Raw genomic sequence first — 57171 nt, 5'->3', positions numbered from 1 at the left:
GTCCAGGTCCAGCGTCGGCCAGCGCGTGGCCTGGCTGAAGGCCTCCTGGGTGGGAATGCCGGCTGGGCCGGCCTTGAAGAAGGTGTGCAGGGTGTCGTTGTCACTGCGCACCACGTCCCAGCGTTCCAGCGCGTCGGCCAGGCTGGCGCTGTGCACGGTTGGCACCGTGGCATCGAGCAGGCCGGCGCGATCCAGCTCACCGAGGATGCCGAACACGCCGCCGGCGCGGTGCACGTCCTCGATGTGGTACTTCGGTGTGTTCGGCGCCACCTTGCACAGCTGCGGGACGCGTCGCGACAGCGCGTCGATGTGGGTCAGGTCGAAGTCGACCTCCGCTTCCTGCGCTGCGGCCAGCAGGTGCAGGATGGTGTTGGTGGAGCCGCCCATGGCGATGTCCAGGGTCATCGCGTTGGCGAACGCGGCCTGGGTGGCGATCCCGCGCGGCAGCGCGCTCGGGTCTTCGCCGCCGTACCAGCGATGGCAGAGCTCGACGATCAGGCGGCCGGCGCGGCGGAACAGCGCCTCGCGGTCGGCATGGGTGGCCAGCGTAGTGCCGTTGCCGGGCAGCGACAGGCCCAGTGCTTCGGTCAGGCAGTTCATCGAGTTGGCGGTGAACATGCCCGAGCAGGAGCCGCAGGTGGGACAGGCGCTGCGCTCGAACGCGGCCACCTTCTCGTCGGAGGCGCTGTCATCGGCGGCCACCACCATCGCGTCGACCAGGTCCAGCTTGTGCTCGGACAGCTTGGTCTTGCCCGCTTCCATCGGCCCGCCGGACACGAACACCACCGGGATGTTCAGGCGCAGCGCGGCCATCAGCATGCCGGGGGTGATCTTGTCGCAGTTGCTGATGCACACCAGTGCGTCGGCGCAATGCGCGTTGACCATGTACTCCACGGCGTCGGCGATGATCTCGCGGCTGGGCAGCGAATACAGCATGCCGTCGTGGCCCATCGCGATGCCGTCGTCCACGGCGATGGTGTTGAATTCCTTGGCGACGCCGCCGACCTGTTCGATCTCGCGCGCGACCAGCTGGCCGAGGTCCTTCAGGTGCACGTGGCCGGGCACGAACTGGGTGAAGGAGTTGGCGATGGCGATGATCGGCTTGTGGAAGTCGCCGTCCTTCATGCCGGTGGCACGCCACAGGGCGCGGGCGCCGGCCATGTTGCGGCCGGCGGTGGAAGTGCGGGAACGGTATTCGGGCATGGCGGGCGGAACGGGCGGGCCGTACGACGTGGGAGTCAGCCGATCATGGCCAATTTTTTCGGTTGCTGCTGCAACCACCGGAGGTGGTCCGGCCGGGCTGCGCCCGGCACCCGCAGAGGCAACGTCCACGTCAACGTCAAAGGCGGGCGCTCCGTGGGATGGCGGGGTGGGTCCGGTGGCAGGGGACGCCGTTAACCCGTCCATGGGGGCTTGGTCGCCGCATCCATGCGGCTCACACCCCTGCCACCGGACCTACCCCGCCTTCGACGTTTCCTGCGGCTGTTGGTAGGTGTCGACCTTGGTCGACACCGGTGGATCCACGTCATGCGCGGATGATGGGGAACGACGAAAATGAAAGGCCGTTCATCTTTCCCACTTTGCCGATTCCGGTTGCTGGCCCGGATTTGGCATCATTGGGGCATTGATCCGTCGACAGGGCATGAGGCCATGAAACGTTCCCGCACCACCGCGCTGCTGCTGATGAGCGCCGCGCCGCTGCTGTTCACCGCCTGCCAGAAGGAGCCGGAGGTGAAGGTGCAGGAAGGCCTGTACACCTCGGTGGAGGCCTGCACCGAGGCCACCGGTGATCCGTCGTCGTGCCGCAATGCCTTTGCCGAAGCGCAGAAGCAGGCCGCCGATGCGGCACCGAAGTACGCCAGCAAGGAAGCCTGCGAGAAGGACTACAAGCCGGAACAGTGCGTGCAGCAGCACACCTCGGCCGGCACCTCGTTCATCGGCCCGATGATGATGGGCTTCTTCATGTCGCAGATGCTGAGCAACCGCGGCGGCCTCGCCCCGCAGGCGCCGGCGTCGGCACCGGCTTACCAGGACAGGAACGCTGGCTGGGCGCGCCCGGCACCGGGCGGCACCGGTGGCCTCAACACCGCCAGCGGCATCGGTGCCGGCAAGGCCGGCCTGGCGCCGGTCACCAGCGAGCCGAACCGTGCGGTCACTGCCAGCCGTGGTGGCTTCGGCAACACCAGCGCGCGCCGCAGCAGCAGCGGCAGCTACGGCGGCTGATCGACCCATGCAGCGTATCCGGATTGCCGAGCGTGCCCAGTGGCGGGCACGCGCGGAGGAAGCGGGTTTCCGTTTCCATACCATCGATGGCCAGCCGTACTGGGATGAACGCGCGTACTACGCGTTCACCCTGCGCCAGATCGAACAGGACATCGAAGACCCCAGTGCCGAGCTGCACCAGATGGCGCTGGACCTGGTCGGTGATGTCATCGGCAGCGAGCGGTTGATGGACCAGCTGGCGATTCCGTCGCATTACCGCGACTGGATCGCCGACAGCTGGCGCCAGCGCCAGCCGCACCTTTACGGCCGCCTGGACCTGGCCTACGACGGCACCGGCCCGGCCAAACTGTACGAGCTGAACTACGATACGCCGACCTCGCTGTTCGAGGCCAGCTTCTTCCAGTGGCAGTGGCTGGAAGACCAGCGCAACGCCGGCCGCCTGCCGCAGCATGCCGACCAGTTCAATGCGATCCATGAGGCGCTGGTCGAGCGCTTCGGCGAACTGGCCACGCAGCTGCCGCCACCGCTGTACTTCAGCGCGGTGGGAAGCTCGGAAGAAGACCGCGGCACGGTCGAGTACCTGCGCGACTGCGCGTCGCAGGCCGGCCTGCATGGCCAGGCCATCGCGATCGAGGACATCGGCCTGTCCGAGGATGGCCGCTTCACCGCGCTGGATGATTCGGTGATCGGCACGCTGTTCAAGCTGTACCCGTTGGAAGACCTGATGGCTGAAGAGTTTGGCCGCGCGCTGCCCGGTTCCGGCGTGCAGCTGCTGGAACCGGCCTGGAAGGCGGTGCTGAGCAACAAGGGCATCCTGCCGCTGCTGTGGCAGCGCAACGTGGGCCATCCGAACCTGCTGGAGGCTCACTTCGATGACGGCAGCACGCTGCCGTCGGGCTGGGTGCGCAAGCCGCTGTTCTCGCGCGAGGGCGCCAACATCGAGATGCACTTGGCCGATGGCAGCACCCAGCGCAGCGACGGTCCCTACGATGGCCCGGCGATCATCCAGCGCGCACATCCGCTGACCCGCTTCGAAGGCGGCTACCCGCTGATCGGCAGCTGGGTGATCGGTGGCCACGCCTGCGGCATCGGCATCCGCGAGGACGACAGCGCGATCACCCGCGACAGTGCGCGCTTCGTGCCGCACGCGATCGTAGATGAGGCGCCGACGCGGATCTACGTCTGATGGTCGCAGGGCGCCACCGGGACGACGGTCACTCCCTGCTGCGCTATGCAGACCGGGTGGCGGTGCGTTGCAATCGATGTGACACGCCGGGTTGGGTGGTAGGTACGCCTGATTCACGCCGCTTCCGGTGCCTGGGTTGCAGCCAGGCATTGAACGGCGGCTGCGGTTGCAGCCGCTGTGGCTCCGGAGACTGGGTAGGACCGGTGCGCTACAGCGGTTACCGGCCGTGCGGTTATTGCGGCCACCAGTGGGTACGCATCGAGGTACGTCGTGCCCGTGCCACCCCGCCGCTGCGGACCATGGCTGCGGACTGCAGCCAATGTGGGCGCAGCAGCGATGTCGAGGTCACCCGGTCGCGGTGGCTTGGCAACGAAGCCATCGACCCGGACTTCGGCCTGCCTTTGAGGTTGGTGGAAAAAACCTCGGCTGGCCTGTTGTGGGCGTATAACGCCGAGCACCTGCAGGCATTGCACGACTACGCCGCGGCCAGACTGCGCGAAGGCAGCGGCCATCATCGTTCGATGTTCTCACGCCTGCCGCAGTGGATGAAGCTGGCCCGCAACCAGGTGCTGCTGCAGCGCGCGGTGGAGCGGTTGCAGCGGCGGTTGTTGGGTGAGCGCTGATACGGCAGCCGAGCGTGGGCTCGGCTCTACGGAACAACACGTGTAGAGCCGAGCCCATGCTCGGCTCCGGTCAAGCGCAGGGCTACAACAACCCTTCGCGCTTCACCGCCAGGTAGCGCTCCACCAGCGCGCCGGGCAGGGCGTCGGCGGTCACGTCCAGCACCATCACCTTCTCGCTGCGCAGTGCCTCGTGCGCCTTCGCGCGCTGCTGCAGGTACAGCGCGGCGGCACCGGCCTGGGTGGCGTCTTCCAGGGTCTGCACGTCACCCTCCAGCGCGCCATCCAGCTCGCGCTCGCGCAGGCTGGCCACGCATACCAGGTGGCGCCGCTGCAGCAGGCGCACCGCCGCCAGCAGGTCTTCGATGTCCTCGTCGCGCACATTGCTGACCAGCATCACCAGCGCACGCCGGCGCTGGCGCAGCGATACTTCGGTGGCCGCAGCCAGGTAGTCGGTGGCCACCGCGCGCGGCTGCAGGTCGTAGCTGGCGCGCAGCAGGTGCTCGACCGTGCCCATGCCGCGCTGTGGTGCTACCCAGCGGCGTTCGCCCCCGGCAGCGTACAGGCCGGCGGCATCACCCTGGCGCAGCGCCAGGTAGGCCACCACCAGCGAGGCATTCAAGGCATGGTCGAAGTGCGAGAGCCCGCCTTCGCTGGCCAGCATGCGTCGGCCACTGTCGAGCATCAGCAGCAACTGCTGGTTCTTCTCGTCCTGGTACTCGCGCGAGATCAGCTTGCGCGCACGTGCGGTGGCCTTCCAGTCCAGCTGGCGCAGGCTGTCGCCGATGCGGTACTCGCGCATCTGGTGGAAGTCGGTGCCTTCGCCACGGCGGCGCTTCACGTGCGCACCGACCAGCCGCGAGGCCTGGTCGGCACTGAACAATGCGAAGCGGGTGAGCGGCACGAAGTTCGGATAGACCCGCACCTCCAGCGCCGGCGGCAGCGTGCGTTGCTGCCACCACAGGCGCCACGGCGAGCGCATGCGCAGGTGCACCCCCTCGAAGCGGAAGTGCCCACGCTGCAGCGGCTGCAGGTGGTAGTGCAAGGTGGACGCCGTACCGGCCTGCAGGCTCACGCGCTGCGGCAGCGCTTCCAGCGGCCAGCCGCCGGGCACCAGGTCGAACACCTGCACCGTCATCGATTGCTCGGCCTGCACACGCAACGCCGCCTCGCGGCGCACGCCCAGTGCCAGCGCTTCGGGCAGCTCGCGCTGCACCTGCGGCGACGGACGCCGCCACTGCCGCCACAGGTCCCACAGGGCGGGCAACGCGATGGCCACGGCCGCCAGTGCCCAGCTCCAGCGCGGCAGCCATCCGCCCAGCACCAGCCCGCCCAGAGCGGCCCAGGCCAGCAGCAGCGCCAGCAGCAGCGAAGCCGGCCTCATCGGCGCGGCGCTTCCACCTTGGCCAGCAGTGCACCCAGCACATCGTCGGCGTCCTGGCCTTCAATCTGCAGTTCCGGGGCCAGCGCGATGCGGTGCCGCAGCGCCGGGCGGGCGATGTCGCGCACGTCGTCCGGCGTGACGAAGTCGCGGCCGGCCAGCACCGCCTGTGCGCGCGAGGCACGCACCAGCGCGATGCTGCCGCGCGGACCGGCGCCGACGGCGATGCCCGGCCACTGCCGGGTGGCGGTGACGATGCGCACCGCGTAGTCGATCACCTCGTCATCGACGGTAATCGCCGCAGTGGCACGCTGCAGTTCCAGCAGCTCGCCGGCACCGAGCACACGCGGCACCTGGCTCAGGTCGAAATCGCTGGCAGCGCGGCCGCTGGTGATCGCGGTCACCATGCGCTTCTCGTCCTCCAGCTGGGGGTAGTCGATCAGCACCTTCAGCAGGAAGCGGTCCAGCTGTGCTTCCGGCAGCGGGTAGGTGCCTTCCTGCTCCAGTGGGTTCTGCGTGGCCAGCGCCATGAACGGCGGCGCCAGGGTGAAGGCCTTGCCCTCAATGGTCACCTGGCCTTCCTGCATTACTTCCAGCAGGGCCGACTGGGTCTTGGCCGGGGCACGGTTGATCTCGTCGGCCAGCAGCAGGTTGGTGAACACCGGGCCGCGGCGGATCTTGAAGCTCTCGCTCTTCGGGTCGTACACCGCGTGGCCACTGACGTCGCTGGGCATCAGGTCGGGGGTGAACTGCACGCGCCCGTAGTCCAGCTCCAGGGCCTGTGCCAGTGCACGCACCAGCAGGGTCTTGCCCAGCCCGGGCACGCCTTCGATCAGCACGTGGCCACCGGCCAGCAGCGCCACCAGGATCTGGTCCAGTACATCGGCCTGGCCGATGAAGGCGTGTCCAACGGCGGCGCGGATGGCATCGACGCGTTCGATCAGGCGGGCGTTGGCGGCCGCCGGCAGCTCGGGGACTTCGGTCATAGCAGGGATCTCATCTGGAGCAGCAAGCGGATACGCTCGCGCAGGGCGGAGGAATCGTGCGGCGGAGGTGGCGTCAGTGCGGCGGCAACACGCCCTTGCGGCCACTTCAGCAGTTCGGCGATGGCCTGTTCGCGTGGCGCACCATCCAGTGCGGCAGCCACCGGTGCGCGCAGGCGCAGGCGGTGCAGGAACAGGGCGAGAACGGCCTCGTACAGGCGCGTACCGTGGCCGAAACGCAGCAGCAATTCACCACTGGCGTGCACGTGTTCCAGCAGCGAACGGCGTTCCAGTACCGGTGACGGCAGCAGGCTGCCGAAGCGTTGCGAGCGGGCCCACAACCAGCCCAGCAGGGCCAGCAGCAGCGGCGCCCACAGCGGCCAGCCCTGGTAGAACAGGCGCGACCACAGCGACGGTGGACGGCTGGCATAGATCAGCCAGACCGCACCCTTGCCGTAGTTCGGATCGAGCAGATAGCGGGTCAGGTCGCGGTGAGCCTTGTCGTGCAGGCCATCGCTGGCACCGCCGGCGGCCGCGGCCAGGCGCGCGGCAGGCGAGTCGACATCACCGCGCAGGAACTCCATGTCCGCCAGCACGCTCACTTTGCCCTGGCCATGGCGCAGGCGCGCGAACACCAGGTCACGGTCACCGCCCCAGCGGCGTTCGGCCTGCGCATTGGCGGCAAAACCCAGGGTGAAGCGGCGGCCAGCACAGAATTCAACGTGGCCCGGATCGTCGTCGACATGGAACGGCTGGCAATCGCTGCGCTGGAACAGGCTGTCCACGCCCAGCCGGTCCAGCAGGGGGCCCTGCGTGCTGCCGGCATCGTCCTCGACCGGCGGCGGTGTACGTACAAGCAGGTGGCCGCCACGGTCGACCCAGTCCAGCAGCGCGCTGGCAACGGGCGCCGGCAGTTCGCTGCTGTCCTGCAGCACCACCACCGTGTCGTGCGGACCCAGCGCCATCTGCTGCAGGTCCAGCCGCGGTCGCGAGTGCACGGCGATGCCATCAGCGCGCAGGGCCTGGCCGAGCACATACAGCGGGTTGTAGGCCGCCTCGCCCCGTGGCGGCAGCCGGATGGTCTCGGTTACCCGCTCGTGCGTGCGCAGGTAGAGGATCGCCAGCGGTACGCCGAGCAGCACCAATGCACCGAGCAGCAGCGACCAGAACAGGCGCGGACTCATGCCTGCCACCCGTACTGCTGGCGCAGGGCATCGGCCATCGCATCGAAATCGGCGCGGCTGGGCAGGCGGCCACCGTAGGCGGCGTACTGCCACATGCGCACGATGCGCGCGAACAGGTCACGGTCGCTGGCCTCGGGCATGCGCCGCGACGCGCGCAGGCATTGCGCTTCGGTGGCACCGGGTGGAAGCGCGATACCGCTGCGCTCGCCCACCGTGCGCACGCTGGCGCGGTACAGAAGGGCCAGCGCCTGCCGCGGCCGGCCCTGGTCCCAGAGCAGGCCGGCCTGGGTGGCCACGTCCGGCGGCAGCACCACCGGCAACTCCACCTGTTCCTCCACCACCGGCGGTGCGGCCTCGGCCTTTCGTCGGCCGCTGCCCCGCAGCCACGGCAGCCACAGCCGTGCGGTCAGCAGCAGCACCAGCAGCAGGACGCCGAGCAGCCCCCACAGGCCCCATTCGGCCAGCCGCGCCAGCCAGGCGATGCCGTCCTTCCGCGCTTTGCGTTCACCGTTGCTGTTGGTGTCACGCTGCAGCTGCTTGTCTTCCTTCTTCTCTTCCTCGGCCTGTTCGATCGGCTTCCAGCGGGTGACCTGGCGGGTCGGGCGCTGCAGCGGGTCTTCATAGGCGCGGTTCACTGCCTGACGGAAACCGGCGGTGTCCACCGGCGTACCGCCGAAGATCGTTGCCGGGGTGTTGGCCGGGTCGATGGTCGGTGCTTCGTCGCTTTCCTCGGCGTCGATGCCACGGTCGTTGGGCTTGCCCATGGCTCGTTCGGGCTCGGCGTCTGTGTCCTGCGCATGCACCGGTGCGGAGACCAGCGGCATTGCCAGGCACAGCAGCAGGGCCAGCGTCGATGCCGCCGGCAGCAGCCGCTCGCGCAGGCGGCGCAGGGCGATCTCCACATCCCAGGCTTCCATCTGCGTGCGCCGGTTCAAGTACAGGCCAAAGCCCGCACCGACGAAGAACGGGCCGATCAGCACCGAGGCCAGCCAGCACGCCAAGTTGAAGCCCAGCCGTGCCCATGCGGGTGTGTCCTGGCCGATCATGTCCCATGCGGCGCGCCATGATTCGGACATCAGCTCCAGTGGCATGAACATGAACACCGCACCGATCGCGCCGGATACCAGTACCACTTCGAAGGCCATGCAGCTCACGGTCAGCACCAGTGCCGCGCCTGCAGCCCCGGCGGCCACCGCACGGCGGCGTGGGCCGCGCTGGTCTGGTGTGTTGCCTTCCAGCAGGTTCACCGGCAGGCACAGGCTGCGCAGTACGCTGAAGCGGCGCCAACCCAGGTAGCCCCAGAAGCCGCTGTTGCCCCAGTGACGTTGCGCACGCAGCGCGGCCAGCGTGCCGACTGGTTCACCGAAGATGCCGCGCGACAGCACATACAGCGGCGCACGTTCGAACAGCGGTTTGCACCACCACATCGCCAGCCAGGCCCAGCCGAAGGCATCCAGCCACCAGCCCAGCGCGTTGAAGACCACGAACAGCGGTGCACTGGCCAGCAGCCAGCTGCCCCACAGCGCGCGTGCGTGACGGCGGGACAGCGCGGTGCCCAGCTCCATCGCTTCCCAGCCACTGCGGGCACGCAGCGCCACGTCCAGGTGGTCAATGCGCATGGCCAGCTCCACGTCCGCCGCGCCACAGCCACAGCAGCACGCCGGCCCACAACACACCGGCCACGCTGAACTTGCCCCATGCAGGTACTTCGGCGATCGATGACCAGAAGGCTTCGATGAAGGCAGCCACCAACAGCATGAAGGCGACGCCGAGGCACAGCCGCGCGCCGATGCGGCCGCCGTCGACCAGTGCATCCAGGCGGCTGCGCCGGCCCGGCGCCAGCAGCTTCATGCCCAGCTGCAGGCCGGCGCCGCCGGCGATCACGATCGCAGTCAGCTCGAAGGCGCCGTGGCCGACCACGAAGCGCCAGAACGGATCGCCATGGCCGATGTGCTGCAGGTGGCCGGCCACTGAACCGATGATCACGCCGTTGAACAGCAGCACCAGCAGCGTGCCCAGCCCGGCCAGCAGCCCGCTGGCGAAGGCGCGCAGGGCGATGCTGATGTTGTTCATGATGTAGTGGCCGAACATCATCCAGTCGGTGCCGCTGTCACGCCCCAGGCGCTCGGCGGCGGGATCGTACATGCGCTCCATCTCGGCGATCTGGCGGTTGTCCATCAGCATGTGGATCAGGTCCGGATAGACCTGCACCAGCACGAAGCAGGCCACCGCCGGCAGCGCGAACATCGCCAGCGCCGCCCACATGCTGCGCGCCTGGCTGCGCACCAGCAGCGGAAAATCGGCCACCAGGAACTCCAGAGCACGCCGCCAGCGCGTTGGCGGCGTGCGGTACAGCACGCTGTGGCCCTGCTGCATCAGCTGTTGCAGGCGTTGCACCAGCTGCGGGCTGTAGCCGCGCTCGCGGGCCAGCGCCAGCTGCTGGCACAGCCGCCGGTAGCGCTGCGGGAAGGTAGTGTCGTCCAGTGCCAGGCCGCTGGCCTTGCGGCGCGTGCGGCGTGAGGCGCCGGCACGCAGCAGCAGCCACTGCTCCAGATCCTGCCATTCCTGCTGGTAGCGGGCGACGAACTGCTCCTGTTTCATCGCCGCCCCAGCAGCCAGTTGGCCATCGCATACAGGCGCAACACGCCGACCTGGCCGTGGGTGCCGGTCAGTGGCTCGGCAATACCGGCCAGCTCCTGCTGGCGCGCCGCCGACAAGCGTGGCGCGCGCTCGGCGAAGGCAATCAGCGCGGCCTGTTCCTCTGGTCGCAGGGGCTGCGGCGGGGCCAGCACGCTGCCGATGGTCGGCGGCGGTGGCAGGTACAGCGCGGGTGCATGCACCACCACAGTGCCTGCCACCAGGTCGCCCAGACGGCGGCCATGCGGATCGAACAGGCTGCTGATCAGGCCCAGCGCATAGCCGAAGGGCAGCATGTCCACCGTGCGCAGCAGGTTGCGGGTGATCGCCGCCATCCAGCCTGCCGGCGCGCCATCGCGGGACAGCACGCGCAGCCCCAGCGCACGCTTGCCCAGGGTGCGTCCCCACACTGCTTCGCAGACGATCGGGTAGGCCCAGTAGACCAGGAACATCAGCACCAGGTAGAGGCCGGAACCGAACTGGTCCAGCAGTGCCAGCGGAATCGACATCAGCACCAGTGCCGCGATGCGCACGCCGAGATCGACCAGCCAGGCCATCGCCCTCGGTACCGGGCCGGCTGCAGGCAACTGCAGCGGCACACCCTCCGGCGTTACCACCTCGCGGTAGGTATCGAGCATCGGTGCGGCCATCAGCGTGATGGCCTTCGTTGTGGGCGCCGGAGTCCTCTCCGGCAGGCAGCCACAGGCATGGGGGTCTCGACAGGTCCTGGTCGGGCCCAGACTTTAGCAGAGCCGCATGGCGGCGTTGGCCGCTCAGCCCAGGTATTCGTCCTTCAGCCGCACGTAGTGGTCGGCCGAGTAATGCAGCGCCTCGATTTCCTTGTCGCTCAGCGTGCGTGCCGGGCGGGCCGGGTTGCCCACCCACAGCTCGCCTTCGCCGACCACCTTGCCCGGGCCGACCACGGCACCGGCGCCGACGAAGCCATGGCGCTCGACCCGCGCGCCGTCGAGAATGCAGGCACCCATGCCAATCAGGCTGTAATCACCGATGGTGCAGGCGTGGATGATGCAGCCGTGGCCGACGGTCACGCCTTCGCCGATCAGGGTCGGGTAGCCGGCCTTGTTGTAGGGGCTGTGGTGGCTGACGTGGATGATGGTGCCGTCCTGCACGTTGGTGCGTGCGCCGATGCGCACGTAGTTGACGTCACCGCGGATGATCGTGCCCGGCCACACCGAGACGTCCTCGCCCAGCTCCACGTCACCGATGATCGTGCACGACGGGTCGATGTACACGCGCTCGCCGAGGACGGGCATCTTGGCGCGGAAGGGGCGCAGCGGGTTCATCGATGTCTCCGGAAATCAGGGCGTCCGCGACGATGATACGCGCTCGGCCAATGGCGACCCCGCCACCCGCAACTGCCGGAATGCCTCATGCATCCGTGTCGACCAAGGTCGACACCTGCCAGAACGGATCGCGCGCCGCATTGGTGGATGGCATCCACCGATCCCGCGTTACGCCACGCGGCCGCGGCGTGCACGCTCCAGGTGCACCAGCAGCAGCGAGATTGCCGCCGGGGTCATGCCCGGAATGCGCTGCGCCTGGCCGATGGTCTGCGGGCGCACGCGCTCCAGCTTCTGCAGTGCTTCGGCCGACAGCCCGCGCACCGTCGCGTAATCGAAGGCTTCAGCGATCGGCGTGGCTTCGTGCCGCTGCTGGCGCTCGATTTCCTCGCGCTGGCGATCCAGATAGCCGGCGTACTTCACGCCGATCTCCACCTGCTCGGCCACTTTGGCGTCGGCTACCGCCGGGCCCAGCGATGGCACCTGCATCAGCTGCGCGTAATCCAGCTCGGGGCGCTTGATCAGGTCCAGCACGCTGGTCTCGCGGCTGACCGCCACACCCAGCGTGTCCTGCACTTCGCGGCCCAGCGCATTGGCCGGGGTTGCCCACAGCGCGCCCAAGCGTGCGCGTTCGGCAGCAACAGCGGCCTGCTTGGTCTCGAACGCGTTCCAGCGGCGGTCATCCACCAGGCCCATCTCGCGGCCGGCCGGCGTCAGGCGCTGGTCGGCATTGTCCTCGCGCAGCTGCAGGCGGTACTCGGCGCGGCTGGTGAACATGCGGTAGGGCTCGTTGGTACCGTGAGTGATCAGGTCATCCACCAGCACGCCCAGGTACGCCTCGTCGCGGCGCGGGCACCAGCCGTCCAGTCCGCGCACCTGGCGTGCAGCGTTGAGGCCGGCCAACAGGCCTTGCGCGGCGGCTTCTTCATAGCCGGTGGTGCCGTTGATCTGGCCGGCGAAGAACAGGCCGTTGACCAGCTTGGTTTCCAGCGAAGCCTTCAACCCGCGTGGATCAAAGAAGTCGTACTCGATCGCGTAGCCCGGGCGGGTGATATGCGCGTTGCCGAAACCGCGGATGCTGCGCACCATCTCCAGCTGCACGTCGAACGGCAGCGAGGTGGAGATGCCGTTGGGGTAGATCTCGACGATGCCCAGGCCTTCGGGTTCGACGAAGATCTGGTGGCTGGCCTTCTCGGCAAAGCGCACCACCTTGTCCTCGATGGACGGGCAGTAGCGCGGGCCGATGCCCTCGATCTGGCCGCTGTACAGCGGTGAGCGGTGCAGCGCGTCGCGGATGATCTGGTGGGTCTGTTCGGTGGTGTGGGTGATCCAGCAGCTGACCTGCTGCGGATGCTCGTCCACCGAACCGAGGAAGGACATCACCGGGCGCGGCGAGTCGCCGGGCTGCTCATCCATCACGCTGTAGTCCAGCGAGCGGCCGTCGATGCGCGGCGGCGTGCCGGTCTTCAGGCGGTCCACCTGGAACGGGCGCTCGCGCAGGCGCGCGGCCAGCGTGGTGGCCGGCGGGTCGCCCATGCGGCCGGCGGCGTACTGGGTCGGGCCGACATGGATCTTGCCGGCCAGGAAGGTGCCGGCGGTCAGCACCACGGCCTCGGCGTCGAAGCGCAGGCCGGTCTGGGTGATGACCCCGCGCACGGCGTCGCCTTCGATGACCAGGTCATCGACGGCCGCCTGGAACACGGTCAGGTTGGCCTGGCCTTCGACGATGGCGCGGATCGCCATGCGGTACAGGTTGCGGTCGGCCTGGCAGCGGGTGGCGCGCACGGCCGGGCCCTTGGAGGCGTTGAGGGTGCGCCACTGGATGCCGGCGCGGTCGGCGGCATGCGCCATCGCACCGCCGAGCGCGTCGATTTCCTTGACCAGGTGGCCCTTGCCGATGCCGCCGATGGCCGGGTTGCAGCTCATCGCACCCACGGTTTCGATGTTGTGGGTCAGCAGCAGGGTGCGCACGCCGGTGCGGGCCGCGGCCAGCGCGGCTTCGGTGCCGGCGTGGCCACCGCCGATGACGATGACGTCGTAACGATGGAAGGACGGGTTCATGGGGGCTGTTCAGCTTGGGGCAGGCGCGGCCGGGGCGACGCCGGGGTGGCGATTTTAGCGCCATTCGGGGTCCGGACGCCGGCGCCGGCCAGTTGGCGGCGAAATCGGCCCTAAAGTTGGCAGGATTTTTGCAGATAACCCAATAGCACCCATCGTGGCTGGCGCCGTAGGCGCCCGTGACCGGAATTGGAACAGGGGCCGGTACAGGCGCACGGTGGGGGAGCAGAGGGCCGGCAGTCGGGGGACTGTCCGGCCCTGTTTTTTTGGGGTTGTCGGGAAGGCGCCATCCACGCATGGCGTGGATCTACTGAAGCTGGGGCTTTCGCCGGTTGGCGACCTGACAAAACAAACGGCCCCGCATTGCGGGGCCGTCTGCCTTCAGAGGTGCCGACATCCGACAGGGCCGGAACAGGGGGGATCCAGATGTTCCTGTCGGATATCGACGTAGAGCTTTTTGCGGCGGCCCGTGTCGTTTTTGTCACTTTGTGACGTGGGCCGTCACTGTCCGCGTAGAGTGGGGCTTGGACCGTGTGAAATGCAAGACGGTTCAGCGCTCAACTGTGCGCTGCGTCGCACGATCCATGTTGCGCCAGGGGGAACCGTTCATCCTCGGCGCACTCGGTGCCGGTGCCGGACGGGCCTGGGGCGCCGGCGGCTGTGCGTTCGACTGCGGCGGGCGGCGCATCGAGTCCATGTTCCGCCACGGCGAACCACCGTTGTACGACGGTCGCGACGGCGGCGGCGGACGGTGCTCGCCACCATTGCCCGGGCGCGGCGGCGGGCGATGGTTGTGCGGCGGGCGGTAGATCGGGCGCGAGTAATACGGATTGCCGTAGCCGCCGTAGTAGCCGCCATAGCCACCGTAGTAGGGGCCGTAGTTGTAGGGATAGCCGGCCGGGTAGCGGTACTCCACCGACGGCGCACCGTGGTAGTAGCTGCCGCTGCGGCCGCCGCCGACATAGTCGTAGGTGGTGCAGCCGGTCAGGGCCAGCAGCAGGCCACCGGCAAGCATCAGGCGCATTTTCATGGTGGGTCCCCCCAGAGGACGGGTGTGCAGTCAGCTTCGGGCGCCAGCGTTGAATCGGCCCTTAATTCCGCCGGCCAGGATGAATGGAGGCGTAGGGCTGCATGCTGGCATGACCTGCGCCCCGGTCGCCAGCGCGAAGCCATACGTTAATCTTGCGTCATGAGCGATTCACTGTTGCCCCGCGCCGATGACGTCCTGCTTGCTGCGGCGAGGATTGCCCCGCATGCCAGCGTGACCCCGGTACTGCGCTCGCGCATGCTTGATGCGCTGGCCGGCGCGCAACTCGCGTTCAAGGCCGAGCACCTGCAGCGCGGCGGCGCATTCAAGTTCCGTGGTGCCTGCAACGCGGTGTGGTCGCTGGAGGCCGATCGCGCCAGTGCCGGCGTGGTCACGCACTCCTCCGGCAATCATGGCGCCGCCTTGGCGCTGGCCGCGCGCACGCGTGGCATTCCCTGTCACGTGGTGGTGCCGGAAGGCGCGGTGGCGGCCAAGCTGGCCAACATCGCGCGCCATGGCGCCACCCTCTGGCGCTGCCCGCCGACCACCGCCGATCGTGAGGCCGCCTGCGCCAAAGTGCAGGCCGATACCGGCGCGACTCTCGTCCATCCATACACCGACCCGGCGGTGATGGCGGGGCAGGGCACCGCCGCGCTGGAGCTGCTGCACAGCGACGGCCCGTTCGACGTGCTGGTCGTGCCGGTCGGCGGCGGTGGCCTGGCCAGCGGCACCGCGCTGGCCCTGCAGCACGCCAGCCCGCAGACCCGCCTGGTGCTGGCCGAGCCAGCCGGAGCCGACGATACCGCGCGCTCGCTGGCCGCTGGCGAGCGCCAGGGCGCGTTCGCCCCGGACACGATCTGCGATGGACTGCGTACCCTGATCGGCGCGCCGAATTTCGAACTGCTGCGCGCGGCAGGTGCCGAGGTGATCGTGGTTGATGACACCGCGACGATGGCGGCGATGCGCCTGCTGTGGGAGGTGCTCAAGCAGGTGGTCGAGCCGTCGTCGGCCACCGTGCTCGCTGCCGTGCTGGCACAGCCACAGCGCTTCGCCGGCCTGCGCGTGGGCCTGGTGCTGTCTGGTGGCAATGTCGACCTGCCTGCGCTGCGCTGGGGCGCGCCATGAGCCGCGACCGGCACCGGCCCCGCACCGGCCTGCTGGGCTGGCTGTGGCGGCTGTTCGTGCTGCTGGTGGTCTGGCTGCTGGGCGTGACCGCCTGGATCGTCTGGGTCGGTGAGCGCGACCAGGCCGCCAAGGCCGACGCCATCATCGTGCTGGGTGCGGCCGCCTATGACGCCAAGCCATCGCCGGTGTTCGAAGAACGTATCCGGCATGGACTAGACCTGTACGAGGCCCAGTACGCGCCGCTGCTGATCTTCACCGGCGGCTATGGCGGCACCGGTGCGCGCTTCTCCGAATCGCAGGTGGCGCGGCGCTATGCGCTGAAGCATGGCGTGCCGGACGATGCGATCCTGATCGAGACCGCGTCACGCAACACCGTGCAGAACCTGGTGGAAGCCAAGCGACTGATGGACCAGCGCGACCTGCACCGGGTGATCATCGTCAGCGACCCGCTGCACATGGCGCGCGCGCTGCGCCTGAGCAAGGCGCTGGGCATCGATGCGCTGGCCTCGTCCACGCCCAGCACGCGCTTCCGCAGCTTCCACACCAGCTGGCGCTTCCTGGTGCAGGAAATCTACTTCTTCCACCGCGACCTGGTGCGCCCGCCGCTGAGCTCGCCGGCCAATACCTGAGGCGGAAACCTGATTTGGGCGGGTGCCATGCGGTAGTGCCGGCCGCTGGCCGGCAGACGCCCACCATGGAATCGTGAGGTTGCCGGCACTACCAGACGATCAGGTCTGCTTGCGTCGGATCGGAATCGCCGACACCGGCACCGAGGCGACGTCATGCCCGCCTTCGCGGATCGGCGCGCCCGGGTCCGGTGCCCAGGCGTGGGCATAGATCACTTCCCAGCTGCTGGGCAGCTTGCCGTCGGCACGGCGCATCGGCTCGTATGCAGCGGCGGCAGCGGCGAAACGACCACGCCCGGTCAGCGTATGGCGGCGGTCCACCCGCGCATTGGTCGCGCCCATCGCGCGCAGTTCGCGCATCAACGAGGGCAGGTCGTCGTAGGTCAGGGTGAACAGATCGCGGTCCAGCACCGGGTCACGGAAGCCGGCCATCATCAGCGCATCACCGAACTGGGCGATCTGTGCAAAGCGGCTGACGTGCGGGCGGTCATCGGCGGCGGCGAACGCTTCGCTGAGTTCGATCAGGGTTTCCGGGCCGAAGGTGGAACACAGCAGCAGGCCACCGGGCTTGAGCACGCGACGGAAGCCTGCGAACACCGCCGGCAGGTCGTCCACCCACTGCAGGCACAGGTTGCTGAAGATCACATCCACGCTGTTGTCCGCCAACGGCAATGCGGCGGCGTCGCCGCACAGGCGCTGGAACGGCTTCCACCAGCCGGCCTGGCGCTTGGCCTGGTCCAGCATCGGCAGCGCCACGTCCAGCGCGATCACCTGCGCCTTCGGCCAGCGCTTCTTCATCAACGCACTTGCATGGCCGGTGCCGGCGCCGATGTCCAGCACCACCTCGGGCTTGCGTGCCTCAAGGTAGTCCAGCGATTCGATCAGCCGCGACTGCACCTCGCGCTGCAGGGCGGCGGCAGCGTCGTAACTGGTGGCGGCACGCGCGAACGCGCGACGGACATGGCGGGCATCGAAGTGGGACGGCATTGCGAACTCTCTTAGAACGTACCGGGGTAGGCGCCGCCGTCGATCAGCAGATTCTGCCCGGTGAGGTAACCGGCCTGCGCACTGCACAGGAAGGCGCAGGCGGCGCCGAATTCGTCCGGCGTGCCGAAGCGGCCGGCGGGAATCTGCTGGCGGCGGCGTTCGGCGACTTCGCCGGCATCGCCGTCCTTGCCCGCACTGTGGGCGAAGTTGGCGCGCAGGCGGTCGGTGTCGAACTGGCCGGGCAGCAGATTGTTGATGGTGACGTTGTGGGCCACCGTGCGGCGCGCCAGGCCGGCGACGAAACCGGTCAGGCCACTGCGCGCGCCGTTGGACAACGCCAGGATGTCGATCGGGGCTTTCACCGCCGACGATGTGATGTTGACGATGCGGCCGAAGCCGCGCTCGATCATCGCGTCGACGGTGGCGCGGATCAGCGCGATCGGCGCCAGCATGTTGGCGTCCAGCGCGGCAATCCAGTCGTCGCGTTCGAAATTGCGGAAATCACCGGGCGGCGGACCACCGGCATTGTTGACCAGGATGTCCACCTGCGGGCAGGCGGCCAGCGCCGCAGTGCGGCCGGCCTCGGTGGTGACGTCGGCGGCGACGGCGCGCACCTCACCGGCACCGGGCAGGGCGCTCAGCCCTGCGGCGGCAACCTGCAGTGCCTCCTCGCCACGAGCCACGATCACCACGTTGACGCCCTCGCGCACCAGCGCACGCGCGCAGCCCAGGCCCAAGCCCTTGCTTGCGCCGCAGACCAGTGCCCAGCGGCCGTTGATACCCAGATCCATGCGTCAATCCTGCGGAATTCGGAGGGGGCTCATTGTCCGCCATCGGCCGGTGACAGGCCGGCAACGAAGTGTTGCAGGGTGGCGGCCACCTCATCGGCATGGCCGAGGAAAGGCGCATGTCCACCATGGGCGATCGTCAGCGCCTGCGCGCCCGGGGCCAGCGCTGCGGCGGCCTGCATCGCCACCGGAGACACCAACCGGTCTCGCTGGCCGGCGATCCACAGGCTGGGCTTGCCCAGCGTCGGCAGCGCGCCGCGCAGATCGGTGCTTTCGAGCAGGCGCAGGCCTTCCAGCAGGGCGCGTTCGGTGGGTGCACCGCGCTCGACCAGGCGCTGCCGCAGGACGCGCAGCTCCTCGCGGGCGTGTGCCGAGCCCATCACGTCCAGCGCGAGGAAGCGTTCCAGGGTGCCGCCGAAGTCGGTGGCCAGCTCGCGCCCGAACTGCTCGAACACCGTCGGCTCCACTGCGTGCGGCCAATCCTCGCCACGCACGAAGCGCGGCGTGGCCGCGATCATCGCCAGCCCGCGTACCTTCGGCAGCGTCGCCGCCGCGTGCAGCGCGAACAGGCCCCCAAGCGACCAGCCGCACCACACCGCCGGCGGTGTGGCCGCGGCAATGGCACTGACCACGAACGGCAGGCGCAGCGGCGTGGTGTCCTCGCGGCTGTGGCCATGGCCGGGCAGGTCGACCAGGTGCAGGGTGAACTGGTCCGCCAAGCGCTGCACCAGCGGCGCGAACACACCGCCCTGCAGGGCCCAGCCATGGATCAGTACCAGGTCCGGCCCACGGCCGGTGACTTCAATATGCATGGGCAACGACACGGAACTCAGGCGAAAGCGGGCAACGGCGGTGGCGCGGCGTCACGCACCGCCAGGGTCACGCGATCGCGCGCGCTGGCGATAGCCTCCACCAGGCCGCGCACCTGTTCCGGCGTATGCAGCGCGGACAGTGTCACGCGCAGGCGTGCCTTGCCTTCCGGCACAGTCGGCGGGCGGATTGCACCGACCAGCCAGCCGGCCTGTTCCAGCGCCGTGGACATCGCCACGGCGGTGCGGTCATCGCCGAACAGCAGCGGCTGGATCGGTGTTTCCGAAGCCATCAGGTCCAGGCCATGGCGACGCGCTTCAGTGCGGAACAGCGCGATCAGGTCGGTCAGCTTTGTGCGACGCCAGTGGTCGCGGCGCGCCAGGCGCACTGCTTCAAGCGCAGCAGCGGCCATCGCCGGTGGCACGGCGGTGGTGTAGATGTACGGGCGCGCGGTTTCGGCCAGATGCTCGATCAGGTCGTCGCGGCCCAGCACCAGCGCACCGGAACCGCCCAGTGCCTTGCCCAGTGTGACCAGCTGCAGCGGTACGTCGTCCACGCCCAGTCCGGCGGCGGCCACGGCACCACGGCCATCACCGACCACGCCTACACCGTGCGCATCATCCACATAGAACAGCGCCTGTTGCAGGCGTGCCACAAGCGACAATGCACGCAGCGGTGCGATGTCGCCGTCCATGCTGAAGACACCATCGGTGGCCAGCATTGCCGCGCCGTCGGGCGCGTGCTTGAGCTGGCGCATCGCGCCTTCCGCATCCAGGTGCGGGTAGCGGCGCAGGCGCGCACCGGCCAGCCGGGTGGCATCAAGGAGGCTGGCGTGGTTGAGCTTGTCCTGTACGCAGACATCGTTCTCTTCGCTCAGCAGTGCCTGCTGCACCGCCAGATTGGCGGCGAAGCCACTGCCGAACAGCAGCGCACGCGGATAGCCCAGCCACTCGGCCACCTCGCGTTCCAGCGCCTCATGCAGGGCATGATGGCCGCAGACCAGGTGCGAGGCACCGGCGCCAGCGCCTTCGCGTGCGGCGGCGTCCTGCAGCGCGTTGACCACGCTGAACTGCTGGGCCAGGCCCAGGTAGTCGTTGCTGCAGAAGCCGGTCAGCCACTGGCCCTCCACTTCCAGGCGCACGCCATCACGACGGGTGACCATGCGTCGCGGGCGGCGACGGCCTTGGGCATCGCGCAGAGCGCGCTGGGCGTGGAGGCGGGCGGTCAGGTCGGGGCGGGCCATGGTGGCTGAATGCGTCGACGGGGCGGCTAGGGTAGCGCGTTGCCGCGGCGCCTGCTTGCGGCCCGTCTCAGGCCGCGTGAGCGCAGCCACAGCCGGGCGTATCGGCACTGATATCGGCGTGCACGGTACCGCCGTGGTCGTGGCCTTCGGCATCCACCTGCACCGCCATCGGCTGTAGCCCCAGCCGTGCGAACAGCGCCAGATCGCGCTCGCTTTCCGGGTTGCCGGTGGTCAGCAGCTTGTCGCCGTAGAAGATGGAGTTGGCGCCGGCCAGGAAACACAGCGCCTGCAGTTCGTCACTCATCGCCTCGCGCCCGGCCGACAGCCGCACCATCGAGCGCGGCATGGCGATGCGGGCCACCGCGATCATGCGCACGAACTCGAATGGGTCCAGTTCGGCGCTGCCATGCAGCGGCGTACCTGCCACCTGCACCAGCTTGTTGATCGGCACCGAATCCGGATGCGCCGGCAGCGTGGCCAGCGCCAGCAGCAGGCCAACGCGCTGCGCGCGCGTCTCGCCCATGCCGACGATGCCGCCGCAGCAGGTCTTCAGGCCGGCATCGCGCACGTGTTCCAGCGTATCCAGGCGGTCCTGGTACTGGCGCGTGTGGATGATCGAATCGTAGTAGTCCGGCGCGGTGTCGAGGTTGTGGTTGTAGTAGTCCAGGCCGGCGTCCTTCAGCGCACGTGCCTGCTCGCCGCTGAGCATGCCCAGCGTGGCGCAGGTCTCCAGGCCCAGTGCCTTCACCCCGGCGATCATCGCCGCCACCTTCGGAATGTCGCGATCCTTCGGTGAACGCCATGCGGCACCCATGCAGAAGCGCGACGCACCGGCGGCCTTGGCCTGGCGCGCCTTGGCCAGCACCGCATCGGTCTCCATCAGCTTCTGCGCATTCACCCCGGTGCTGTAGCGCTGCGCCTGCGGGCAGTACGCGCAGTCTTCCGGGCAGCCTCCGGTCTTCACCGACAACAGCGTGGACACCTGCACCTGCGCCGGATCGAAGTGCTCGCGGTGCACCGCGGCGGCGCGGAACAGCAGCTCGGGAAACGGCAGATCGAACAGCGCCTGCAGTTCGTCGTGATGCCAGTCGTGGCGGATGGCAGCAGCCATGGCGGGGCCTTGGGTACGAATGGAGCGAGGGCGGCAGTGTGGTTGGGGGGGCATGGGCTGTCAACTTTTAGTTTGATGTTTTGGTTTACTTGGCCGTGACTGGAATGGAATCCCATACAAGCGATGGCCATGGCGCTGCATCGATTGCGGGCATCGCTGCTGCCGCGGCGAACCCCGTCCTCGGGCCGGGAGCGGGGGCAGCCTGCGCGGTGAGCTTGGCCCGAACATCGTCAGGATCGACCCGCGCAGCGCGTTGGACGTAACCTCAAGCACACACGTTCAATCGGGCAGCGCTGCAATGGACAATCCGGACAACTGGCAGCCGATCACCCGGGAAGAACTGGAAACCCTGGTCGCACGGCAGTTGCAGGATTGCTCACCTGTCCAACGAGCCACCTTCGAATCCCTGCGCGTGCCATTCCATGCGGTTCGGTTGCACAGGCTGGGCATGATTGAGTGGGTCTGGGCGGTCGCACAGCTGCCCGACGGGTTGCTGTACTACGAGGACGTTGAGGAAGGATTCGAGATGGGCACGCCGGGAGAGGATGGTGTGTTGCCGAACCAAGGCTGTTCTCAGCTGACGCTGACCCACATTCTCCATCGTTTGGTGATCTGAGCATCAGATCTCGCAGATCGCTGCATCTGCCCGAGTTCAGGACGCTCTTCTGGCGGCATACGTGCATTTCACCGCATCCTGCAAGGCCTTCGGCCACAGTGGCCGCTGTCTAACCAAAGCGCTGGCGCGCAGACTTTGACTCATGACCGATCTCCATCGCCTCCGCGGCCGCATCACCGCGCTGGTTCTCAGCGAAGCCTGGCGCCGCCGCGCCGCGCTCTGGGGCGGCGCCGTGGCCGTGGCGCTGGTGGCCATCCTGTTCGCCAAGGCCAGCGATGCGGCCTTCCATCTGTTCCAGCGCATCACGTCACACTCGCCATGGTGGGCCCTGCTGCTCACGCCCGGCATCTTCGCGCTGCTGGCGTGGCTCACTTCCGGCGTGCTGAAGCCCACGCGGGGCAGCGGCATTCCGCAGGTCATCGCTGCGCTGGACAAGGCCGATGAGCCGTTCCGGAAAACCAACCTTTCCCCAGCGGTTTCGGCCGGCAAGCTGCTGCTGACCTCGCTGTCGCTGCTGGGGGGCGCATCGGTCGGGCGCGAGGGGCCCACCGTGCACGTAGGCGCAAGCCTGATGTATCTGTTCGGCCGCTGGTTCGGTTTCAAGGATCCCCGCGAGCTCTCGCACTTCCTGCTGGCCGGTGGTGCGGCGGGTATCGCGGCGGCCTTCAACACGCCGCTGGCCGGTATCGTCTTCGCCATCGAGGAGCTCAGCGGCCGCTTCGAGCATCGTTTCTCAGGCACCCTGCTGACCGCAGTGATCGTCGGCGGCGTGGTGTCGCTGGGCCTGCTCGGCAACTACACCTACTTCGGCCATGTGAGTGCACGCCTGCCACTCGGCCAGGGCTGGCTGGCCATCCTGCTTTGCGGCGTGGTGGCAGGGCTGCTGGGCGGCCTGTTCGCGCGTGCGGTGCTGGCCAGTGCGGCGGGCCGCCCGCGTTGGCTCGGGCGACTGCGGCAGCGGCATCCGGTGCTGCTGGCCGCAGGCTGCGGCATGGCGGTGGTACTGCTCGCCCTGGTCTTCGGTGAAGGCGCGTTCGGCACCGGCTACGAGCAGGCGCGCAGCCTGGTGCAGGGGCAGGCGCTGGTCGGCCACGAGTTCGGGTTGATGAAGCTGCTGGCCAATCTGGCCTCGTACGTGGCGGGCATTCCCGGCGGCCTGTTCTCGCCGGCGTTGGCGGTCGGCGCTGGACTCGGCCACAACCTGGCAGTGCTGATGCCGGGCGTGGACCCGCGCGCGTTCGTGCTGCTGGGCATGTGTGCTTACCTGACCGGCGTTACCCAGGCCCCGCTGACGTCGGCGGTGATCTCGCTGGAACTGACCGACAGCGGCGACCTGCTGCTGCCGATACTGGCCACGGTGCTGATCGCGCGTGGCGTGTCCGGGCTGGTGTGCAGGGTGCCGATCTATCGCGGGCTGGCGGAGTTGTTGATCGGGCCCGCCGCTACGCCACCGGCGACCGGACAGGGTGAACGCCTTTCCTGACGGGCGGCGGCCCCCGTCGCAGTTGAGGGCAGTTCCGACACTGCAATCGGTGCTTCGCCGATGGCCGCACGCGGTGTGCGCCATCAAGTATTGGGTGATGCGTACTTATCTCCTGCGTTCGGCAAACCGTGTTTCGCGCGCACTGCTTGGTGTGCTGCTACCGCTCCGCTGCCTGGTCTGCGGCGACCCGGGCCACGATGATCTTGATCTGTGCTGCGCTTGCCTGGCCGATCTGCCCTGGGCAGGCCGTGCCTGCCTGCGCTGCGCGTTGCCGTTGCCCGACACCGCGTTGATCGTCTGTGGCAGCTGCCGCGAGGAGGTACCGCCACAGACGGCTACCCACGCCAGCCTGCTGTACCTGCCACCGGTCGACCAGTTGCTGGTCCGCTACAAGTTCCATCAGGATCTCGCAGCCGGACGCCTGCTCGCGCAGTTGATGCAGCGCGCACCGCCGCCGTGGTGGTGTCCACCGCTGGTGCCGGTGCCGCTGCACAATCGCCGGCTGCGCCAGCGCGGCTACAACCAGGCGGGCGAGCTGTGCCGGCTGCTGCCGATGCCGGTCTGGCAGGGGCTGTACCGGCGGCGCCACACCGCGCCGCAGTCCGAGCGCACGGCCGAACAGCGCAGGGAAAATCTGTTCGATGCGTTCGATGTGCGTGGATTGGTGCCAACGCGGCTGACCGTGGTCGATGACGTGATGACCACCGGCAGCACGGTGATGGAGGTTGCCGAGACGCTGCGCCTGGTGGGCGCTGCGGAGGTGCGCGTGTGGGTCTGCGCGCGGGCGCCGTGATCGCCCTCTTCATCCACAGGGGCTAGGATGAGGCCGGTTCCGGATCGAAGGAGTGGTCATGAATTCCCCCTTGTCTCCCTTGCTGTCGGCGGTTGGCCGCAGCTGGTGGATCCTGCTGCTGTACGGGCTTGTCGCACTGGGTTTTGGCATCGTTGCCATCGGCTGGCCCTTGTCCGCAGCGATGGCGCTGGCGTGGACACTGGGCGTGATGGCCATCGTTGAAGGCGTCATCAGCCTGTTCGCACTGATCAGCGGCGGCAGTGGTGCCTCGCGTGGGTGGCTGGCGCTGTATGCCATCGCCTCGCTGGGCTTCGGCATCCTGGCGGTCATCAATCCGCTGGCCACGGCCAGCGTGCTGGTGCTGTTCCTGGCGGCGTGGCTGCTGGTGGCAGGCATCTATCGCATCGTATTCGCGATCCGCGTGCGCAAGCAGATCCAGGGCGAGTGGCTGCTGATCCTCAGTGGCGTGCTGGCGGTGGTGCTGGGGCTGCTGTTCGCGGCCAATCCGTATGCAGGCGTGGCGGTGACCACGCTGTGGATCGGCATCGGCAGCCTGCTGTATGGGCTGCTGCAGGTACTGGTGGCATTCAAGCTGCGGAAGCTGAAGTGAGGGCTGCGCTTTCCCTGTTGCTGGGCGTGGCGTTGGCCCTGACCGGATGCATGCCTGGCGCCACACCCGGTGCCTTGGCAGGCAAGGATCATGCGCCACGCCCCGGCGTGGATGTGCGCCTGAGCGCGGTGGACGCCTCCGGCAAAGGCCGGCCGGCGCAATGGCAAGGCGAAACCCTGGCCCTGCGCGAGCCGCCGATTGCCGGCAGTGCGGACATTGCTGATGTGCGCTACGTACTGGACGATTCCAAGCAGCCCGGCCTGCAGATCCGCTACCGGCCCGAAGCGCACCAGCGCATCCACGATGACACGGCAGCACTGGTGGGCCAGCGGGCAGCGATCAGCGTGGATGGCCGCGTGCTGATGGTGGCGACGGTGCAGGGACCGTTCGGCGAATCGATGATGCTGAGCGGGTTGCCCAGCGTTGCCGAGGCGCAGGCGCTGGCCAAGCACATCACGGGCGACTGACGGACGTGCCAACACCCCCACGCTGCGCATGGAGGTCGACCAAGGTCGACCGCTACCGGGCGAACCGTGCCTCGATCTCTTCCAGCGACTTGCCCTTGGTCTCCGGCAGCCAGAACGCGGCCACCAGGAAGAACACAAAGGTGCACGCCGCCCAGAACACGAACATGCTGGCGTAGCCGTAGTGGCCCACCGTGGGCAGGAAGATGGCGGCGATGGTGGTGGACACGAACTGGTTGATCAGCAGCGCGATGCTCATGCCATTGGAACGGATGCGGTTCGGCATCAGCTCCGACAGTGCCAGCCACACGCACACGCCGGGGCCGACGGCGAAGAACGCCACGAACACCAGGATGCAGGTGGCCACGGCCCAGCCGTGTGCCGGTGGCGGCACCGGGCCAATGCGGGCCTGCTCGATGCGCAATGGCGCCTGGCTGGCACTGGCCGGGTCGGCAAATGGATTCAGGTGGAGTTTGCGGAAGAACGCACCGATCACGCTGTCCGGCTGCACGGTGCCGGCACGCTCGATGCGCAGCTCGCGGTCGGTCAGGTTGTCGCTGCGCAGGGCGCGCACATTGGTGAAGTCGCCGTAGGCATACGACACGGTCAGTTGCAGCGGCCGGCCTTCGCTGTCGATGCCAGCGCCGAGGCGCTGCCACTGCGCATCATCCAGCACCAGCCGCAGGCCGTCGCCGCTGACCGCTGCCTGCAGTTGCGGCTGCACGTCGGTACGGCCGCGTTCGGCCTGGAAGAACAGCGTGGCCGCGCCCAGCAGGGCCACGCAGATGCCGCCGCTGCCGAGCATCAGCAGGAATTTGCGGCCCTTGCGGTCGACCAGCAGCAGCGCGACCACGGTCATCACCGCGTTGAGCAGCTTGATCGCCACGTCGGCACCGTTGGCCACCGAACCGGACAGGCCAGCCTGGTTGAGGATGTTGACCGCGTAGGCCAGCACCGAGTTGATGCCGGTGGCCTGGGTGCAGGCCAGCACCACGCACGCGAGCACGAACGGCACCACGTAGCGGCGGCTGAACAGCGGGTCGCGCTTGCCGTCGCTGCTGCTCGATTCCGGCGCCTGGATCTGGGCCAGCGTGGGCTCAACCTCTGCGGCGGGGAGGACGCGCTCAAGGCTGCGCCGGGCTTCATCGATGCGGCCGCGGCGTACCAGCCAGCGTGGCGATTCGGACAGCAAGAAGATACCGGCGCAGAACAGCAGGCCAGGCGCCAGACAACTCCAGAAGATGGTGCGCCAGGCGTGGTCCTTCACCGTGAACAGTTCCTGCGCCTGCTGCGCGACCGGCAGCGAGCGCACGGCTTCGGCGGCGGCATCCACCGCATATGCGTGGTACAGCCCGATCAGTGCCGCCAACACCAGGCCGATGGTCAGCAGCAGCTGGAACATCGCCGCACCGCGTCCACGCCGCTCGGGGCTGAGCACTTCGGCCAGGTACAGTGGAATCACGACGCCGATCAAACCGCCACTGATGCCCTGCAGCAGGCGTCCCAGCAGCAGCGGCGTGTAGCCGGAGGCCAGTGCCATGATCGGAATCGATGCGGTGAACAGCAGGCCGGCCAGCAGCATCGCGCCGCGGCGACCGATCAGGTCGGCGACCATGCCGGCGAACAGCGAGGACAGCACGCTGCCCAGCAGTACCGCCGCCACCACGAAGCCGAGCTGCTGGCTGCTGAGCTGCCAAGCGTGACTGGCGGTCGCTTCAAGATAGGGCAGGGCACCGGCGATGATGCCGATGTCGATGCCGTACAGCAGGCCACCGAGGCCGCCGATGAAGAGCAGGTAGCGTACGGGCCAGCGCGGAGCGGTGCTTGGAGTCATCGGCAGTTCCTGTGGTAGCGCCGGGCCACGCCCGGCGGCGGTTCGTCGCAGAGTGCTTTCTGTAGAGCCGAGCCATGCTCGGCTGCTTTCCGTTCCGATATCGAGGTTCCCCATGCCGCGCTTCGCGCGCTGAGCCGAGCATGGCTCGGCTCTACAGGGAGCCTGCGCGGCATCCGGGCCGCATCGCGCGTGTCAGTTCAGATCGACCACGCGCCCACCCACCACCACCTGCTGCAGGCGCAGTTCGGCGTCCAGCACCACCAGGTCGGCGCGGGCGTCGGGCGCGATGCGGCCGCGATCGCCCAGGCCCAGATAGTCGGCCGGGAAGGTGGAAACCCGCTGCGAGGCGTCGGCTAGGTCCAGGCCGACGCGCACCAGGTTGCGAAGCGCCTGGTCCATGGTCAGTGCGCTGCCGGCCAGCGAACCCGTCGCCAGGCGCACGCAGCCGCCGCACTTGTGCACGCGCTGCTCGCCCAGCGCGTACTCGCCGTCGGGCATGCCGGTGGCGGCAGTCGCGTCGGTCACCGCGTACAGGCGCGGAATCGCGCGCGCGGCCAGGCGGATCACGCCGGGATGGATGTGCTGCAGGTCGGGAATGATCTCGGCGTACTGCGCATGTGCCAGCGCCGCCGCGGCGATGCCAGGCCGGTAGTGGTCGACGCCGGTCATGCCGTTGAACAGATGGGTGAAGCCGGAAGCCCCGGCCTGCAGCGCAGCAACACCTTCTTCGTAAGTGCCAGCGCTGTGGCCAAGCTGCACACGGATGCCCATTGCCGAAAGCGCGGGAATCAGCGCGGTGTGCTCGCCGATTTCCGGCGCCAGTGTCATCACCCGGATCGGCGCCAGCGCGTGCAGCTGCTGCACCAGTGCCACCGTCGCCTCGATCGTACGATTGGGCTGTGCGCCCAGCCGCTGCGGGCTGATGAACGGCCCTTCCAGATGTACGCCGACGATGCTGGCGGCGTCGGCATCGGGCGCCGCCATCGCCGCAGCGACGCCGTGCAGCGCGTGCTCGATCTCGTCCAGCCCGGCGGTCATGGTGGTCGCCAGCAGCGTGGTGGTGCCGAAGCGCAGATGGGTGCGGGCGATGGTGCGTGCCACGTCGCCGCCCTGCATCAGGTCCACGCCGGCCGCGCCATGCACATGCAGGTCGACGAAGCCGGGCAGGATCACTGGCAGCTGCAGGTCGTCGGCGCCGCTGTGGTCGTCCACCTGCAGCTGGCGGATGTGCGAATCGAAGTGGACCTGGCCACGCCGCCAGCCCAGCGGGGTGAGGATGCGGCCATGCAGGGTGCGGGTGTCGGTCATGCAGTGGGCTCGGCGATGATCACTTCGATGCCCACCCGCTGCAGCCCTTCACGGGTTGCGTCGTCGATGCCGGCGTCGGTGATGATGGCGTGGATCTGATCGAGAAGTGCGATGCGGTGCAGGCTGACGCGGCCGAACTTGGAGGCGTCGGTCAGCACCACGATGCGGCGCGCGCGCTCGACCATGCGGTGGTTGAGGCGGGCTTCGGCTTCATCGTGGGTGGTCAGCCCGAACTGCAGGTCCAGGCCGTCCACGCCCAGAAACAGGGTGTCGAAGCTGTAGGAGTTGAGGCTGGCTTCGGCCTGGCTGCCCTGCAGCGACAACGACTGCTGGCGCAGCAGTCCACCGGTCAGCAGCACGTTGATGCCGGGCGCGTTGGCCAGTTCCCAAGCGATGTTCAACCCATTGGTCATCACCGTCACGTCGCGCTGGGTGCGCAAGTGGCGGGCCAGGGTCATCGTGGTCGAGCCGGAGTCGATGATGATGTTGTCACCGGGCCGCACCAGGCGCGCGGCACACGCGCCGATCGATTCCTTCAGCGGCAGGTTCAGTGCGTCCTTTTCGTGGATGTCCTGTTCCTGTGGCGGCGTGCGCACCAGCGTGGCGCCGCCGTGAGTACGATTGGCCAGGCCTTGCGATTCGAAGTGAGTCAGGTCGGCACGGATGGTCACCGCCGACACGCCGAAGCGCTCGACCAGATCGGCCACCTGCACCGAGCCGTGCTCGATCAGCAGCTGCAGGATCTGTTGCCGGCGGGAGCGGGTGTTGCGCATGGCCATTCTCGGTGTCGCGGGGAAAGGTAAAGATTAGCCGTTCGCAGCAACGGCGGCAGCCGAACGTGCGTTCTGCGTGCGGGTTCCGGCCTGGTTGGCGCTGCAGGCGCGCGCGTACTCGCCCAGGCACAGGCCGATGCGGTGCTGCACCAGCGCGGTGGGCGTGTTGGCCAGCGTGCCCTCACGCACGGCGCGGTACTGCTCCGGCAGGTACTGGCTGAGCAGTACCAGTGGCGGCGCGTGCTGTTCCAGGTTGGCGAACAGGGTCTGCACCGCCTGCACCAGCGCGGGCTCGCCCCAGTAGTAGCGGCAGCGGTCGCTGAAGGAATAGCTGCGCAGCAGGCGCAGCGCTGCCTCATCGCCCTGGTAGTAGGACTGCCAGTACTTCGGCTGCGCCACCATCACTTCATCCAGCACCTGCGGCAGGCGCGAGCACTGTGCGGCCGGCAGCAGTTCGGCCTCGATCGCGGCCAGCGCGAACAGCGCTTCGCGGTAGGCGAAGGTCGCCGCCGGGCCGACCTTGAGGATGGCGAAGTGGTCGCGCACCAAGGCGTGCAGGCCACTTTCGCGCTGGTAGTCGGTGGAATGCGCTTCGAACACGATGCGCGGCTGCTGTTCGAGGAAGTCGGCCAGCGTGCTGGCGGCGGCCGGGTCGTACTCGTGCACACTGCTGTGGTCGAAGTCCACGCCCGGTTGCACCACCATGGCGATCACGCGCTGCCACGCATCGCGCAGCTGCGGCGTATCGAACGCCTGCTGATGAATCGCCAGGGTCTGCGCGGCAGCAGCGGGCGTGGTCACCTGCAGGCCTTCGGCCAGCGAGGCTTCGCCACCGGGAATCGGCACTTCGGTACCGATCACGTAGACCGGCGGCGGCAGGCCATGATCGGCGGCGGTGCGTTCGGCGATTTCGGCCAGCTCGGCCGAGCGCGCAGCGACGATGGCATCGGGCAGTGGCACCGGATCATCGGCGCAGGACATGCTGCAATCCAGATGGATCTTGTGGAAACCGGCGGCGACGTAGGCTTCGATCAGCACGCGCGCGTGGGTCATCGCTTCAGCGGCCGGGCGCTTCTGCCAGGCATTCGGGCCGAGGTGGTCGCCACCCAGGATCAGCCGCTCGCGCGGGAAACCTTCTTCATCGGCCAGCGTGCCCACGTAATCGCGGTACTGCGGCGGGGTCATCCCGGTGTAGCCGCCGAACTGGTCGACCTGGTTGGAGGTGGCCTCGATCAGCAGCACGGTACCGTGCGCCAGCGCCACGTGCATGGCCGCGCGCAGCACCTGCTCGTTGCTGCAGCAGACGCTGTACAGGCCGACATTGGCACCGGCGCGGTGGGAAGCAAGCAGGGTCTGCAACGGGGACATGGTCAGGCTCCGGACATCAGGAAAACGAGGGTTGGCAGGCGAGCAGGGCGGCACCACGTGCGCCACCGGCATCGCCGAAGCGTGGCGGCACGATCGGTGGCACCTGCACACCCTTGAACAGGTGGGTGGCGATGGCGGCGGGCAGGTGCTGGTACAGCGGCGCGTACTGCGAAAGGCCGCCGCCGAGCACGATCACGTGCGGGTCCAGCGCCAGCACCAGCGCGGCCAGGCTGTGGCCGAGCAGGTCGCGGTGGATGTCCAGCGCCTTGCGCGCGCGGGCATCACCGGCTTCGGCCAGGGCGATCACGGCGCTGGCGTCGGCGGCGCTGCCACCAAGGTGGCGCTCGATCATCGCCACGCCACTGCCGGACACATAACGCTCCACGCAGCCCTGCAGGCCGCAGGCGCAGTCGATCAGCGGCAGGCCGTGGCGCTGCAGCAGATGACCGGGCACGCTCCAGTGGCCCCATTCGCCGGCCAGCCCGTTGAAACCGGTCAGCAGGCGGCCCTGCAGGCAGAAGCCACCACCGGCACCAGTGCCGAGAATGGCGCCGAACATGCTGGGGTAGCCGTCAGCCGCGCCGCCGTGCGCTTCAGACAGGGCAAAGCACTGCAGATCGTTGCCGAAGTGCAGCGGGCGCTGCAGGCGTGCCTGCAGATCCTGCGCCACGCATTGGCCGGTCAGTGCAGGCACGTTCGCGCTGAGTTGGCGGCCGCTGCGGCGGTCGCGCACGCCGGGCAGGGCGATGCCGATGGCCGCATCGCTGCGGCCGAGGGCAGCGTCCGCCTCGGCGACCAGCGCCACCACCGCCTGCAGGAAGCCGTCGTAGTCACCCTGTGGGGTGGCCACGCGGCGGCGCCAGGTGACCTGCATCGCCGCATCGCACGCCACCAGCTCGATCTTGGTGCCGCCGATGTCGATGCCATAGCAGGCGTGGGCGATCAGCTCAGCCATGGTGGATGGTGACGCCCTTGACGACGCGGTTGACGGTGCCGTCCGGGAACGGGTTGTCCGGGGTCAGGCCCAGCGCGGCCGAGCGCTGCAGCGCGAACAACTGCGCGAAGCCCAGCCACACTGGCGCCAGCCACGGATCATCCAGTGCCGGCACGGTGAGGGTGTATTCGTCATCGGCGCCGATGTCCGAATGCGGGCCGATCGCCAGCACCTGGCCGGCCACGCCGTCGCGGCGCAGCTCTTCCAGCAGGTCCTGTTCGTAGCGGCGCGCCAGCGGCTGCACGCTGCGCAGCACCACCACCAGGGTGTTGCCGTCCAGCGTCGACTTCGGGCCATGGCGGAAGCCCAGCGGTGTGTTGGCCAGCGCCAGCACGCGGCCGGCGGTGAGCTCCAGCACCTTCAGCGCGCACTCGCGCGCCAGCGCTTCCAGCGGGCCGCTGCCGAGGTAGATGATGCGGTTGAACGGGCGCTGCGCCAGCGCCGCCACCGGTGCATCCCACTGCGCCTGGCCTTCGCGGGCCAGCGCGGCGATCTGCTTCAGGCGCGCCACGCGCGCATCCCACGGCGAACGATCGAACACGGTCAGTGCGGCCAGCAGCATGCAGGTCAGGCTGCTGGTCATGGCGAAGGCGCGATCGCAGCTGGCCGACGGCATCAGCAGCGTGCAGGTATCGGCACGGCCGGCACCACGACGGGCGAGTTCGCCATCGGCGTTGCAGGTGATGTCGAGGAAACGTGCCTCATCCACATCGGCGCGCACGCGGTCCACCGCGGCCACGCTTTCCGGACTGGAACCACTGCGGCCAAACGAGACCAGCAGGGTGGGGCGGTCGCGCTGCAGGTACAGCGCCGGATGGGTCAGCAGGCTGGTGGTGTGCACCACGCGCACCTCGGCCGGCCACTGCGCGTTGATCGCGTCGGCCACCATCTCGGCGATGAAGCCGGAGCTGCCGGCGCCGGTGAACAGCACGCGCTGGTTGGGATCGTTGAGGCTGCCGCCGAGGAAGGCCTGCAGGCGGTCGCGGGCACGCGACAGATCCTGGGCGAGGGCTTCCCACAGCGCGGGCTGCTGGGCGATTTCGGTAGCGGTATCGGCTCCGCCAAGGCGCTGCCAGGCGGACACATCGGAAAGCAGGGTGACGTCCATTCGGAGGTTCCAGTTGGGCCAGCGCACCATCTGCGTTTTCTTTCGAAATGTCAAACATCGAAAGTAAAAAGAAAGAAAATGACGCGATGACTTTTCCCGCTGCCGAGCACTCGGGAAAACGAAAGAACGGGGCGAATGCCGTATCGCACAATGCTTAACAGGCAGCTGCAATCGATTACACAAAGTATTGCGACGCAACAACTTTCGTTTCAGTGGAATATATCTTCCTTTTTCCTTTCAATTTGTTGACATCTTTCGAATCGCTGCCCTAGAGTCGGCCCAACCGCTTTCGAAACGCCCGGTGAACGGGTTGGGAGTCCGTGTGGAAATCTGCGTTCGTCGCTCGCCGCTGATGCTGGCCCTGGTGCCGGCATTGATGTTGGCGTCCATGCCGGCCCAGGCCGAGCCGGTCGGCAACCTGCGTTCGGTTGCCGCCAGCGCCAGCCGCGACGGCGTGCAGGGCTGGGACCTGCAGACCGACAAGGGAGCGCGCATCCGCATCGAACTGCCGGCCACCGACATCGTCCGCGTGCAGGCCGGCCGAAACGGCACGCTGACCGGCGCCGGCGACAAGGCCGCGCCGATCGTACTGCCGCAGCCCAAGGCCAACGTGCAGGCGCAGCTGGAAGAAGACGCGCAGGAAATCCGCGTGCGCACCGAGTCCCTGGTGCTGCATGTACAGCGGCAGCCGCTACGCATGCGCCTGGAACGGCTGGACAACGGCCAACCCACCGCGCTGTGGCAGGAACTGCAGCCGCTGGACCTGGATGCCACGCAGAGCGTGCAGGTGCTGTCCTCGCAGGCCGATGAGGGCTACTTCGGTGGCGGCCAGCAGAACGGCCGCTACCAGTTCAAGGGCCGCGAGCTGGAGGTGTCCTATTCCGGCGGCTGGGAAGAGGGCGACCGCCCCAGCCCTGCACCGATGCTGCTGAGCAGCCGTGGCTGGGGCATGCTGCGCAATACCTGGAGCGATGGCAGCTACGATCTGCGCGAGGCCGACCAGTCCACGCTGCTGCATCGCGAAGACCGCTTCGATGCCTATTACTTCGTCGGCGCCGACCTGCCGAAACTGATCGAGCGCTACACCCAGCTGACTGGCCGCCCGAACATGGTCGCGCGCTGGGCGCTGTCCTACGGCGACGCCGATTGCTACAACGATGGCGACAACAGCAAGAAGCCCGGCACCGTGCCCGAAGGCTGGAGTGACGGCCCGACCGGCACCACGCCGGATGTGATCGACTCGGTGGCCAAGCAGTACCGTGCCCACGACATGCCCGGTGGCTGGATCCTGCCCAACGATGGCTACGGCTGCGGTTACAAGAAGCTGCCGGAAACCGTGCAGGGCTTGGCCAAGTACGGCTTCCGCACCGGTCTGTGGACCGAGAACGGCGTCGACAAGATCGCCTGGGAAGTGGGCGAGGCCGGCAGCCGCGTGCAGAAGCTGGACGTGGCCTGGACCGGCAAGGGCTACCAGTTCGCGATGGACGCCAACCGCCAGGCGTTCAACGGCATCCTCGACAATTCCGATTCGCGCCCGTTCCTGTGGACGGTGATGGGCTGGGCCGGCATCCAGCGCTATGCCGTGGCCTGGACCGGCGACCAGAGCAGCAGCTGGGACTACATCCGCTGGCATGTGCCGACCCTGGTCGGTTCCGGCCTGTCCGGCATGGCCTACGCCAGCGGCGACGTCGATGCGATCTTCGGCGGCAGCGCCGAGACCTTCACCCGCGACCTGCAGTGGAAGGCGTTCACGCCGGTACTGATGGGCATGAGCGGCTGGTCGTCGAACGCACGCAAGCATCCGTGGTGGTACGACGAGCCCTACCGCAGCATCAACCGCGATTACCTGAAGTTGAAGATGCGCCTGACCCCGTACATGTACGGCCTGGTGCACGAGGCCGCGCAGACCGGCGCACCACCGGTGCGTGGCCTGATGTGGGACAACCCGCGCGACCCGCATGCGCAGGATGAAACCTACAAGTACCAGTTCCTGCTTGGCCGCGACCTGCTGGTGGCGCCGGTGTACCGCAGCCAGGCCGCCAGCCGTGGCTGGCGCCGCGACATCCACCTGCCGGCCGGCGGCTGGATCGACTACTGGGATGGCCGCCGCGTGCAGGCCGGCGCCGACGGCCGCCAGCTCGACCGCCAGGTGGACCTGGCCACGTTGCCGGTGTTCGTGCGTGCCGGTGCGATCCTGCCGATGTACCCGTCGATGCTGTTCGACGGCGAGAAGCCGCTGGATGAAGTGACGTTCGACCTGTACCCGCAGGGCGATTCGCAGTACACGCTGTACGAAGACGATGGCAACACGCGCCGCTACCAGCAGGGCGAGTCGAGCACGCAGGTGATCCGCGTGCAGGCGCCGGTGCAGGGCAGTGGCCCGGTGCAGGTGCAGATCGATGCGGTGCAGGGCCAGTACAACGGCCAGCTGGCGCAGCGCCGCTACGGCCTGCGCGTGCTCAGCCGCCAGGCGCCGCGTGCGGTGCAGGCCGCTGGCCGCGCGCTGCCGGCGCTGGCTGATGCCGCTGCGTTCAACGCTGCTGCTGAAGGCTGGTACTTCGATGCCGCCGAACGACGCGGCACGCTGCATGTGCGCACCGCCAGCCAGGACATCCGCCAGCCGCTGCAGCTGCAGCTGGACTTCGCGGTGGCCGCTGCGGCCGCCGACGATGCCTTTCCGGCTGCGCCGGTGCTGGGCCGCGAACTGCCGGCCGACAGCCTGCTGGTGGTCAACCGCCCGGCTGAAGAGCCTGGCCATGCGCTGGAAAATGCCTTCGACGACGATCCGGCCACCTGGTTCCGCAGTGTGCGCAACCAAGCCGTGCGCACCGGTGCGCATGAGTGGGTGATCGGGTTCGGCGAGCGCAGGATGATCGATGGCATCGACATCGCGCCGCGCAACGACAAGAACTGGAAGCACGGCCAGGTACGCGACTACGAGGTGTACCTGGGCGACAGCAATGGCGAATGGGGTGAGCCGATCGCACGTGGCCGCCTGCAGCTGAAGGAAGGCGTGCAGCGCATCGCGTTCCCGGCCCATGCCGGCCGCCTGCTGCGCTTCCGCGTGCTGAGCGTGCAGAACCCGGAAGGCGATGGCGCCAGCAGCACCGATCCGATGGTTACCGCCGCACAGGGCAGTGCCCGCGCCTTCGATGCGCTGCAGCCGCGCGACGTCGGCCCGATCGCACTGTCCACCTTCCACATCCTCGAACACCAGGAACCGGAGCGACCGGCCCGGCAGCGCTATCTCTCCGAGCTGCCGGTGCCGGCCGCGCTGGCCAGCCAGGTGCGCGCCGACCAGTCGTTCCGTGGCGATGCCGGCATGCGCATGAACGGCCTGCAGTTCCGCCGTGGCCTGGGCGTCGGCGCCAACAGCCGCATCGACCTGCGCCTGCAGGGCGGCTGGCACCTGCTGCGTGCCGACCTCGGCATCGACGACGCCTGCCGCAGCGCCGGTGGCCTGCAGTTCCAGGTCTGGGGTGACAACCGCCTGCTGTACGACAGCGGCCTGGTGAAGGCACCCGGCGTGGTCAAGCCGGAGCTGGACATCCGTGGCCTTTCCACCCTGAGCCTGCGCACGCTGGGTGCGCAGGGCAGCCAACCCGCCCAGGTCTGTGCCAACTGGGCCAACGCCGTACTGATCGGCCAGGAGGGCGACTCCGCCAGCATCGTCGCCCCATGACCCCCTCGTAACACCGCTCCTCCCCCCGCCCATTCCGACTACGGCCCTCGTGGCCGTGGCCCGGGAGCGTTTTGCCCGCCGAACGCCCACGCGCTCACTTATTGCGCTGCACCCCTGCCAGGAGAGAACCCCGATGTTGCCCGCCCGCCACCACCGCCCCCCCTGTCGTTCGATCGCTCCGCTGTCGCTGGCCATCGCCGGCGTGCTGCTGTCGGTCGCCGTTCCTGCCTTCGCCCAGGAGAGCAAGGACAAGGCCACCGACCTGGCCCGCATCGAGGTCACCGGTTCCAACATCCGCCGCACCGACGTTGAAACCGCCTCGCCGGTGCAGGTGATCAGCAAGCAGGACATCCAGAACATGGGTGCGCGCACGCTGTTGCAGGTGCTCGACAACCTGCCTGCCGCACGTCCGGCGCAGCAGGATGCGCGTTCGTTGTTCACCGGTTCCGACGGTGCCTCGCAGGCCAACCTGCGCGGCCTCGGTGCCCAGGGAACGCTGGTGCTGCTGAATGGTCGTCGCCTGTCGTACTACGGTGCACCGGCCGGCTTCCAGACCCAGTTCGTCAACATCGACGCGATCCCGGCTGCGGCCATCGAACGCATGGAAGTGCTGACCGACGGCGCTTCGGCGGTGTACGGCACCGACGCGGTGGCCGGCGTGATCAACGTGATCACCAAGCGCAACTTCCAGGGCGCCGAGGTCAGCTTCACCAACGACACCTCCTCGCGCATCGACTCCTACGGCGAGCGCCAGGCCAGCATCACCGCCGGCTTCGGTGACCTGGCCGAGAACCGCTTCAACATCTACGGTGCGGTCAACATGTACCGCCGCGACGCGATTCCGCTGAGCGATTTCTACGACAAGCGGCCCGACCAGTACTACGTCAACAATCCGAACTACCTCAACAACCTGCGCCTGGGCGTGGGCAGCAAGCCGGGTGAATTCAATCCGGGCACTTACTTCGCCTTCGATCCGGTCACCGGCCGCCGCGTGCAGGAAGCCGCGCCGGGCTGCAGGAACGTGCTGACCAGTGAAGCGGCCGGTCCGCGTTGCGTCTGGGAAACCTGGATGAACAACGAGATCGACGCCGGTGCCAAGTCCGAGCGCAACACCGCCTACCTCAACGGCACTTTCCTGGTGGGTGACAGCACCGAGATCTTCGCCGAGGCGACCTACACCGACATCGACCTGCGCGCCAACGGCGGCACGCCGCGCACCTACGGCACCACCACCGGCAACCCGACCAGCTGGTTCTCGCGCAATACCGGCAACACCGTCAACCAGTTCCTGTACCCGTTCCTGGGCCCCAACAACGAATACAACCATGCCAGTCCGCAGTTGAAGGCGATGATGGGCGGGGTGGTCGGCCTGAACTACCTGCTGCAGGATGCCGGCCCGAACTACTTCGGCCAGCGCAACACCGACAAGAGCTACCGCGTGCTGGCCGGTGCGCGTGGCAACCGAGGTGACTGGAACTGGGAGACCGCCTTCGCCAGCGCCGGTACCCACTCCACCACCTACCAGACGATCAACGTCAACACCAAGGGCTTCGAGAAGGCGTTCGGGCCGTACACGATCGATCCGGGTACCGGTCGGGTGATCATCTCCGACCACCCGGCGTACAAGTTCGGCGAGATCAGCGAAGCCAACGCCGCATTGATCCGTGAAGCATTCCCGACCTTCGACATCCAGTCGTGGACCCGCCTGCATACCCTGGACGGCAAGATCGAAGGACCGCTGTTCCAGCTGCCGGCCGGCGAGATGCGCGCCGCGTTCGGCTTTAACGCCAGCCGCGAGACCTTCTACACCCCGGGCAATGCCGATGCGGCCAATGGCCTGATCACCCAGCAGGGTGGCTCGTGGTTCGACGGCAAGCGCAACACCTACGCGCTGTTCGCCGAGACCGTGGCGCCGATCACCGACAAGCTGGAACTGGATGCGGCGGTGCGCGTGGACAAGTACCCGAACTTCAGTGCCAACGTGGCGCCGAAGATCGGCTTCAAGTACCAGGCCTTCGACCAGCTGATGCTGCGCGGCACCTATTCCACCGGCTTCCGCGCACCGAGCCTGGCCGAGTCCGGCAATGGCGGCGTGTTCGCACAGCTCGGTGGCTTCCGTGATGAACTGCGCTGCGGCGAGACCAACGCCATCGCCAACCTGCTGCTGAAGTCGCAGCGGCCGGGTGACGTCGACCTCGGCAAGAACCTGCTGAACGTCGACTGCAGCCGCACCGTGGCGCGCATGACCCAGCCGAACAAGGACCTGAAGCCGGAAAAGGCCAAGATCGCCACCCTCGGCTTCGTATACGAGCCAGCAACCTGGCTGTCGGTGTCGGCCGACTACTGGTTCATCTACCGTGACAATGAAATCGTCGCGCCGGACTACCGCCGCATGGAAGACATCATCTCGATGTCGCGCTCGCCGATCACCGACAGCGACCGTGCCAATCTTGCCCAGTTGGCGGCGATGTGCGCCGACCCGGCCAGCGGCGTGAGCTGCCCGGCCACCCTGCCGGGCTACTCCGCCGGCAACGTGGCCAGCGTGGTCGGCCAGTACAAGAACCGCGGCAAGACGCTGATCGACGGCTTCGACATCGACGCGCGCAGCCGCTTCTCGCTGGGCGACTGGGGCAACCTGAACATCGGCCTGGCCGCCACCATCGCCAACCGCAACCGCTTCTACATGGACGCGGAGAACGGCTGGTACTACGGCGACGTGGTGGGCTACTACAACAACCCGCGCCTGCGTGCCACGCTCAATGCAGACTGGACCTACAAGCAGGTGACCACCAGCATGTTCGTCAACTACGTGGGCGGCACCAAGTGGGCCACCGACCAGATCGACGAAGAGAGCAACAACAAGGAAACCTGCACCGGCGGCTACCTGGCCCTGCAGAAGAGCAAGTGCGATGGTGCACCGTCGTGGTGGACCGCCAACATGAGCGTCACCTGGCGCCCGGATGACGCGTGGAACCTGAGCTTCACCGTCAAGAACCTGTTCAACCGCCTGCCGTTCTACGATCCGAACAGCTTCCTGGGTGACTCCAGTGACTACGCCACCATCTTCGGTCGTGGTTACAGTGTGACCATCGGCTACCGATTCAAGTAATTCCGTTTGCGTGACCCGGCGGGCCGGCTACGGCCGGCTCGCTGCCAAGAGGAGAGATGTCTGCCATGAAGCGTAGGGAATTCATCGCGGCCAGTGCCGCTGTCGCCGCCAGCAGCCTGCTGCCGCAGACCCCGGCATGGGCACGCGGGCGCAAGGTGCGCCTGGCCATGATCGGCACCGGGATGCGTGGGCTGGTGCTGCTGAAGGAGCTGGTGCGCCGCGACGATGTCGAGGTGGTCGCGTTGTGCGACATCGAGCCGATCATGCTCGGCCGCGCCATGGACATGGTGGCCAAGGCCGGCAAGCCGGCCCCGAAGACCTACGGCCAGGATCGCGACACCAATGCCTGGAAGCGCCTGTTGGATCAGAAGGGCATCGATGGCGTGATCATCGCCACGCCGTGGGAGTATCACGCGCCGATGGCGATTGCCGCGATGCAGGCCGGCGTGGCCGTGGGCTGCGAAGTAGTGGCCGGCATCACCCTGCAGGACCACTGGGACGTGTTGAAGACCCAGCTGAGCACCGGTACCCCGTACATGCTGCTGGAGAACGTCTGCTATCGCCGCGACGTGATGGCCGCGTTGCAGATGGTGCGCCAGGGCCTGTTCGGCGAGCTGGTGCATCTGCAGGCCGGCTACCAGCACGACCTGCGCGGCGTGAAGTTCAATTCCGGCGACCCCAACCAGCCCTACGACAGCGGCGCGGAGTTCGGGCCCAAGGGCTGGAGCGAAGCGCGCTGGCGCACCGAGCATTCGGTGGAGCGCAACGGCGAGCTGTACCCCAGCCACGGCATCGGCCCGTGCGCGATGTACACCGGCATCAACCGTGGCAACCGCTTCACCCACATCAATGCCTTCGCGACCAAGGCGCGTGGCCTGCACGAATACACCGTGGCCAAGAGTGGCGGCACCACCCACCCCAGCACCAAGGTGAAGTTCAAGCTCGGCGACATCGTCACCACCACGCTGGCCTGCGAGAACGGCGAGACCATCCTGCTGCAGCACGACACCTCGCTGCCGCGCCCGTACTCGATGGGCTTCCGCGTGCAGGGCACCAAGGGTCTGTGGATGGACGTGAACCATTCGATCCACATCGAAGGCCGCAGCCCGCCGCACCAGTGGGAAGAGTTCAAGAAGTACCAGGACGAGTACGAGCACCCGCTGTGGAAGCAGAACGCCGACACCGCCGCCAGCGCCGGCCACGGTGGCATGGACTGGTTCGTCATCCATGCGTTTGTCGAGGCGCTGAAGGCCAAGGCACCGATGCCGATCGACATCTACGATGCGGTGACCTGGAGTGCGATCACGCCGCTGAGCGAGCAGTCGATCGCCAATAGTTTCCAGACGCTGGAGTTCCCGGACTTCACTGCAGGTGCGTGGAAGCAGCGCAAGCCGATCTTCGCGTTCGATGGCAGGTACTGATCTGCTCTGTGTAGAGTCGAGCCATGCTCGACTGCTTTGAACATAACGCCGGGCATAGCCCGGCGTTGTTGTTTGTGGCGTCCCCCTACCAAGCCCATGCTAGGCTCGGCTTCGTGCCGGACAGTTGATGTCAAACGACAGAGAGGAGCTGCCTGATGCGCCTGCTGACCTTCACCTGTCCACTTTGCGGCGCCGCGGGGCAGCGGTTTCCACTGCTTTCCGCATCGAGACGGCAGGCGAAGACGGCATGCAGGGGATGTGGCGTGGTGCTGCGCTCGGATCCTCGCTTGGGCCTGTATACGCTCTACCTGTTGTATACGCAGATCATCGTAATGCTGGCTGCATTACCCATGATCTGGGCCTATGCCTCGGGCCGATGGTTCTGGCTGGCTGCGATCTGGGCCGTGGTGTTGATGTTGTCCTGGGTCCCCGGCGCGATCAGGCACGCACGAAGTCCGATCGTGCGCGCCTGGCGCGATCCCGATTACAGCTATGCGCGCAGGCCGGGCGCTACCACTACGCGCGCCGCTGCAAACCCCGGGCAGGGTAGCGATGTGCCAGGTGCCAGCCAATGATCCGGCCGATCATTCTGCTCCTGACCGCAAGCATGGCCGCGTGTGCATCGCACCCGGCCGATGCCGTGCAGTGTCCCGAGGCCACGATCACCTACATCGGCAGTGAAACTGTGGATACCGTGGTCCTTGGCAGGTTCCAGATCGCTACGGAGGGATCGCAGGCACTACGGCTGCCACTGGCCAGCGTGGATCGGCAGGCGCATGCACACGCGGTATCGACCGATATCCGCGACGAACACGGTCTGGCCTGGCGTCCCTTCAGTGTTGTTCTGGAAGAGCTCAAGCCGCCGGCTGCGGACCTGGTGGTTGCACGTGGTGAGATTGAAACCCTCCTGTACGACGGCAAGGGCGCCTTCCTGCCCGGTGCCGTGCAGAAAGGGCAGGCGCTTTCCATCGTCGTGCGCGATCTTCAAGGTTGCACACATCGCTCGATGCCGTTCGCTCCTGAGCCACGTTGACGTGGAAGCGCAAGCGAGAGGCCCGGGGTGACGGGAACGAGCAGGGGAAGATGGCGCGCCCGGAGGGATTCGAACCCCCGACCAATGGCTTCGGAAGCCACTACTCTATCCGGCTGAGCTACGGGCGCGTTGTAGAACCGCCGCGCCGTCGGCCAGTGCCGGGGCGGGCATCGCAGCGCCATGAGGCGGTGCGGGACCGGCATTCTATCCAGTTTCGTCGAACAAATCTCCCCCCACCGGCAAAGCCCTGCCAGAGGCGCAGGAGTATCCTATCGCCATGGCTGATACCCCCCTCATTTCGCCGCAGTCGCCGGCGACGCCGCGTTGGCGGCATTACTGGAGTCTGATGCGCGCTGATCGCCCGATCGGCACGCTGCTGCTGCTGTGGCCCACGTGGTGGGCGTTATGGCTGGCTGCCGGCGGCCTGCCGCCGCTGTGGACGCTGTTCGTGTTCACCGCCGGCGTGTGGCTGACCCGCTCGGCCGGTTGCGTCATCAACGACTATGCTGACCGCTGGCTCGACCCGCATGTGGAGCGCACCAAGGCGCGGCCGCTGGCCACCGGTGCGATCAGCGGCCGCGCCGCGCTGGCGCTGTTTGCGGTGCTGATGCTGGTTGCGTTCGGCCTGGTGCTGACGATGAACGGGCTGACCATCGGCCTGAGCTTCATCGGCGTGTTCCTGGCCGCCAGCTACCCCTACCTGAAGCGCTACACCCATCTGCCGCAGGTCTACCTGGGCATGTCGTTCGGCTGGGGCATCCCGATGGCGTTCGCCGCCGTGCAGGGCGAGGTGCCGATGCTGGGCTGGCTGCTGTATGCCGGCAACATCCTGTGGTCCACCGCCTACGACACCTGGTACGCCATGGTCGACCGCGAGGACGACCTGAAGATGGGCTCGCACTCCACCGCGATCCTGTTCGGTGATCTCGATCTGGTCATCCAGGGCGTGCTCTACGCGCTGTTCCTGGCCACCATGGCGCTGGTTGGCGTGCGTGGCGGGCTGGGTGGGTACTACCTGGCCGGTGTGGCCGTGGCCACGGTGCTGGTGGTGTACGAGTTCTGGATCTGCCGCAACCGCGAACGCGGTCCATGCTTCAAGGCGTTCCTGCACAACAACTGGGTGGGTGCCGCGCTGTTTGCCGGCATCGCCGTGGACCTGGCGCTGCGCTGAGACGCGTAGCCGAGCGTGGGCTCGGCTCTACAGGTGGCCCCCCGAAACCGGATATCCGTAGCGCCCGAGCCCATGCTCGGGCGGCGGCGCACAGCGCCGGGCCTTCCGCCGCCTACGACCAATAGGTGGCTGACAGCCTGCACCCCACCGCCCAGAATCGATCCATCGAACCTGGGAGGGTAGGCGATGGCCTCGAAGGCAGCAGTACAGGATGGCTGGATGGCGCGCGCAGCGCTGCGCTCGGCCGCCTGGGCGGAAAAGTGGTTCCCCGACGCGTATGTGTTCGCGGTGCTGGGCGTGGTCATCGTCGCGCTGGCCGCGATGGGCTTCGGCTCGACCCCGCAGGCCACCGCCAGCGCCTTCGGTGACGGCTTCTGGAGCCTGATTCCCTTCACCATGCAGATGGCCTTCGTGGTCATCGGTGGCTACGCCGTGGCCACCGCGCCGGTGGTCGCACGCTTCATCGATTTCCTCGCCCGTGTGCCGCGCACCGGTCGCGGCGCGGTGGTGTACGTGGGCTTGGTCAGCATGCTCGCCTCGCTGCTCAGCTGGGGTTTCTCGCTGGTGTTCGGCGGCCTGCTGGTCCGCGCGTTGGCCCGCCGTACCGAGCTGCGCATGGACTACCGCGCGGCCGGTGCTTCGGCATATCTTGGCCTGGGCGCGGTGTGGGCCATGGGGCTGAGTTCCTCGGCCGCACAGCTCCAGGCCAACCCGGCCAGCATGCCGCCGGGGCTGGTGGAGATCACCGGCGTGCTGCCGTTCACCGAAACCATCTTCCTGTGGCAGTCGATCGCGCTGACCGCAGTGCTGATCCTGGTCTCGCTGCTGATCGCTTGGCTGACCGCGCCTGCGGCCGGCAGCGCTCGCACCGCTGAAGACTTCCCCGGTGCCGCGCAGGCCGAACCGGAGCCACTGCAGCAGCGCACGCGCCCGGGCGAGTGGCTGGAATACAGCCCGCTGCTGACCGTGCTGCTCTCGCTGCTGGCGTTCGGCTGGCTGTTCAACGAGTTCGCCAACAAGCCGGTGGTCACCGCCATCGCCAACCTCAACACCTACAACTTCCTGTTCATTTCGCTGGGCCTGCTGCTGCACTGGCGACCGCGCAGCTTCCTCAACGCGGTGGCCAAGGCGGTGCCCAGCACCACCGGCGTGCTGATCCAGTTCCCGCTGTACGGCGGTATCGCGATGATCCTCACCCACGCCGCCGGCGGTGACGGGCAGACCTTGGCGCACCGGCTGTCGAGCCTGTTCGTGCACGTGGCCAGCACCGATTCGTTCGCGCTGGTGATGGGCGTCTATTCGGCGGTGCTGGGCTTCTTCGTGCCGTCTGGTGGCGGCAAGTGGATCATCGAGGCGCCCTACGTGATGCAGGCCGCCAACGAACTGAAGGCGCACCTGGGCTGGGCCGTGCAGGTCTACAACGCGGCCGAAGCGCTGCCGAACCTGATCAACCCGTTCTGGATGCTGCCGCTGCTGGGCGTGCTGGGCCTGAAGGCACGCGACATCGTGGGCTTCACCTTCATCCAGCTGCTGGTGCATATCCCGCTGGTGCTGGGCTTGCTGTGGCTGCTGGGGATGACGCTGGCGTACGTGCCGCCGGTGATGCCATGAATGCAGCGTTGGCTTCCCTGTGTGAGCCGGGAAAGCCAGCCTCGTTCAGCGCGTGTCTCCGGCTGCGAGCGCCATGAATGCGAGCAACGCTGAGGATGGCATGAGCACATGCCGAACCCGCATGAATCCTTCAGGCGCTTGTGCCGCAAGAGGTTCCGCGCGTTCATTCACAGGCGTACACACGAATGTAGCCGGCCACCCACGTGTGATTAACCAATCGCTGCAGACGATGGTCCCGTCCACCGCATTCCGCGCGTGGCTTTGGAGATCGGACATGGCACAGCAGAACCAGAACCCGAACCAGAAGCAGCAGGGCCAGCAGAACCAGCAGGATCAGCAGCAGGGGCGCGGCCGCGACCAGCAGCAGCAACAGCAGCAGGAACAGCAGCAGCGCAACCAGCGCAACCAGCAGCAGGGTGGGCAGGACGAGGAAGAGTGACTTCGATGCCCCAGCCTGGGCAACCCGCGAAGCCCCGCCCTGTGCGGGGCTTCGCTTATTCCAGCACGCCGACGCGCTGCAGCACCGGCGCCGCCGACATGTCATTGGGATTGGTGCCGGGCTGGTCCTGCGGCACGTCCATGCCCATGCCGCGGTACAGATCCACCCAGTGCCGGGCGATCTGCCCGGTCTGCGGGTTGCGGAAGTTCATCGGCTGCAACGCGAACACATGGTGCGCACGGAATGCGCGCTCGATGAAGTCCGAGCAGTAGTAGCTGTCCTCGTTCAACACGTATGACGTGTTGTACGGTTTGCCCAGCATCGTGCGTGCGGTCGCGATCGCATCCTTGATGGCGGCCTGCTGCGGTGCCTGCAGGCGATAGACCACGATCTGCCGCTGCCTGGCGCGGGCGTCCTGGCGGAAGTCGACCAGGGATTGCCGGCGCGATCCCTTCTCGTCGGCGTGCAGTACCTCCCACCCCTGCGACGCCAAGGCGACAAGGGCCACGTGGTCGAAGCTGGGGCCGTGCTGCTTGCCGGTGGCATCGTCGATGGCCGCGCTGAGGCCGCTGCGGCCGGCGGTGACGAACAGCAGGTCGCCTTCCCGGACCTCCAGTGCGGCCACAACACCAGGCCACAGCGTTGGCGCCAGCAGGGAGAGGGCAAGCAGGAATGCGCGCATGGGGGCCAGGGTCGAAGCGTGTGCGGCGTAGTCTAACGGCTGCTGCGATGACGTTGATTTCAGCCCAAGTGTGATATGAGTCTCAATTCAGCATGTCGGGATATTCCTGACAGCGGATGTTGAAACTGAATCGACAGAGGCATGGCTATCCTTGCCTCCCTACCGCGCCGGAACCGCGCGCGACCGCCCGGAATCAGGAGGATCCCTTGAACCAGCTCCGCCCCGTTGCCCTGCTTGCGCTTGCCCTGGGGCTTGCGCTGTCGGGCTGCAAGCCTGCGCCCCAGGCTGCCATCACTGACGCCGCCGCAACGGCTCCGAGCAGCACGGCCGCCGCCACGACGCCGGCCACGCCGGTTGCCGCGGCCCCGGCAGACGCGTCTGCCAGCTGCCCCCATCCGGTCTTCGACGACTTCCTCAAGCATTTCGGCAACGAGATCGCGCTGCAGGAAACGTCCACTGCCGATCCGCTGCTGGACAGCCACATCGATGGCGACGCCGAGCCGGAGCCACGCAAGGTGGAGGAGAAGGTGCCGCTTGCCAAGGTCGAATGGCCGGTGATGCCGGACCCGGCCACGCTGCAACGCCAGGGCCGCGAGATGCAGGTCACCCGCCTGCCCGACGGCCAGGTACAGGTGCAGATGCGCACCCCCGATACCAGCGACCAGCAGATCTACACCTTTGCCCAGAAGCCGTGCTGGCAACTGGTCAAGCGTGAGGACGAATCGATCTGACCCCTGAGCGACCGCCTTCGGGCGGTCGTGTGATTCACCCAAGGAGCACCGCATGCGTCTGTCTCCCGTTGCCCCCTTGCTGGCCCTGATGCTTGCTGCCTGCAGCGGCCCTGAGGCGGCTGCACCGGCGGCGGCCCCCGCTTCTACTGACCCGGCAGCGACGCCGGCCGCACCAGCGGCTGTCGTTGCGGACCTTCCCACCTCTCTTACGCGCGACGAGACCGGCATGCATATCGATTGCCAAGGCACCCGCCTGCACCTGGCGGCCCAGCCCACCCAAGACACGGACGCTTCCCGGCTGACCACGCTGGAAATCGAAAAGGACGGCGCACGCCAGGCCATTGCTGCGCCCAAGGAGATGGACGGCTATACCGCCGTTGGCCTGGCCTGCGTGCAGGACCGCAGCGGTACGCCGTACTTCGTCGTGCAGTACGGTGAACTGCCGTTCGGCTGCAGCTTCTGCGAGTGGTACTACCTGTACGACGCCAGTGGCCGCCAGTTGACCCACAGCACACCCCCGCTGCGCGGCGCGGAAGGTGAGGAGCAGGAGCCCAACAACGACGAGTACGAGACGTTGATCGACTCGCTCGGCATCAAGCACCCGGAGGTGAACTACATCGAAGACTGAGCGCAGCGGCAGGACGTCGCACGCGCGCTGTGAACGCAGCACCGCAGTACCGCAGTACTAGAAGTACCAGGAGCAGTACCCCTTAAGGAAATCCCCTTTTTCATAGAATGGATAGCACAGACATGGCAGACATCTACCAGGACATGGTCCAGCCCCGCGGGGCGGCCTACAGCAGTGACCGCATCAAACCGTGGAGCCACTACCGGGAGCCGATCGACCAGAGCGACGGCCGCCTGCATGGCAATTCCCGCCGGTGGGGCGATGCGACCCCGGAAGTACAGTCACGGGTGATCGACACGATCATCGAGTCGGCGCGCGAGAAGGGCCTGACCCCGCGCGAAACCGCGCACGTGCTGGCCATCGCCCGCGTTGAATCGGGCTTCAACCCCGATGCCGCCGCTGGCACCACCTCGGCCTCGGGCCTGGGCCAGTTCATCGACAAGACCGGCAACCACTACCACCTCAACAGCCGCAACCGCTTCGACGTCGGCGCACAGTCCGACGCACTGGTTGACCATTACATCGATAACCGCACGCTGGCGCACAAGCGCGGCCAGGGTGAGGAGTACATCTACAAGTACCACCACGACGGCCCGACCCGCGATTACGGCGGCCTCACCCTGTCTGAAAAGAAGGTGATGCCGTACGTGGACAAGTACGAGCGGTTCGTGGAGCAGCGCCTGGGCCTGACCCACGGCCAGTCCCATGGCAGCCACGCGGCCCCCGCCGCAGCTGCGGCCACCCACGCGCAGGCCAAGCCGGCAGCGGCGCATGCCGAAGGCCAGACCCGCACCTTCGAGCAGACGATGCAGGTGATGCTGCCCCCGCAGAACGGGGTCAAGCCGCACGTTACCGGTGAGTTCGGCGAACACCGCGCGCACAAGCCGCACGGTGGCACCGACTTCAACTATGTCGGCGGCCAGCACGGCCGTAATCTGCAGCACCCGACCGTCCACGCGCCGATCTCCGGAACGGTGACGTTCGTCGGTGGCGACTACGGCACGGTGAAGATCAGGGATGCACAGGGCAACTCGCACGAGATCCTGCACCTGCACTCGACCCAGGTGAAGGAAGGCCAGCCGATCAAGGCGGGCGAGCCGATCGGCACCATGGGCGGGCGTGGCCCGGGCGGTGCGGGGCAGTATGCCCAGCACGTGCATTACCAGTTGAAGGATCCGCACGGCAAGCTGCTCAGCCCGCAGGACTTCTGGGACCACGGCAAGCTGAAGGAAACCGGCAAGGGTGGCCATTCGCATGACGCCGACCACAACGGTGTGCTGCGCCAGGGGGCCAAGGGCGAGGAAGTGACTGCGCTGCAGAAGGAACTCAACCGCCTGGGCGTGCGCGACGGCCAAGGCAATCCGCTGAGCGAGGATGGCAAGTTCGGTGCCAATACCAGGGACGCACTGATCGCCTACCAGAAGCAGCACGGGCTCACCGCCGATGGCGTGGCGGGTCCGGCGACGCTGGGCAAGCTGGCCGAAGGCCGCAGCCATGCCGAGGCGGCGCCGAAGGGGCCGCAACTGGGCGACAAGGCGCATCCGGATACGCCGCTGCACAATGCGATCCGTGGCCACATGCCGGGCATGATCTGCAACGAGATGAGCGCGTATGTGACCGCCCAGGCCAAGGCCGCCGGCATCGATTCACCGGAGAAGCTGCAGGGCGTCACCGTGCAGGATGGCAAGGCCTTCGTCATCGGCACCGTTCCCGGCTTCCGTACTGCGGTGGACATGACCCAGACGGCACCGAGCCTGCAGGAGACCAGCGCTGCAATGCTGGCCAAGCATGAGCCTTCGCAGCAACACGTGCAGGACGAGCAGCAGCGCGTGGCCATGGGCCGTTGACCGCTGCGTGTGAAGAGGTGTGTGGTAAAGGAGGCCGGCCGGGGTAATCCGGCCGGCTTTTCCGTTCATGGGGCAAGGACATACACGGATGCCGTTTCGCATGATGCACAGCACGCCGCCATTGCAAAGCATGGCGTCCACATGAGCCGGATGCTGCGGTGGCGCAACGCATGGCAGCGGGTAGGGCTGGCACTGCTGCTCTGCCTGTTGCCGCTGCCAGTGCTGGCGGCGGCCGCGATCCCGGCACTGGATGATCCGGTGGTGGACACCGCCAACGCGCTGTCCGCCAGCACCCGCGCCACGCTGCGCGAGCAGGCATTGCAGCTGCAGGCACGCAAAGGCGCGCAACTGCAGGTGCTGGTGGTGCCCAGTGTTGGCGATGACGGCATCGAAGCCTATGCACAGCGCGTCTTCGAACAGTGGCAGCTGGGCCGCGCCGGTGTCGATGACGGGGTGTTGCTGCTGGTGGCAGTGCAGGACAGGCGCGTACGCATCCAGACCGGCTATGGCCTGGAAGGCACCATTCCCGATGCCTATGCCGCGCGCATCATCGACAAGGCGATCGTGCCGCGCCTGCGTGAGGGAGACCTGGACCAGGGCCTGCTGGACGGCAGCAAGGTGCTGGTGGCGTTGATCGATGGCGAGCCGCTGCCGCCCCAGGAAGATTCATCCGCACGCAACCTGTTGCCAGCGGATTGGCGCACAGGGGATTCGGTCGTTGCCCTGACGTTGCTGGTGGGGTTCCTGGCCGGTCTGTGGCGATCACCGCCGCGCCTGCTGGCCACCAGGACCGAGGCCGAGTTCAGCTTTAAACGCCGTGAGCGGCGGCGCAAGGCATTGGCAGCCAATGCGGCAATGCCCAGGCCGAATTGGCCGACATTGCCTGCCTGGGGTAGACCGCTGCTGGTAACGGCAGTGATGGCCGCTGGGTTGGTTTCGGCGACGCTGCTGCTGCCGCGGCATGTGCTGCCTGCGCTGTTCTTCGTGCTGTTACCTGCTGTACCGGTGGCGGCGCTGCTGGGATGGTGCTGGCGTCGCAGCCGTGGTGTGCGCATCGTGCTGTGCGGCATGTTGGCCGTCAGTATCGGTTTCTTCGCGGTGATGCTGGTCCGTGGCCAGTTGCCGCCCAGCCTTGCCCTGCACACGTTGCTGAACCTGGCGGTCGCCCTTGCCGCCATGCTGGTGTTCTTCCTGGTGCGGGCCGGCCGCGCGCGCTGGCGCAAGAACCGCAACAGCTTCGCCGTGCGGCTGGTGGTACTGGTGCTGTTGACCGGCGCCTATGCGCTGGGCGCGCTGCTGGCCATCGACCGGGCCAGCGACGAGAACGCACGCGTGTTGGCGATGATCGTGTCCAGCGTAGGCACGCTGTTCCTGTACTTCATCTGGCTGTTCACCCTGCTGCCCGGCGAAAAAGCACGCAGCGGACGAAGGTCGTCCCAAGGCTACCGTTCCTCGTCCAGCACCTCGTCGTCGAGTTCGTCCTCGAGCAGTTCCGGCGGCTGGTCCGGTGGTGGTGGTCGCAGCGGCGGCGGCGGCGCTTCGGGCAGCTGGTAGCTCAGGCCGCCCACACCCGCCAGCCCAGCGCGGCATCGCGCAGTTCGCCGCTACCGTTCACATCACCCACCTGCAGCTGCACGCCCTGGGCACTGGGCAGGTCTTTCTGCTCGGGGAACCAGCGCCGGTCCGCAGCAACCACGATCAGCAGGCCTTCGTCGTCGCCCATCGGCGCGAACTGCGGCGACGGCGGGCTGATCGGCTGCAGGCCGAAGCGCTGGCTGGACTGTTCGCGCACCGCATCGACATCGTGGCTGGGTAGGCCAACCTCGCTCAGGCAGGTCAGCTCGCTGCCATGGAAGGCGCCTGCGCGCGTGCCGACTGGCAGACGGCGCCGGCCGATCAACTCGAGGATCAGGCCATCAGGACCGGTGAAGTACACCGACTGCGACTGCCAGCTGCTCTCCAGCGCAAAGTAATCCAGGCCCTCAGGATTACGTTGCAGCGGGGCCCGTTCGCGCAACCAGGCCATCGCCTCGCCGAAGCGGTTGTCCGGTACGTTGAAGGCCAGGTGCACGCCACCGACGGGGTAATCACCCGCCGGCTGCAGTTCGATGGTGCTCCAGCCGGTGTGCACATGGTTGCCGACCACGCGCTGCTGCAGCACATCATGGAAATACGCGGCCACGGAAGCGACGTCGGATACCGGCAGGGTGAGGTGCAGCAGGCGCATGATCGATTCTCCGTGGACGCGCCCACTGTAGCGCCGGGCCCCGCCCCCCGCCCACTAGCGCAGTGAATGGTCGAAGAACCGTACTGCTGCGTCCACTGTCTGCGCGTGGGTCTTTGCCTTTGGCACTGACGTGCTGCAGAGGTCCTGCAGCCGCTGCTGCCCGGTCGGGGTGCATGCGGCGAGGAAATCGTAATGGCCGACACCTGGCAGCAGCTGCAGTGCAGCGCCCGCAATCACTGCACGCGCGGCCGCGCCATTGGTCTGTGGCGGCGCAACCGTGTCAGCCTCGCCAAGCACAATCGACACGGGCAGCCGCAACGAGGACAGCTGCTCGGGCGCGAAGGCCTGGATGATCGCCGGTGCCATCAGGAACACCGCGCGCACGCCGGGAATGGCGCGTGCGTCGTTGGCGTGGGACATCCACGGCGACAGCTCGGCCGACGCCGCAGCGGCAACACGCGCCTCCATCGTGTGCGTTGCCGCTTCCTGTTGAGGCCGGCAGACGCCGTCATCCGGATGCGCCGTGCAGAACGCCAGCAGTCGCTGCAGGTCCGGCTGCGCCCCAGCCGCCAACAGCGCGGTGTAGCCACCGGCCGAGAAACCGGCAACACCCAGGCGTTCAGGATCGACGTGCGGGCCCAGCACTGGATCGGCCTGCACGGCCGCCAGTGCCGCGCGCAGATCATCCGCGCGCAGCCAGGTCAACATGCTGCCATGGAGGGTCATCTGGTCGGCACCATTGTTGCCGGGATGATCGACCGCGATCACCAGATAACCTTTCCGTGCCAGCGCGGTGCCCAGCCAGCCCATCATGCGCGCGCTGCCGCCGTTGCCATGCGACAGCAGCAGTGTCGGCAGGCGAGCGCCTGCGGGCGGCGCATCCATCGCCGAGCGACCAACATCGAACAGGGGCGTACCAGGCGGCCCGATGGTCACCTCGACTTCGCTGCTATCGGCCGGTGCCGGATACCACACCGTGTAGCGCAGGGTGTTGCGGTGCTGCGCATCGCGCACGGCGGCACTGGCCACCGTCGTGGTGCCATGGCGCTCGCCGGCTTTCCAGGTGTCGCCTGCGTGGGCGGAGAGCGCCGCTGCCATCAGCAGCAGCCCGACAATTGTGATGTTCACGCGCATCTTCAGCTCCATGTCAGCAGGGACCTTCGTCTACCGGCAGCCAGATCTCCACGCCGCCGTTGCCAGTGTGCTCGTTGAACCGGGCGTCGTAGCGCTCCAGGTCCGGCGCGTCGGCCAGGCTGAGGCCGGCGCTGGGCAGGTAGTGATCCAGCAACCAGAACCAGGTCGAGCGGATGGCCGAGATGTGCCCGCCGTGCCAGGCCACCAAGTAGCGTCGTGCGGGCACATCCACGCGCTGCCAGTGCGCGGGTACAGGGCCAAGTGAACCAATCGGCAGCGCGGCGATATAGTCGAAGCCGCCGTCGTCGTCGTTGTTGCAGCACACCCCAAAACTGACCGGGGCCGGCGCCGGCCATTCCCGGTTGAGCTGGGCCCACTGCCCGGGAATGGCACCGCCGCTGTTGCGGGTATGGCGCATGCCGATGCCGGCCAGCTGGAAGGCCGGGGTGTCGAGCAGCTGTGGCGCCTCAGCGCAGGCAGCCGGCGCCTCGTCCACGCGGATCGCCTGCACCAGCGCCAGCCCATCGGTGCCCTGTTCGCGTACCCGTTCCGGCGTCTGCCCGAACTGTTCGCTGAAGGCACGGGTAAACGCGGCATGAGTGGTGTAGCCCGCGCCAATCGCCACCTGCAGGATGTCGCATGCGCCGTTGGCCAGCCGCTGCGCGGCCGTTGTCAAGCGGCGCCCACGCAGGTAACGGACCACCGACGTGCCGGTGCGGGCCTGGAACAGGCGCGACAGATGGAATGGCGACAGTCCCACCGCAGCGGCGATATCGGCCAAGGCCAGCGGCTGCTCCGCATGGGTTTCGATGTACCACACCGCCTTGCCTGCCGCACTCATCCTGTCGTTCCATGAATCCGATGCTGGACACAGTAGCGGATCGGCAGGCGTGGCGTTTAGCAGTTCTTGCGCCTGCGCGGACTCAAGCTGTCGCACTGACGTCATGCCTCCTTCACAGATCGCGCCGAGACTGCGCGCCTTGTCCAGGCCTGGGATATCCCTGCAGGTGCTGGCCCTGTCGCGTCCTCCCGGAGTCCTGCCGTGCATCGTTCGAAGCTTTCGCGTTCCATCCTCCTCGCCCTTTCCATGGCCAGCGCAGGAGGCGCGATCGCAGCGGAGGCCGATGCGGTCGATGCCGCAGGCGGCAGCCGCGTCGCGCCCACCCAGCTTGATGCAATGCTGGTCACCGGCACCCGTGCGTCCAACCGCACCCAGTTCGAAACGCTGGCGCCGGTGGACGTGTTCAGCAAGGAAGACATCAGCTCCGTTGAATCCACCGATCTGAAGGACGTGCTTGCCCAGCTGGTGCCATCATTCGTGGTGCAGCGCCTGCCGATGGCGGACGGCCAGGTGTTCGTGCGTCCGGCTACGCTGCGTGGCCTGTCGCCGGACCAGACCCTGGTGCTGGTCAACGGGCGTCGCTTCCACCGCAGCGCGCTGCTCGGCAACCGTGGTGCACAGGCGGCCGACCTTGCACAGATTCCGACCAGCGCGATCAAGCGCATCGAAGTGCTGCGCGACGGCGCATCGGCGCAGTACGGCTCGGACGCCATCGCCGGTGTCATCAACATCATCCTCGAGGATGGCCCGGGCACCGGGATCACCGCCGGCTATTCGCAGTACGCGCAGGGCGACGGTGCCTCGCGCGATTTCAGTGCGCGCACCGGCTGGTCGCTGGGCGACTATGGCAGCCTGGTGCTGTTCGCCGAATCGTCCAACTCCGACGCCACCTCGCGCACCCGCCAGCGCCCCGATGCGATCGCCTTCCAGGCTGCACATCCAGAGCTGGACGTGCCCAACCCGGTGCAGCGCTGGGGCCAGCCGGAACTGGAAAGCCGCCGCGTCGGCTTCAACGTGAAGGCCAATGCCAGCGAGACGCTGGAGCTCTATGCCTTCGGCCTGTACAGCCACAGCGACGGTGTCAGCGATTTCAATTGGCGCAACCCGGATACCACCACTGGCGCGTATCGCACCACCGCCATCTTCCCGGGCTGGAACCTGCGCTCGCTGTATCCGGTCGGCTTCAGCCCGCAGTACGGCAACGTCCAGAATGACCTGCAGCTGGTCGGCGGCCTGCGCGGCGAGATCACGCCCAAGCTGCGCTGGGATGTCAGCGCCTCGTATGGCCGCAACGCCATCGACTACAGCCTGAAGAATTCGATCAATGCCTCGCTGGGTCCCGCCAGCCCGACCGCGTTCGATCTCGGCCGCCTGACCCAGACCGAGAAGAACGCCAACGCCGACTTCAACTACGAGTGGGACGTTGCCGCGCTGCCCAAGCCGATCAACGTCGCCTTCGGTGGCGAGTTCCGCCAGGAAAACTACCAGGTGCGCGCCGGTGATCCGGCCTCGTACGCGGTGGGCCCGGGCGCGGCCGCGGGCCTGGAGGCCAATTCCAATGGCGCGCCGGGCTTCTCGGCCAGCCAGGCCGGGCAGTGGAGCCAGCGCAGCAAGGCTGCCTACGTGGACATGGAGGTGCCGCTGGGCGAGCGCTGGAGCATCGGCGCGGCCAGCCGCTACGAGGACTTCTCCAGCTTCGGCAGCACGCTGGACGGCAAGCTCTCGGCGCGCTTCGCGATCACGCCGGACGTGGCCCTGCGCGGCACCGTGTCGACCGGCTTCCGCGCACCGACGCCGGCGCAGCTCAACACCACCAGTACCACCCAGGGCCTGGACACGCGCACGCTGCAGATCTTCACCAGTGGCCGCCTGTCGCCGAACGATCCGCTGGCGCAGCTGCTCGGTGCCAGGCCGTTGAAGCCGGAAGAATCGCGTACCGCCTCGCTGGGCCTGACCTGGCGCACCGACCTGGGCCTGTCCGGTTCGGTGGATGTCTACCAGATCAGGCTCACCGACCGCTTCAGCCAGTCGGCCAGTTTCGCCATTCCGGCCGGTACGCCCAATCCGCTGGGCTATACCTCGGTGAACTACTTCACCAACGACTTCGACACCACCACCACCGGCGTGGACGTGGTCGGCAATTACCTGCGCGACCTCGGCGCAGGCCGCATGACGCTGACCCTGGCCTACAACTACAACCGCACCCGCGTGGACAACGGCAGCACCTCGGTGGCGACCAACGAAACGCAGCGCGTGCTGTTCGAAGACCGCCTGCCCGAGCACAAGGGCAGCCTGACCGGCAGCTGGGACATCGGCGCCTGGTCGCTGATGGCACGCATGCGCTACTACGGCGCCTGGACCGATTCCAGCGGCAATGCAGTGGGCGATATCTACCAGCGCTTCGGCGCGATGAGCTTCCTCGACCTGGCTGTCGGCTATCGCATCAACGAACATCACAGCCTGCGCGTGGGTGCCGACAACGTGTTCGACCGCTACCCGGACGAAGCCACTTTCCAGGCCAGTCGCGGCCTGGTCTACTCGCGCAACGCGCCGTACGACACCGACGGCGCCAACCTGTACGCGCAGTACCGGCTGAGCTTCTGATGGACCCGGCCCGCCGCTTCCTGTTGCGTGCCGGCTCCTTGCTGCCGGCCGCAGCCGCACTTTCTTCACTGCCCGCCATGGTTGCCACGCGTTACGCTGCGTCCATGCAGATTCCCGCAACGACCGTGGCGCCGGACGTGCTGGCCCGCGATGAGAGCTACTGGGCCGCCGTGGCCAGCCACTTCGACATCACCGACGAAGTGAACCATCTGGAGAATGGCTACTGGGGCGCGATGGGCCGCGAGACGCTGGCCAGTTACCAGCGCCATACCGCTGAAGTGAACCGTGGCAACGCCTGGTATGGCCGCCGTGAGTTCCCGGCGCAGTACATGGCGGTGCAGCGGCAGGTGGCCGAACTGCTGGGCGTGGGCGCCGACGAGATCGCACTGACCCGCGGTGCCACCGAGGCGATGCTGGCGCTGATCGGCGGCTACAACCGCCTGCAGCCCGGCGACCAGGTGCTGTACGCCGATATCGACTACGACAGCATGATCGGCGCGATGCGCTGGCTGCAGCAGCGCCGCGGCGTGCAGGCCGAGAGCATCGCGCTGCCGGCAGTGCCCGACCATGCGCAGATCCTGCAGGCCTACGAGGCCACGTTCGCGCGGCTGCCACGCCTGAAGCTGGTGCTGCTGACCCAGGTCAGCCATCGCCATGGGCTGGTGCTGCCGGTGGCCGAAATCGCCGAGCGCGCACGCGCACGCGATATCGACGTGATCGTCGATGCGGCGCATGGGTTCGGCCAGATCGACTACGCGGTGCCGCAGCTCAAGGCCGATTTCGTCGGCATCAACCTGCACAAGTGGATCGGTGCGCCGGTCGGCGTCGGCGCGATGTATGTGCGCAAGGGCCGCGTTGCGGACCTCGACCCGTACATGGGCGAGACCGACGATGGCCGCGTGGGCAGCCGTGTGCACACCGGCACGGTCAACTTCGCCGCTTACCTGGCGCTGCCAGAAGCGATCGCGCTGCACCAGCGTATCGGCGCGGCCAACAAGCAGGCGCGCCTGCGCTACCTGCGCGAGCGCTGGACCGTGCCTGCGCGGCAGATGGCGCACATCGAAGTGCTGTCTTCACCGGACCCGGCGTTGGCGAGTGCATTGGCCAGTTTCCGCCTGCGCGGGCGCACCAGCGTGGCTGACAACATCGCGCTGCAGAAGCGCCTGCTGGACGAGCATCGCGTGTTCACCACCCATCGCGACGGGTTGGACTCCGGCGCCTGCGTGCGGGTGACGCCGTCGGTGTTCACCCGGCCCGAGCAGATGGATGCGCTGGTGCAGGCGCTCTCCGCCCTGGCCTGATCATGAACGGTAGTGCCGGCCGCTGGCCGGCAACCTCATGATCGTCGCCCACGAGCAGCTGCCGGCCAG

General features: G+C 67.7%; 49 protein-coding genes and 1 tRNA gene (1 of these 50 only partly in view). 24 read left to right on the top strand and 26 right to left on the bottom strand.

Annotated elements, in window-relative coordinates:
- Positions 1-1203, bottom strand: partial view of a dihydroxy-acid dehydratase gene (gene ilvD, locus O0J15_RS07280; protein ID WP_308305394.1) — the 5' portion only. Its footprint begins 636 nt before the window's first position; the window shows 1203 of its 1839 coding nt (coding positions 1-1203); it begins with the start codon at positions 1201-1203; its stop codon lies beyond the left edge, outside the window.
- 447 nt (positions 1204-1650) lie between these two features.
- On the opposite strand from ilvD, the gene O0J15_RS07275 reads away from it, so the two are divergent.
- From O0J15_RS07275 to O0J15_RS07265, 3 genes are all read left to right on the top strand, one after another.
- On the top strand, positions 1651-2223 hold the full coding sequence (locus tag O0J15_RS07275) for a DUF1190 domain-containing protein (RefSeq protein ID WP_049465264.1): 573 nt from the start codon (positions 1651-1653) through the stop codon (positions 2221-2223).
- Between the two features lie 7 nt (positions 2224-2230).
- Positions 2231-3409, top strand: a complete 1179-nt coding sequence (locus O0J15_RS07270; RefSeq protein WP_308305393.1) for a glutathionylspermidine synthase family protein — start codon at positions 2231-2233, stop codon at positions 3407-3409.
- Between the two features lie 299 nt (positions 3410-3708).
- Positions 3709-4032 carry a hypothetical protein gene (locus O0J15_RS07265; protein WP_308305392.1) on the top strand — a complete coding sequence of 108 codons (324 nt, stop codon included), beginning with the start codon at positions 3709-3711 and terminating at the stop codon, positions 4030-4032.
- Between the two features lie 82 nt (positions 4033-4114).
- On the opposite strand, the gene O0J15_RS07260 is transcribed toward O0J15_RS07265, so the two are convergent.
- The 9 genes from O0J15_RS07260 to O0J15_RS07220 all read right to left on the bottom strand — a co-directional run bounded on the left by O0J15_RS07260 (position 4115) and on the right by O0J15_RS07220 (position 14603).
- The gene (locus O0J15_RS07260) at positions 4115-5413 is read right to left on the bottom strand and encodes a DUF58 domain-containing protein (RefSeq protein WP_308305391.1); all 1299 of its coding nucleotides are present in this window, start codon (positions 5411-5413) and stop codon (positions 4115-4117) included.
- Positions 5410-6396 (bottom strand): MoxR family ATPase, encoded by a 987-nt coding sequence (locus O0J15_RS07255; RefSeq protein WP_308305390.1) that lies wholly within the window; start codon positions 6394-6396, stop codon positions 5410-5412. The genes O0J15_RS07260 and O0J15_RS07255 overlap by 4 nt, the downstream gene beginning before the upstream one ends.
- A complete protein-coding gene (locus O0J15_RS07250; protein ID WP_308305389.1) occupies positions 6393-7577 on the bottom strand; it encodes a DUF4350 domain-containing protein in 1185 nt (394 codons plus the stop codon). The genes O0J15_RS07255 and O0J15_RS07250 overlap by 4 nt, the downstream gene beginning before the upstream one ends.
- Positions 7574-9196, bottom strand: a complete 1623-nt coding sequence (locus O0J15_RS07245; RefSeq protein WP_308305388.1) for a DUF4129 domain-containing protein — start codon at positions 9194-9196, stop codon at positions 7574-7576. The genes O0J15_RS07250 and O0J15_RS07245 overlap by 4 nt, the downstream gene beginning before the upstream one ends.
- Positions 9186-10178: a stage II sporulation protein M gene (locus O0J15_RS07240; RefSeq protein ID WP_021203337.1), complete on the bottom strand. Its 993-nt coding sequence runs from the start codon at positions 10176-10178 to the stop codon at positions 9186-9188. The genes O0J15_RS07245 and O0J15_RS07240 overlap by 11 nt, the downstream gene beginning before the upstream one ends.
- Positions 10175-10864, bottom strand: a complete 690-nt coding sequence (locus tag O0J15_RS07235; RefSeq protein ID WP_308305387.1) for an RDD family protein — start codon at positions 10862-10864, stop codon at positions 10175-10177. Before O0J15_RS07235 ends, O0J15_RS07240 begins: the two co-directional genes overlap by 4 nt.
- Positions 10865-10987: 123 nt before the next feature.
- Positions 10988-11518: a gamma carbonic anhydrase family protein gene (locus O0J15_RS07230; RefSeq protein WP_308305386.1), complete on the bottom strand. Its 531-nt coding sequence runs from the start codon at positions 11516-11518 to the stop codon at positions 10988-10990.
- Positions 11519-11686: 168 nt separating this feature from the next.
- On the bottom strand, positions 11687-13576 hold the full coding sequence (gene mnmG, locus O0J15_RS07225) for a tRNA uridine-5-carboxymethylaminomethyl(34) synthesis enzyme MnmG (protein WP_308305385.1): 1890 nt from the start codon (positions 13574-13576) through the stop codon (positions 11687-11689).
- A gap of 547 nt (positions 13577-14123) precedes the next feature.
- Positions 14124-14603 carry a hypothetical protein gene (locus O0J15_RS07220; RefSeq protein ID WP_019661648.1) on the bottom strand — a complete coding sequence of 160 codons (480 nt, stop codon included), beginning with the start codon at positions 14601-14603 and terminating at the stop codon, positions 14124-14126.
- Between the two features lie 159 nt (positions 14604-14762).
- Here O0J15_RS07220 and O0J15_RS07215 point away from each other — a divergent pair, with 159 nt between their 5' ends.
- Together O0J15_RS07215 and O0J15_RS07210 are read left to right on the top strand one after the other, a co-directional pair.
- The gene (locus O0J15_RS07215; RefSeq protein WP_058979056.1) at positions 14763-15725 is read left to right on the top strand and encodes a pyridoxal-phosphate dependent enzyme; all 963 of its coding nucleotides are present in this window, start codon (positions 14763-14765) and stop codon (positions 15723-15725) included.
- A complete protein-coding gene (locus tag O0J15_RS07210) occupies positions 15710-16354 on the top strand; it encodes a YdcF family protein (protein WP_058979308.1) in 645 nt (214 codons plus the stop codon). Before O0J15_RS07215 ends, O0J15_RS07210 begins: the two co-directional genes overlap by 16 nt.
- Positions 16355-16453: 99 nt before the next feature.
- Here the strand turns inward: O0J15_RS07210 and bioC are convergent, their stop codons facing one another.
- The 5 genes from bioC to bioB all read right to left on the bottom strand — a co-directional run bounded on the left by bioC (position 16454) and on the right by bioB (position 21290).
- Positions 16454-17338, bottom strand: a complete 885-nt coding sequence (gene bioC, locus O0J15_RS07205; RefSeq protein WP_308305384.1) for a malonyl-ACP O-methyltransferase BioC — start codon at positions 17336-17338, stop codon at positions 16454-16456.
- 11 nt (positions 17339-17349) lie between these two features.
- A complete protein-coding gene (locus tag O0J15_RS07200; protein ID WP_155030293.1) occupies positions 17350-18129 on the bottom strand; it encodes an SDR family oxidoreductase in 780 nt (259 codons plus the stop codon).
- Positions 18130-18158: 29 nt separating this feature from the next.
- Positions 18159-18938 carry a pimeloyl-ACP methyl ester esterase BioH gene (bioH, locus tag O0J15_RS07195; RefSeq protein WP_308305383.1) on the bottom strand — a complete coding sequence of 260 codons (780 nt, stop codon included), beginning with the start codon at positions 18936-18938 and terminating at the stop codon, positions 18159-18161.
- A gap of 17 nt (positions 18939-18955) precedes the next feature.
- Positions 18956-20179 carry an 8-amino-7-oxononanoate synthase gene (bioF, locus tag O0J15_RS07190; protein ID WP_308305382.1) on the bottom strand — a complete coding sequence of 408 codons (1224 nt, stop codon included), beginning with the start codon at positions 20177-20179 and terminating at the stop codon, positions 18956-18958.
- A 67-nt stretch (positions 20180-20246) separates the two neighbouring features.
- A complete protein-coding gene (gene bioB, locus O0J15_RS07185; protein WP_308305381.1) occupies positions 20247-21290 on the bottom strand; it encodes a biotin synthase BioB in 1044 nt (347 codons plus the stop codon).
- 298 nt (positions 21291-21588) lie between these two features.
- Here bioB and O0J15_RS07180 point away from each other — a divergent pair, with 298 nt between their 5' ends.
- The 5 genes from O0J15_RS07180 to O0J15_RS07160 all read left to right on the top strand — a co-directional run bounded on the left by O0J15_RS07180 (position 21589) and on the right by O0J15_RS07160 (position 25259).
- The gene (locus tag O0J15_RS07180) at positions 21589-21906 is read left to right on the top strand and encodes a hypothetical protein (RefSeq protein ID WP_111098629.1); all 318 of its coding nucleotides are present in this window, start codon (positions 21589-21591) and stop codon (positions 21904-21906) included.
- A 142-nt stretch (positions 21907-22048) separates the two neighbouring features.
- Positions 22049-23389 carry a chloride channel protein gene (locus O0J15_RS07175; protein WP_308305380.1) on the top strand — a complete coding sequence of 447 codons (1341 nt, stop codon included), beginning with the start codon at positions 22049-22051 and terminating at the stop codon, positions 23387-23389.
- A 97-nt stretch (positions 23390-23486) separates the two neighbouring features.
- Positions 23487-24182 carry a ComF family protein gene (locus O0J15_RS07170; RefSeq protein ID WP_308305379.1) on the top strand — a complete coding sequence of 232 codons (696 nt, stop codon included), beginning with the start codon at positions 23487-23489 and terminating at the stop codon, positions 24180-24182.
- 58 nt (positions 24183-24240) lie between these two features.
- A complete protein-coding gene (locus O0J15_RS07165; RefSeq protein WP_021203354.1) occupies positions 24241-24792 on the top strand; it encodes an HdeD family acid-resistance protein in 552 nt (183 codons plus the stop codon).
- A 50-nt stretch (positions 24793-24842) separates the two neighbouring features.
- A complete protein-coding gene (locus O0J15_RS07160; protein ID WP_227844579.1) occupies positions 24843-25259 on the top strand; it encodes a hypothetical protein in 417 nt (138 codons plus the stop codon).
- Between the two features lie 52 nt (positions 25260-25311).
- Here O0J15_RS07160 and O0J15_RS07155 read toward each other — a convergent pair whose 3' ends face one another.
- From O0J15_RS07155 to O0J15_RS07130, 6 genes are all read right to left on the bottom strand, one after another.
- Positions 25312-27090: an MFS transporter gene (locus O0J15_RS07155; RefSeq protein WP_308305378.1), complete on the bottom strand. Its 1779-nt coding sequence runs from the start codon at positions 27088-27090 to the stop codon at positions 25312-25314.
- Between the two features lie 192 nt (positions 27091-27282).
- Entirely contained in the window at positions 27283-28398 is a 1116-nt protein-coding gene (gene nagA / locus O0J15_RS07150; protein WP_308305377.1) for an N-acetylglucosamine-6-phosphate deacetylase, read from the bottom strand.
- Entirely contained in the window at positions 28395-29171 is a 777-nt protein-coding gene (locus tag O0J15_RS07145) for a DeoR family transcriptional regulator (RefSeq protein WP_031270180.1), read from the bottom strand. The genes nagA and O0J15_RS07145 overlap by 4 nt, the downstream gene beginning before the upstream one ends.
- A 33-nt stretch (positions 29172-29204) precedes the next feature.
- Positions 29205-30539: a D-tagatose-bisphosphate aldolase, class II, non-catalytic subunit gene (locus tag O0J15_RS07140; protein ID WP_308305376.1), complete on the bottom strand. Its 1335-nt coding sequence runs from the start codon at positions 30537-30539 to the stop codon at positions 29205-29207.
- Positions 30540-30555: 16 nt separating this feature from the next.
- Positions 30556-31494: an ROK family protein gene (locus tag O0J15_RS07135; protein ID WP_111098632.1), complete on the bottom strand. Its 939-nt coding sequence runs from the start codon at positions 31492-31494 to the stop codon at positions 30556-30558.
- Positions 31487-32641, bottom strand: coding sequence for an SIS domain-containing protein (locus O0J15_RS07130; RefSeq protein ID WP_111098633.1), 1155 nt, complete (start codon positions 32639-32641; stop codon positions 31487-31489). Before O0J15_RS07130 ends, O0J15_RS07135 begins: the two co-directional genes overlap by 8 nt.
- A gap of 322 nt (positions 32642-32963) precedes the next feature.
- Between O0J15_RS07130 and O0J15_RS07125 the strand changes: the two genes are divergently transcribed.
- From O0J15_RS07125 to O0J15_RS07105, 5 genes are all read left to right on the top strand, one after another.
- A complete protein-coding gene (locus O0J15_RS07125; RefSeq protein ID WP_308305375.1) occupies positions 32964-36323 on the top strand; it encodes a TIM-barrel domain-containing protein in 3360 nt (1119 codons plus the stop codon).
- 133 nt (positions 36324-36456) lie between these two features.
- Positions 36457-39432, top strand: coding sequence for a TonB-dependent receptor (locus O0J15_RS07120; RefSeq protein WP_308305374.1), 2976 nt, complete (start codon positions 36457-36459; stop codon positions 39430-39432).
- Between the two features lie 65 nt (positions 39433-39497).
- Positions 39498-40853, top strand: coding sequence for a Gfo/Idh/MocA family protein (locus tag O0J15_RS07115; RefSeq protein ID WP_155030279.1), 1356 nt, complete (start codon positions 39498-39500; stop codon positions 40851-40853).
- Between the two features lie 155 nt (positions 40854-41008).
- Positions 41009-41428 (top strand): hypothetical protein, encoded by a 420-nt coding sequence (locus O0J15_RS07110; RefSeq protein WP_019661622.1) that lies wholly within the window; start codon positions 41009-41011, stop codon positions 41426-41428.
- Entirely contained in the window at positions 41425-41886 is a 462-nt protein-coding gene (locus O0J15_RS07105; RefSeq protein WP_308305373.1) for an adhesin, read from the top strand. Before O0J15_RS07110 ends, O0J15_RS07105 begins: the two co-directional genes overlap by 4 nt.
- A gap of 51 nt (positions 41887-41937) precedes the next feature.
- On the opposite strand, the gene O0J15_RS07100 is transcribed toward O0J15_RS07105, so the two are convergent.
- Positions 41938-42014: transfer RNA gene (locus tag O0J15_RS07100), tRNA-Arg, on the bottom strand.
- Positions 42015-42163: 149 nt separating this feature from the next.
- Between O0J15_RS07100 and ubiA the strand changes: the two genes are divergently transcribed.
- The 3 genes from ubiA to O0J15_RS07085 all read left to right on the top strand — a co-directional run bounded on the left by ubiA (position 42164) and on the right by O0J15_RS07085 (position 45107).
- Complete coding sequence (gene ubiA / locus O0J15_RS07095) at positions 42164-43057, top strand: 4-hydroxybenzoate octaprenyltransferase (protein WP_207048855.1); 894 nt, start codon at positions 42164-42166, stop codon at positions 43055-43057.
- A gap of 186 nt (positions 43058-43243) precedes the next feature.
- Positions 43244-44668 carry a TIGR00366 family protein gene (locus O0J15_RS07090; protein WP_308305372.1) on the top strand — a complete coding sequence of 475 codons (1425 nt, stop codon included), beginning with the start codon at positions 43244-43246 and terminating at the stop codon, positions 44666-44668.
- Between the two features lie 274 nt (positions 44669-44942).
- On the top strand, positions 44943-45107 hold the full coding sequence (locus O0J15_RS07085; RefSeq protein ID WP_005414774.1) for a hypothetical protein: 165 nt from the start codon (positions 44943-44945) through the stop codon (positions 45105-45107).
- Between the two features lie 55 nt (positions 45108-45162).
- Here O0J15_RS07085 and O0J15_RS07080 read toward each other — a convergent pair whose 3' ends face one another.
- Positions 45163-45789, bottom strand: coding sequence for a YiiX/YebB-like N1pC/P60 family cysteine hydrolase (locus O0J15_RS07080; protein ID WP_308305371.1), 627 nt, complete (start codon positions 45787-45789; stop codon positions 45163-45165).
- 206 nt (positions 45790-45995) lie between these two features.
- Between O0J15_RS07080 and O0J15_RS07075 the strand changes: the two genes are divergently transcribed.
- The 4 genes from O0J15_RS07075 (at position 45996) to O0J15_RS07060 (ending at position 50549) form a co-directional block, all read left to right on the top strand.
- Positions 45996-46520 carry a hypothetical protein gene (locus tag O0J15_RS07075; protein ID WP_308305370.1) on the top strand — a complete coding sequence of 175 codons (525 nt, stop codon included), beginning with the start codon at positions 45996-45998 and terminating at the stop codon, positions 46518-46520.
- Between the two features lie 52 nt (positions 46521-46572).
- Positions 46573-47148 (top strand): hypothetical protein, encoded by a 576-nt coding sequence (locus O0J15_RS07070; RefSeq protein ID WP_308305369.1) that lies wholly within the window; start codon positions 46573-46575, stop codon positions 47146-47148.
- Positions 47149-47270: 122 nt separating this feature from the next.
- Positions 47271-48995, top strand: coding sequence for a peptidoglycan-binding protein (locus O0J15_RS07065; protein WP_207048857.1), 1725 nt, complete (start codon positions 47271-47273; stop codon positions 48993-48995).
- 141 nt (positions 48996-49136) lie between these two features.
- Positions 49137-50549, top strand: coding sequence for a TPM domain-containing protein (locus O0J15_RS07060; protein WP_308305368.1), 1413 nt, complete (start codon positions 49137-49139; stop codon positions 50547-50549).
- 1 nt (position 50550) lies between these two features.
- Here the strand turns inward: O0J15_RS07060 and O0J15_RS07055 are convergent, their stop codons facing one another.
- The 3 genes from O0J15_RS07055 to O0J15_RS07045 are packed head-to-tail and all read right to left on the bottom strand — an operon-like array spanning position 50551 to position 53197.
- A complete protein-coding gene (locus O0J15_RS07055) occupies positions 50551-51222 on the bottom strand; it encodes a VOC family protein (RefSeq protein WP_207048859.1) in 672 nt (223 codons plus the stop codon).
- A 54-nt stretch (positions 51223-51276) separates the two neighbouring features.
- The gene (locus tag O0J15_RS07050) at positions 51277-52356 is read right to left on the bottom strand and encodes an alpha/beta fold hydrolase (protein WP_207048860.1); all 1080 of its coding nucleotides are present in this window, start codon (positions 52354-52356) and stop codon (positions 51277-51279) included.
- Between the two features lie 13 nt (positions 52357-52369).
- Positions 52370-53197 (bottom strand): AraC family transcriptional regulator, encoded by an 828-nt coding sequence (locus O0J15_RS07045; RefSeq protein WP_021201967.1) that lies wholly within the window; start codon positions 53195-53197, stop codon positions 52370-52372.
- A 201-nt stretch (positions 53198-53398) separates the two neighbouring features.
- On the opposite strand from O0J15_RS07045, the gene O0J15_RS07040 reads away from it, so the two are divergent.
- Together O0J15_RS07040 and O0J15_RS07035 are read left to right on the top strand one after the other, a co-directional pair.
- Positions 53399-55801 (top strand): TonB-dependent receptor, encoded by a 2403-nt coding sequence (locus tag O0J15_RS07040; RefSeq protein WP_308305367.1) that lies wholly within the window; start codon positions 53399-53401, stop codon positions 55799-55801.
- Entirely contained in the window at positions 55801-57102 is a 1302-nt protein-coding gene (locus O0J15_RS07035) for an aminotransferase class V-fold PLP-dependent enzyme (protein ID WP_308305366.1), read from the top strand. Before O0J15_RS07040 ends, O0J15_RS07035 begins: the two co-directional genes overlap by 1 nt.
- Positions 57103-57171 lie beyond the last annotated feature (69 nt).

It is taken from the genome of Stenotrophomonas sp. Sm10, assembly GCF_030985515.1.
GTDB lineage: Bacteria > Pseudomonadota > Gammaproteobacteria > Xanthomonadales > Xanthomonadaceae > Stenotrophomonas > Stenotrophomonas hibiscicola.
The sequence above is the reverse complement of the archived record's forward strand: the minus strand, read 5'-3'. Positions and strand labels throughout refer to the sequence as shown.

What these genes read in the sequence shown, in the direction of transcription:
- O0J15_RS07230 (WP_308305386.1), bottom strand. Translation starts at nt 11,518, where the DNA reads ATGAACCCGCTGCGCCCCTTCCGCGCCAAGATGCCCGTCCTCGGCGAG.
- O0J15_RS07045 (WP_021201967.1), bottom strand. Translation starts at nt 53,197, where the DNA reads ATGAGTGCGGCAGGCAAGGCGGTGTGGTACATCGAAACCCATGCGGAG.
- O0J15_RS07090 (WP_308305372.1), top strand. Translation starts at nt 43,244, where the DNA reads ATGGCCTCGAAGGCAGCAGTACAGGATGGCTGGATGGCGCGCGCAGCG.
- O0J15_RS07180 (WP_111098629.1), top strand. Translation starts at nt 21,589, where the DNA reads ATGGACAATCCGGACAACTGGCAGCCGATCACCCGGGAAGAACTGGAA.
- O0J15_RS07115 (WP_155030279.1), top strand. Translation starts at nt 39,498, where the DNA reads ATGAAGCGTAGGGAATTCATCGCGGCCAGTGCCGCTGTCGCCGCCAGC.
- O0J15_RS07160 (WP_227844579.1), top strand. Translation starts at nt 24,843, where the DNA reads ATGCCTGGCGCCACACCCGGTGCCTTGGCAGGCAAGGATCATGCGCCA.
- O0J15_RS07275 (WP_049465264.1), top strand. Translation starts at nt 1,651, where the DNA reads ATGAAACGTTCCCGCACCACCGCGCTGCTGCTGATGAGCGCCGCGCCG.
- O0J15_RS07130 (WP_111098633.1), bottom strand. Translation starts at nt 32,641, where the DNA reads ATGGACGTCACCCTGCTTTCCGATGTGTCCGCCTGGCAGCGCCTTGGC.
- O0J15_RS07110 (WP_019661622.1), top strand. Translation starts at nt 41,009, where the DNA reads ATGCGCCTGCTGACCTTCACCTGTCCACTTTGCGGCGCCGCGGGGCAG.
- O0J15_RS07065 (WP_207048857.1), top strand. Translation starts at nt 47,271, where the DNA reads ATGGCAGACATCTACCAGGACATGGTCCAGCCCCGCGGGGCGGCCTAC.
- O0J15_RS07060 (WP_308305368.1), top strand. Translation starts at nt 49,137, where the DNA reads ATGAGCCGGATGCTGCGGTGGCGCAACGCATGGCAGCGGGTAGGGCTG.
- O0J15_RS07085 (WP_005414774.1), top strand. Translation starts at nt 44,943, where the DNA reads ATGGCACAGCAGAACCAGAACCCGAACCAGAAGCAGCAGGGCCAGCAG.
- O0J15_RS07145 (WP_031270180.1), bottom strand. Translation starts at nt 29,171, where the DNA reads ATGCGCAACACCCGCTCCCGCCGGCAACAGATCCTGCAGCTGCTGATC.
- O0J15_RS07260 (WP_308305391.1), bottom strand. Translation starts at nt 5,413, where the DNA reads ATGAGGCCGGCTTCGCTGCTGCTGGCGCTGCTGCTGGCCTGGGCCGCT.
- bioB (WP_308305381.1), bottom strand. Translation starts at nt 21,290, where the DNA reads ATGGCTGCTGCCATCCGCCACGACTGGCATCACGACGAACTGCAGGCG.
- O0J15_RS07080 (WP_308305371.1), bottom strand. Translation starts at nt 45,789, where the DNA reads ATGCGCGCATTCCTGCTTGCCCTCTCCCTGCTGGCGCCAACGCTGTGG.
- O0J15_RS07265 (WP_308305392.1), top strand. Translation starts at nt 3,709, where the DNA reads ATGGCTGCGGACTGCAGCCAATGTGGGCGCAGCAGCGATGTCGAGGTC.
- O0J15_RS07270 (WP_308305393.1), top strand. Translation starts at nt 2,231, where the DNA reads ATGCAGCGTATCCGGATTGCCGAGCGTGCCCAGTGGCGGGCACGCGCG.
- O0J15_RS07200 (WP_155030293.1), bottom strand. Translation starts at nt 18,129, where the DNA reads ATGGATCTGGGTATCAACGGCCGCTGGGCACTGGTCTGCGGCGCAAGC.
- O0J15_RS07250 (WP_308305389.1), bottom strand. Translation starts at nt 7,577, where the DNA reads ATGAGTCCGCGCCTGTTCTGGTCGCTGCTGCTCGGTGCATTGGTGCTG.
- O0J15_RS07050 (WP_207048860.1), bottom strand. Translation starts at nt 52,356, where the DNA reads ATGCGCGTGAACATCACAATTGTCGGGCTGCTGCTGATGGCAGCGGCG.
- O0J15_RS07220 (WP_019661648.1), bottom strand. Translation starts at nt 14,603, where the DNA reads ATGAAAATGCGCCTGATGCTTGCCGGTGGCCTGCTGCTGGCCCTGACC.
- O0J15_RS07070 (WP_308305369.1), top strand. Translation starts at nt 46,573, where the DNA reads ATGCGTCTGTCTCCCGTTGCCCCCTTGCTGGCCCTGATGCTTGCTGCC.
- O0J15_RS07105 (WP_308305373.1), top strand. Translation starts at nt 41,425, where the DNA reads ATGATCCGGCCGATCATTCTGCTCCTGACCGCAAGCATGGCCGCGTGT.
- bioH (WP_308305383.1), bottom strand. Translation starts at nt 18,938, where the DNA reads ATGCATATTGAAGTCACCGGCCGTGGGCCGGACCTGGTACTGATCCAT.
- O0J15_RS07235 (WP_308305387.1), bottom strand. Translation starts at nt 10,864, where the DNA reads ATGGCCGCACCGATGCTCGATACCTACCGCGAGGTGGTAACGCCGGAG.
- O0J15_RS07140 (WP_308305376.1), bottom strand. Translation starts at nt 30,539, where the DNA reads ATGTCCCCGTTGCAGACCCTGCTTGCTTCCCACCGCGCCGGTGCCAAT.
- bioF (WP_308305382.1), bottom strand. Translation starts at nt 20,179, where the DNA reads ATGGCCCGCCCCGACCTGACCGCCCGCCTCCACGCCCAGCGCGCTCTG.
- O0J15_RS07215 (WP_058979056.1), top strand. Translation starts at nt 14,763, where the DNA reads ATGAGCGATTCACTGTTGCCCCGCGCCGATGACGTCCTGCTTGCTGCG.
- mnmG (WP_308305385.1), bottom strand. Translation starts at nt 13,576, where the DNA reads ATGAACCCGTCCTTCCATCGTTACGACGTCATCGTCATCGGCGGTGGC.
- O0J15_RS07055 (WP_207048859.1), bottom strand. Translation starts at nt 51,222, where the DNA reads ATGCGCCTGCTGCACCTCACCCTGCCGGTATCCGACGTCGCTTCCGTG.
- O0J15_RS07155 (WP_308305378.1), bottom strand. Translation starts at nt 27,090, where the DNA reads ATGACTCCAAGCACCGCTCCGCGCTGGCCCGTACGCTACCTGCTCTTC.
- O0J15_RS07240 (WP_021203337.1), bottom strand. Translation starts at nt 10,178, where the DNA reads ATGAAACAGGAGCAGTTCGTCGCCCGCTACCAGCAGGAATGGCAGGAT.
- ubiA (WP_207048855.1), top strand. Translation starts at nt 42,164, where the DNA reads ATGGCTGATACCCCCCTCATTTCGCCGCAGTCGCCGGCGACGCCGCGT.
- O0J15_RS07165 (WP_021203354.1), top strand. Translation starts at nt 24,241, where the DNA reads ATGAATTCCCCCTTGTCTCCCTTGCTGTCGGCGGTTGGCCGCAGCTGG.
- bioC (WP_308305384.1), bottom strand. Translation starts at nt 17,338, where the DNA reads ATGCCGTCCCACTTCGATGCCCGCCATGTCCGTCGCGCGTTCGCGCGT.
- O0J15_RS07245 (WP_308305388.1), bottom strand. Translation starts at nt 9,196, where the DNA reads ATGCGCATTGACCACCTGGACGTGGCGCTGCGTGCCCGCAGTGGCTGG.
- O0J15_RS07255 (WP_308305390.1), bottom strand. Translation starts at nt 6,396, where the DNA reads ATGACCGAAGTCCCCGAGCTGCCGGCGGCCGCCAACGCCCGCCTGATC.
- O0J15_RS07175 (WP_308305380.1), top strand. Translation starts at nt 22,049, where the DNA reads ATGACCGATCTCCATCGCCTCCGCGGCCGCATCACCGCGCTGGTTCTC.
- O0J15_RS07120 (WP_308305374.1), top strand. Translation starts at nt 36,457, where the DNA reads ATGTTGCCCGCCCGCCACCACCGCCCCCCCTGTCGTTCGATCGCTCCG.
- O0J15_RS07035 (WP_308305366.1), top strand. Translation starts at nt 55,801, where the DNA reads ATGGACCCGGCCCGCCGCTTCCTGTTGCGTGCCGGCTCCTTGCTGCCG.
- O0J15_RS07135 (WP_111098632.1), bottom strand. Translation starts at nt 31,494, where the DNA reads ATGGCTGAGCTGATCGCCCACGCCTGCTATGGCATCGACATCGGCGGC.
- nagA (WP_308305377.1), bottom strand. Translation starts at nt 28,398, where the DNA reads ATGACCGACACCCGCACCCTGCATGGCCGCATCCTCACCCCGCTGGGC.
- O0J15_RS07170 (WP_308305379.1), top strand. Translation starts at nt 23,487, where the DNA reads ATGCGTACTTATCTCCTGCGTTCGGCAAACCGTGTTTCGCGCGCACTG.